This is a genomic window from uncultured Plantibacter sp. (assembly GCF_963518075.1).
Classification (GTDB): domain Bacteria; phylum Actinomycetota; class Actinomycetes; order Actinomycetales; family Microbacteriaceae; genus Plantibacter; species Plantibacter flavus_A.
The window spans coordinates 115,344-168,707 of record NZ_CAUQHZ010000009.1 but is presented as its reverse complement, the minus strand read 5'-3'; the positions used below and the strand labels follow the sequence as shown (position 1 = coordinate 168,707).

The following is a 53,364-nucleotide window of genomic DNA, read 5'->3' as shown; positions in this document are numbered from 1 at the left end:
GACATCGCCGGTGGTCCGGTCGGCTTCCAGATCGAGGGCAACGCCTCGACCGGGTACGACATCATGCGCGGCAAGGTGAACGAGGAGCTGAAGAAGCACTTCAAGCCCGAGTTCCTGAACCGTGTCGACGACATCATCGTGTTCCCGCAGCTGTCGAAGCCGGAGCTCCTGCAGATCGTGGACCTGTTCACGAAGCGTCTCTCGGAGCGTCTGCTCGACCGCGACATGACGATCGAGCTCACGCTGCCGGCGAAGGAGCGCCTCATCGAGGTCGGTTTCGACCCGACCCTCGGTGCTCGTCCGCTGCGTCGTGCGATGCAGCGCGAGGTGGAAGACCAGCTCAGCGAGCAGATCCTCCACGGCGAGCTCAATGCCGGCGACCACGTGCACGTCGACTTCGTGAACGGCGCGTTCGCCTTCACGACCTCGGCTCGCGGTGAGTCGGTCGGTGCCGGCGTCAACGCGCAGGCGTCGCTCGGTACGGGTTCGGCCACGCCGGATCTCGCGATCACGGGCGAATAGCTCCGAGTCACCGAAGGCCCCCACTCCGCGGAGTGGGGGCCTTCGTCGTGCCGGGACGTGTTCGTTCGCCCATCCTCGGGCGATTCGGCGCTCACTCGCCCGAACCTGGGCGAGCGAACGATGGCGGTCAGCCGAGGCGGTCGAGGTACCGGAGGATGATGCCCTCGCGGAGCGCCCAAGGGGAGACGTCGAGCTCGCGGACGCGGAAGGCGGCCATCGCCTCGGACAGGACGATCCCGCCGGCGACGATCTGGAAGGTGCGGTCGGCCGTGATCCCGGGGAGCGCGGGGCGGGCCTCGGCCGGGATGCGGGCGAGCCGGGGGATCCAGTCGTCGAGCTGGCTGCGCCGGAGCAGCGACCGTTCGGTGCCTCCGATGCCGTCGGCCACCGAGCCGGCGAGGCGTGCGAGGGAGCGGATGGTCTTGGACGACCCGACGACGTGATGGGCGTCGGGCTCCTCGGCGAACGCGGGGAGTGCTGCGGTGAGCACCTCGCGGGCGTGTAGGCGGAGTGCCTCCTGCTGTGCGGCGGTCGGCGGGTCGTCGTGGAGGAAGCCCACGGTGGAGCGGCCGGCGCCGAGCGGGAGGGAGATCGCGACATCGGGATACTCGTCACCGCCGGCTGCGATCTCGAGTGAGCCGCCGCCGATGTCGAGGAGGAGCATCTCGCCGGCCGACCAGCCGTACCAGCGGCGGACGGCGAGGAAGGTGAGCTTCGCCTCGTCGTCACCGGAGAGGACCTGCAGGGCGATGCCGGTCCGTTCCTCGACGAGGGCGAGGACCTCCGGCCCGTTCGTCGCCTCACGGATGGCCGAGGTCGCCATCGAGAGCAGTTCGTCGAGGCCGCTCTCGCGGGCGATCGCTGCCGCTGCACCGATCGACTCGAGGATGACGGCGACGCCCTCATCGCTGATCGATCCGTCCGGGGTGAGGTATCGCATGAGCCGCAGCACCGACTTGTGCGACGACTGGGGGATCGGCCGCGCTCCTGGGTGTGCATCGACGATGAGCAGGTGGACGGTGTTCGATCCCACGTCGAGGACTCCGAGTCGCATGCGCTCACAGTACTGCCTGCTCGCCTGCGTCCGCTGTGGTCGGTCGCCAGCGCGGTGCGCTGACGTGAGCGCGGGTCCAGTGCGTGAGCGCGGGCCTCCGGAGGGGCGCGCTCACGCGCTGGACCCGCGGTGAGGCCGATCCGGCGCCACTCGCGTCGGCGCACCGCGCTGACGCCCAGAACCCTGCGCTCGCGTCGGCGCACCGCGCTGGGTCGGGGTGGGGTGGACCTCGGGAGGACGCAAGGCCGCGCGACCTCGTCGGCGCACCGCGTAGGATCGCCGCATGACCGCCGCCACCTCGGAATCCTCCGCCCCTCGAACCCTCGTGATCCTCGGTGCCGGGGGCGATCTCACGGCCCGACTCCTGCTGCCTGGACTCGCGTCGCTCCTCGCCTCCCCGCGTGGCGAGGCGGTGCGCCTCATCGGAGTCGACCGGTCCGAGTCGAGCGACGAAGCCTGGAGGAAGCGCGTCGAGACCGCCTTCTCGGAGGCCCCGTCGAAGCTCGCCGAGACGATCGTCGCCGAGACCACCTACGTGCAGGCCGACGTCTCCGACCCGGCGTCACTGGAACGCGTCCTCGCGGCTGCCGGACCGAACGTCGCCCTCTACTTCGCCCTGCCGCCCGCCATCACCCTGCTCGCGTGCAAGGCGCTGCGGAAGCTGGAGCTCCCCAAGGGCATCATGCTCGCCCTCGAAAAGCCGTTCGGGACCGACTACGCCTCCGCCCGCTCGCTCAACCGCCTGCTCCAGCACCTGGTGCCGGAGGAGCAGGTGTTCCGCGTCGACCACTTCCTCGGCAAGTCGACGGTCCTCAACCTGCTGGGCCTCCGCTTCGCGAACCGCATCTTCGAACCGCTCCTCTCCGCCGACAACGTCGAACGTGTCGACATCGTCTTCGACGAGCAGCTGGCGCTTGAGGGTCGCGCCGGGTACTACGACCGCGCGGGCGCCCTGATCGACATGATCCAGAGTCACCTGCTCCTCGTCCTCGCGTTCGCGGCCATGGAGCCACCGGCGAGCGTCGATGCCGAGGATCTACGTGGCGGCATGGCCCAGGTGCTGCGGGCGACCCGACCGTGGAAGACGAACGGCACGGAGAGCCGACGTGCACGCTACGGCGCCGGGACGATCGGCGACCGCGAGCTGCCCGCCTACGTCGACGAGCAGGGCGTGGACCCGTCGCTCCACACGGAGACGCTCGCCGAGATGACCCTCGCGATCGACAACTGGCGTTGGGCCGGTGTCCCGTTCGTGCTGCGGTCCGGGAAGGCGCTGGCGGACACCCGTCAGGAGATCGTCTTCACCTTCAAGCCGGTGCCGCACCTCCCGTCCGGCCTGCACGGGATGAAGACCCCGGCGCGGCTCCGCATCGGCCTGAAGCCGGCGTCGCTCGACCTCGACCTGATGATCAACGGTGAGGACGACCCCTTCGAGCTGGACCCGGTAGCCCTCCACGCGGAACTCCAGGCCGGGCAGCTCAGCGCCTATGGCGAGGTCCTGTCGAGCATCCTCGAGGGTGATCCCACCCTGTCGGTGCGCGGTGACGTCGCCGAGCAGTGCTGGCGGATCGTCGCGCCGGTCCTCAAGGCGTGGCGCAAGGACGAGGTGTCGATCGACACCTACCCGGCCGGCACCGCGGGTCCGAGGTCCTGGCACTGATCCAGACCTCGTGATCCGATGTCGTCACTCCGGTGTCCGGCGTCCGGCGCCAGCGCGGTGCGCTGACGTGAGCGCGCCCCACTGGACCGAGCGCGCCCCTCTGGAGGCCTGCGCTCGCGCGGCTGGGTAGCGCTCACGCCGCTTCGGCAGCGCTCGCGCGAGCGCGCTGGCGCCCACCAACCCGCGCTGGGTCGGGAGCACCGCGCTGGCGTCAGTAGACTGCTCGGAGGTTCTGACAGGAGGAGGCGGGATGGTCGAGCAGGCTCAGCAGGGGTATGTCGTCCGTCGCGCCCGCACGAGCGACGTCCGCCGCATCCAGGCGCTCGTCGAACCACTCGTGCAGCAGCGCATCCTCCTCGGCAAGGACGACGTCGTGTTCTACGAAGCCGTCCAGGAGTTCCGCGTCGCCGAGACGCCCGACGGCGAACTCATCGGCTGCGGCGCGCTGCACGTCATCTGGGAGGACCTCGGCGAGGTCCGCACGCTCGCCGTCTCCGCCGACCACCTCGGTACCGGGGTCGGCCACGCGCTCGTCGAGCGCCTCGAACACGACGCGATCGAGCTCGGCCTGCGTCGCCTGTTCTGCCTGACCTTCGAAACCGGCTTCTTCACGAGACACGGCTATCAGGAGATCGGCGAGGAGATCGTCCCACCCGAGGTCTACGCACAGCTCGTGCGCTCGTCGGACGAAGGTGTTGCGGAGTTCCTCGACCTCGCGCGGGTCAAGCCGAATACGCTCGGTAACACCCGGATGCTCAAGCTGCTCTGAACCACAGCTTGAAGGTTGGCGCTCGTCGGAGCGACCGGTGAGACCGTTCACATCGCCGAGCTGATCAGCACTTTCTCCGATTCCCGGCGCGAACCCGCTGCTCACATGAGCAGGCCCGGATTTACGTACCGTTCACATTCGCGGTGGTCTTCCGTCACGCATGTCGGTTAGCTTGTGAGGCACTACCCATCGTCTGTGCCTCGAATGGGGGGTGCGTTGTCGCGCGCTCCGAACGAGGACGGCCCTCGATTCGGAGCCACATGTCGTTCAAACACCCGTGGAGGCTGTCCGCCTTCGCCGCCCTTGCCGGGCTCGTCGCCGCACCCCTCGTGGCGACACCAGCCGTCGCCTCGACCGACGGCCTCGGCGTCGTCATCAACGAGGCCTACCTCTCGGGCGGGAGCGCGAACGCGCCCTACCTGAACAAGTTCGTCGAGCTCTACAACCCGAGCGACGCGGCAGTCGACGTCAGCGGCTGGTCGATCCAGTACCGCAAGCTCGACGGCGTCGGCGCCTCCTCCACCGTGGTGCCCCTCACCGGCTCCATCGCGGCCGGCGGCTACTACCTCGTGTCGGGCTCCTCCAACGGTGCCAACGGCGTCGCGCTGCCGACCCCCGACGTCACGAGCACCCTGAGCCCCCAGGGCCAGAACGGAACGCTCGCGCTCGTCGCCTCGACCACAGCGGTCACGCTCCCGACGGGGTCGGTCACGGGTGACCCCGCCATCGTCGACCTCCTCGGCTACGGCACGTCGAACACCTTCGAGACGGCCGCTTCACCGTCGCCGTCGGGCAACAGCGTCCCGAAGTCGATCGCGCGCACCGCGTTCGCCGACACCGACAGCAACGCCGCCGACTTCACGCTCAGCGACACCGTCACCCCGCAGAACAGCGCCGGCGACACCCCGGTCGACCCCGAGCCCACCCCGGAGCCGACCCCGGAACCCACCGACCCGACCACCCCGGTCGAGCCCGGCACGGCGACGATCGCCCAGATCCAGGGCACCGGCGCCGCGAGCACGATGGTCGGCCAGACGGTCACCACCACCGGCTTCGTCACCGCGAGCTTCCCGACCGGTGGCTTCAACGGCTACTACCTGCAGACCGCGGGCACCGGTGGAGCGATCGACCCCGCGACGCACCTCGCGTCCGACGGTGTCTTCGTCTACTCGCCGGCCACCGTCGGTTCCGTCACCGTCGGCCAGTACCTGCAGGTCACCGGCGTCGTGGACGAGTACTACGGCCTGACGCAGCTGAAGGTCACGGACGCGGCCGCCGTCACGGCACTGGACGCCACCGGCGTCACCGCACCGACCGCCGCGAGTGTCGCCTTCCCGGCGACCGACGAGGAGCGCGAGCGCCTCGAGGGCATGCTGCTCGCCCCCGCCGGCGACTACACGGTCACCGACAACTACAGCACGAACCGCTACGGCGAGATCGCGCTCGCGGCGTCGACGACGCCGTTCGTCACGCCGACGGTCCTCGGTAAGCCCGGTTCCGCTGAGGCGCTCGCCGCCGCGGCACGGGTCCCGGCGGAGAAGGTCGTCCTCGACGACGGCGCGACCGTCGACTTCTCGAAGGCGGAGAACACCGGCACCCCGCTGCCGTACCTCTCGACCACCGCGCCCGTCCGGGTCGGTGCCGCCGTCGACTTCACCGCTCCGGTCGTCTTCGACTTCCGCAACAGCAACTGGAAGTTCCAGCCCACGCAGCAGCTGACCGGTGCCAACACGGCGACCGTGCAGCCGGCCACGTTCGAGAACACCCGCTCCACCTCACCTCGCGGTGTCGGTGGCGACGTGTCCCTCGCGACCTTCAACGTCCTCAACTACTTCGCCACCACCGGCGACTCCCGCACCGGGTGCACCTTCTACACCGACCGTCAGGGCGGCAAGACCACGGTGAACAACTCCGACGCCTCCGGTTGTGGCGTCCGGGGAGCGGCGACGGCCGAGAGCCTCGCCCGTCAGCAGGCGAAGATCGTCTCCGCGATCAACGCCCTGGACGCCGACGTCGTCTCGCTCGAGGAGATCCAGAACTCCGCCTCGATCGGGCTCGACCGCGACGACGCCCTCAAGACGCTGACCGCGGCGCTCAACGCCGATGCCGGCGAGGGCACCTGGACGTTCGTCCCCTCACCCGCGAAGGTCCCCGCGGACGAGGACGTCATCCGCACGGCCTTCATCTACAAGTCGGCCACCGTCGAGACCGTCGGTGAATCGCGCATCCTGCTCGACTCGCCCGCGTTCGACAACGCCCGTGAGCCCGACGCGCAGGCGTTCAAGCCCAAGGGGGCGGACGACGCCGCGACCTTCCTCGTGATCGCCAACCACTTCAAGTCGAAGAGCACCTCGGCAGCGGCCACCGGTGACAACGCCAACACCGGGCAGGGCGCCTTCACCGGCGACCGCACGCGTCAGGCCAAGGCCCTCGTGACCTTCGCGGACACGGTCTCGAAGGACGTCGGCACGAAGAAGGTCTTCCTCGTCGGAGACTTCAACTCCTACGACGCCGAGGACCCGCTGGACGTGCTCCGCGACGCCGGCTACATCAGCCAGGAGGCCAAGACCGGCGAGTACACCTACGCGTACGAAGGCGCGGTCGGATCCCTCGACCACATCTTCGCGTCGCCGGAAGCCGACCAGAGCGTCACCGGTGCCGACGTGTGGAACATCAACTCCGTCGAGTCGATCGCCCTCGAGTACTCCCGCTACAACGCGAACGTGACCGACTTCAACGTGCCGGACATGTTCCGCTCAAGCGACCACGACCCCGTGATCGTCGGCATCAGCGCCGACGCGAGCGAGTCCGCGACCGTCAACCTGCTCAACATCAACGACTTCCACGGTCGGATCGACGCCAACACGACGAAGTTCGCGGGCACGATCGAGCAGCTCAAGGCGATGTTCGCGCCCGACCAGACGGCGTTCATCTCCGCTGGTGACAACATCGGCGCCTCGCTCTTCGCCTCGTCGGCGCAGCAGGACCAGCCGACGATCGACGTGCTGAACGCGCTCGGTCTGAAGGCCTCCGCGGTGGGCAACCACGAGTTCGACCAGGGCTACGGCGACCTCGTCGACCGCGTCATGGCCGACGGGAAGAACGCGGCCTGGCCGTACCTCGGTGCCAACGTCTACGAGAAGGGCACGAAGCAGCCCGCGCTCCAGGAGTACACGATCCTCGACATCGACGGGGTGAAGGTCGCCGTCGTCGGCGCCATCACGCAGGAGACGCCGACGCTCGTGTCGCCCGCCGGCATCGCCGACCTCGACTTCGGTGACCCGGTCGAGGCCGTGAACCGCGTCGCGGCTCAGCTGACCGACGGCGACGAGTCCAACGGTGAGGCGGACGTCATCGTCGCGGAGTACCACGAGGGTGCTGGAGCCGGCACGCCGGACGGCGCGACCCTCGAGCAGGAGCTCGCCGAACAGAGCGCCTTCACCGAGATCGTCACCACGACGAGCGCGGACGTCGACGCCATCTTCACCGGCCACACGCACAAGCAGTACGCGTGGGACGCTCCGATCCCCGGCGTGACCGGCAAGACCCGCCCGGTGCTCCAGACCGGCAGCTACGGCGAGTTCATCGGTCAGATCACGCTGACCGTCGACCGCGCGTCGGGTGACGTGACCGCCTACGCGGCGAAGAACGTCGCACGCACCACGGTGGCGGAGGCCGACCTGGTCAAGCAGTTCCCCGCGGTCGCGACGGTCAAGACGATCACCGACAAGGCCCTCGCGGTCGCGGCGGAGATCGGCAACCAGAAGATCGGTGAGGCGACGGCCGACATCACCCGCGCGTTCAACAACGGGGTGAAGGACGACCGCGGCGCCGAGTCGACGCTCGGTGCGCTCGTCGCCGACTCCCTCCGCGCCTCGCTCTCGAGTGCCGACCGGGGCGGAGCCGACATCGGCATCGTCAACCCGGGCGGCATGCGTGAGGAGATCCTCGCGGGCGACATCACGTACGCCGAGGCGAACGCGGTGCTGCCGTTCCTCAACAACCTGTGGACGACCTCGCTCACGGGTGCGCAGTTCAAGACCGTGCTCGAGCAGCAGTGGCAGCTCGACGCGGCCGGGAACGTGCCGTCCCGTCCGTACCTGCAGCTCGGACTGTCGTCGAACGTGCAGTACACGTTCGACCCCACGAAGGCCCAGGGACAGCGCATCACGAGCATCACGGTGAACGGCGCTCCGATCGACCCGAGCAAGAGCTACCGGATCGGCTCCTTCAGCTTCCTGCTGCAGGGTGGCGACAACTTCCGAGAGTTCGCGAACGGCACGGACACACGTGACTCCGGTCTCGTCGACCGCGACGCGTGGATCGCCTACCTGACGGCGAACAGCCCGGTGTCCCCGGACTTCGCCCGCCAGAGCGTGCAGGTCACGAACGCGCCGACCGCAGCGGTCGCCGCAGGGAAGACGGTCTCGTTCGACGTCGCGAAGCTCGACCTCACCTCGACCGGCAGCCCGGTGAACACCTCGCTGACGATCGAGCTGAACGGCTCGCCGATCGGGACGGCCCCGGTCACCGCGGGGGCCGCGACGGTGTCCTTCACCGTCCCGGCGGGTACCGCTGACGGCGCGGCGACGGTGCGCCTCACGGCACTCGAGTCGGGGACGACGCTGACGGTGCCGCTCACGGTCGCGACGCCGCCGGTGGTCACGCCGCCGACGCCCGCTCCGGAATCCGCGCTCATCCAGGCGCTCAAGGACCTGATCAAGGCGATCACCGACTTCATCATCGGCAAGCTCGCCACGATCCACGTCGGCAAGGAGTACGCCGGCACCTGGGTCAGCGTCTGGCTGCACTCCGACCCGATCCTCGTCAGCGACGGCCTCGTGCAGGTCGACGCGGACGGCAACGTGCAGGTCACGGTTCCTGAGGACGCGCCGGTCGGTGCCCACCGCCTGGTCGTCCAGGATGCCGACGGCAACGTGATCGGTTGGCAGGACATCGTCGTGCAGGCCGCGGCGGTCGACCCCGGCACCGACCCGGGCACCCAGCCCGGTGCAGGCGGCGGGACCGGTTCGGGAACGGCCGGCGGAAGCCAGGACGGCAGCCTGAGCAAGACCGGTGCCGAGCCGTGGGGGAACACGGCGCTCGCCGCGCTGCTCCTCGTCGGTGGTCTCGCGCTCGTGATCGCCCGTCGTCGCTCGGCGCAGCAGCTCTAGGCGCTCGCACCACTCAGCACCATCCCGATGCCCCGTCATCGGTCGGACCACGGTCCGCACCGACGGCGGGGCATCGGGCGTTTCCGCGCCACTGCACTTAATCTGTGAGCATGTCGAGCCTCACGAATCCCCGCGGACCGGAGCGGCCCGCCGTCTACTGGCGACGCAGGCTGATCGTGTTCGGTGTCCTGCTCGCCGTCATCGTCCTGGTCATCGTGCTCATCGTCCGTCTCGCGTCGGGTCCGGGCACCGAGAACACGGCCGCGACGTCGCCCCCGACGCCCACCGCGACCCCCGCGCCGACGCCGGCTCCTGAGGCGTCGACGGCCGCGCCGATCGATGAGGCCGCGACCACCGACCCCGGTTCGGCGGTCGCGTGCACGGCCGATCAGATCCGCGTCGAGGCCGTCGTGAACGGGACGAGCTTCGCGGCGGACGAACTCCCGCAGCTCTCGCTCAGCGTGACGAACACCGGTTCTGCCGCGTGCACGATGAACGCCGGCACGAGCCAGCAGGTGTTCACCGTTTCGAGCGGCGAGGAACCGTACTGGACGTCGACCGACTGCCAGACGGCACCGAGCGATCAGCAGGTGCTCCTCGAGCCGGGGAAGACGGTCTCGTCGAACCCGCCGATCACCTGGGACCGCACGCGGTCGGCGCCCGACACCTGTGACCAGCCGCGGGACCCGGTGCCCGCCGGTGGCGCCTCGTACCACCTGAACACGTCGATCGGTGGCTTCGCCTCCGCCGACAGTGCGCAGTTCCTGCTCAACTGACCGAACCTGCTCGCCGAGCCGTCCCGGTCCCCGAGCCGCCCTCCCGGTCGCTGAGTCGCCCTCGGTCACTGAGCCTGTCGAAGTGCTCGACCCGCGGCCCCGCACCGGCCTGCGACAATGGACGTATGGCGAAGCAGAAGCGACCCGAGTTCCGTTCCGAGCCCCTGGCCGCGGCCCTCGCCGCCGGCGACATGGTGGCCGTGGCACTCGCGTTGCGGAACGGCCGGTTCGTCGTCCCGCTCATGAAGCCGGGCAACCCCGACAAGCCGACGGAGACCGGCGAGGTCTGGATGTTCCGTCAGCCTGAGACTGCGAGGCTCGCGCTGCTCCTCTTCTCCGATGCGAAGAACAAGCCGGCCGCCCTGCCTCCTTACGTCGGTCTGCACGACGGTGTCTGGCTCGCGAGCTTCCTCCGCACCTACGGTGACGACATCGAGACGGTGCTCTTCGACGTCGCCGGCCCGCACTCGCTGCAGGCGTCGCCGGAGGAACTGCTGCGGGTGCTCGAGCTCGAGGCGCCGGCCGCCGACTAGCCCGACCCCGACCGCAGGTCGTGCTCTCGGCGGCGTCTGCGGTTCACAACTCCCGCAGGTCATCGTCCGAACGCGGGCAGGTCCCGTTCTGGGGCCCTGCGGGACCAGTCCGCAGGAGTTGTGAACGAGAATGCCCCTACCGTGATTCTTGGAGCAGGCGGGTGGGCGCGCTCAGAAGGCGGCGTCGAGTTCGCGTTCGCGTCGGGCGGGCCGTGCGGCCTCGGCTGCGGTCTTCGCGATGCCCAGCACCGACTTGAGGTCGTTGCTGACGTCGGAGTTGAGCAGCAGCTTGTAGCCGAGGCGGTTGCCCTCCGAGCCGCGTTGCTTCGCGACGCTCACCGGGCGCACTTCGCCGCTGAGGCTGATCTCGCCGTAGGCCGCGAGGTCGCGGGGGAGGGCGAGGTCGCGGATGACGGAGACGAGGGCGAGGGCGATCGCGAGGTCGGCCGCCGGTTCGCTGATCTTCACGCCGCCGACGGTCGAGATGTAGACGTCGTGGTCGGTGAGGTCGTAGGAGTAGCGGCCGTGCAGCACGGCGAGGATCATCGCGACACGTGAGGGATCGACGCCGTTGGTGACGCGACGGGGGTTCGGTGCCTGCGTCTTGTTGATGAGCGCCTGGACTTCGACGGGGAGTGCACGGCGTCCCTCCATGACGATGGTGACGCAGGTGCCGGCCACGGGTTCGTTCTGGCTGAGGAACAGGGCGCTGGGGTCGGGGACCTCGGCGATGCCGTCGCCGGCCATCTCGAAGCAGCCGACCTCGTCGGTGGCGCCGAAGCGGTTCTTCTGTGCGCGGAGGAAGCGGAGCGCGGTGTGGCGGTCGCCTTCGAACTGGCAGACGACGTCGACGAGGTGTTCGAGGAGCCGGGGGCCGGCGATGGACCCGTCTTTCGTGACGTGGCCGACGAGCAGGATCGGGAGGTCGCGTTCCTTGGCGATGCGGGTGAGGACGGCAGAGACCTCGCGGACCTGGCCGGGTTGTCCGGCGAGGCCGTCGGACTGCGAGGAGGAGACGGTCTGGACGGAGTCGACGATGAGGAGTTTGGGCTGCACCTGGTCGATGTGGCCGAGGATGGTGGCGAGGTCGGTCTCGGAGGCGAGGTAGAGGTCGTCGTGAAGCGCGCCGGTGCGTTCGGCTCGGAGGCGGACCTGGCTGACCGACTCCTCGGCGCTGACGTAGAGGACGCGGGCGCCGGTCTTCGCGGCTCGGGATGCGACCTCGAGCAGCAGGGTCGACTTGCCGACGCCCGGCTCACCGGAGAGGAGGATCGCGGCGCCGGGGACGATGCCGCCGCCGAGCACGCGGTCGAACTCTGCGATGCCGCTCGACCAGCGTGGTGCTTCGTCGGCCCTGGCCTGGGTGATGGGGCGTGCGGCGCGCTCGTCGGTGGCGCGGATGGGCGTCAGCTTGCCGAGGACACCGGTGGGAGCCGAGGCTTCGACGACCGTGCCCCACTGCTGGCATTCGCCGCATCGACCGGCCCACTTGGCGGTGGTCCAGCCGCATTCTGTGCAGCGGAATGCGGGGGAGGGTGCCTTGGCCATGCGGCCAGCCTAAGCGCGGCCACCGACACCGCCGGCCCTCCGCGCCGCCTGTGGATGACCGGCTTCGCTCAATTCGCGTCGGCGCTCGTCTTCTATTACACTCGACCCCGGTACCGTGTCCGAGCGGCCGAAGGTGCAACTCTCGAAAAGTTGTGTGCTTGAAAGAGCACCGTGGGTTCAAATCCCACCGGTACCGCCACGAAGAAGCCCCCTCCATCCCTGAGCAACACCGGGACGGAGGGGGCTTTTCGTCGTCATGCTCGTCATGCCGGTCCGCCGGCGGGCACGGGCGGCATAGCATCGAAGCGTGCAGACGGGGGAAGATGCGGAGTTCGAGGTCGAGCCTCGCTGGAAGGAAGAGGTCGTCTACTGGGAGGGGGCCGAGGGCTTCGTCTTCGACGCCGGGTGGGGCGTGGATCCGCCCGTACTCTACATCCCGTTCCCAGAGGAGTGGGACGCCGCCACTGCGCCATGGATGCATGGCCGACGCGATGAGATCGTGGAACGGCTACGTCGTCACTCCCGGCATCGGATCGAAGCTGGGCCTTATCCCGGCTCTGGGCGCCGGGTTACACGCTGAACGGCCGCGATGGCGGATAGGGCGGCCCGGTCGGCAGGACGACCCCCAGGCACCGACCCCAGAACTGAAAGACACGGATTCCCAGCGAAGCCCAGAAACACCTCACCCGAGGTTCAGAACGCCGTCGCACAGTGATTCCATGACCAGATCGCGTGCCCTCGTCGTCCCCCTCGTCCGCACCGCCGCCGTCCTCGTCGGCGTCTCACTGCTCGCGGGCTGCCAGGCCACCTCGGCAGCCGTGCCCGATCCCTCGTCCTCGGTCTCGCCGGCACGGAAGGGAAGTGCCGACGGCGGCTCGACGGGCGACCGCAGCGACTCGAAGACCGAGCAGAAGAACCTCGCCGCCGTGCTCAAGCTCTACACCGACGCCTTCCCGGACCCCGCCTCCTCGAAGGCGGTGGCCACGACCGACAAGCTGGTCACGGCCGACGCCATCGCGCACGGTTCCGGGCAGAAGTCCGGTCCGAGCGGCGTCCTGGCCGAGTTCACCGCCGACCGGACGCGGGTCCCCGGAGCGCAGGCGGTCGTGAAGCACACCGCGGCCGACGGCGACCTCGTGGCCGTGCACTACCAGGTCGCCTCCGACCCGTCCGACGAGCGGACGGGCGAGGCCGCCGTCGACCTGTTCCGGGTGCGGGACGGCGCCGTGGTGGAGCGCTGGGCGTTCGATCAGCCCATCGCGACCGGGACGCCGGCGAGCGGGAACACCAACACGATGTTCAGCGACCTCTACAGCCCCGCGAAGCCCGCTGTCGCGTCGTCGGAGTCGCAAGAGGAGCAGAACCGGACGTTAGCCGTCAACGCCTATAACACGCTGTTCCGCGACCAGGACGTCTCGATCCTCGACAAAGCGTTCGACCCCGCCTACCTCCAGCACAACCCGGTCGCACCGAACGGCACGGCAGCGCTCAAGTCGTTCTTCTCGGGATCTGCGACGTTCCCGCCGCAGGAGTCGGTCATCTCGCTGAGCGACGGCGACCTCGTCTGGACGTTCTCGCAGAGCGTCGGCGCGAAGGCCGACGACCCCGTTCTGGCGGCGGACATCTTCCGCGTCGACGACAAGCTCATCCGCGAACACTGGGACGTGGTGCCGACCGCCGGGTGAGTCACTGCAGTGGCGTATCCGGGGTGCGGTCCTCGGGTCGCAACGCGACGTCCCGATGCGGTCGCCCGCTCGACGTCTGCGCCGATCACCGCACGCTCGGCCTTCCGCTCCACCCCTGGCGGTCTCCGGCGGCACACCGCTAGGGTCGGGAACGGTCCCGATCCGGGACCGTCGAACGACGAACGAGAGGTCTGCAGGATGGCGAAACGACCAGGGGGAGTGACCATCGTCGCGGTGATCGTCTGGATCCAGGGCTTCTTGAGTGCCCTCGGCGGCGCGCTCCTGATGATCGGAGCGAACACGCCGAACGGCAACCTCCAGGGGATGCAGGTCGCCGGCCTCGTCTCGCTGATCCTCGGGATCATCACCATCATCGTCGGCGTCGGCCTCCTGCGGGGGAGCGGTGTGGCGAGGGTGCTCACGACGATCGTCCTCGTGCTGTCGATCGCCAGCGCCGTCTACGCGATGATCACCACCGGCAACGTCGCGACGCAGATCATCAGCCTGCTGCTCGCGGTCATCGGCCTGATCCTCCTCTACACGAAGGCCGCTTCCGACTACTTCCGCTCGGCCTGAGCAGCGGGCACAGCCCTCTCCCGTCGCGATGCCTGCTTCGCCCACAGTCGCAATCCGCCCCTACGAGGCGTCTGACGAATCCTCGTGGGTGCGATGCCGGGTGCTCGCTTTTCTGACGACCCAGTACTACGACGACGTGTGGCCTCGCCGCCCGGACATGTCTGCACCGTCGTTCGGGCTGGTCGCGGTGGATGCGGAGGGGCGCGTGATCGGCTTGCTGGACGTCAGTGTCGACGCTGACGCCGCGACGATCGATTCGATCGCGACATATCCCAGTCACCAGGGCGCGGGGATCGGCACAGCACTCCTCGAAGCAGCTGTGGAGCGGCTAGCCGATGAGGGTGTCTCGAGTCTCGACGCGTGGACCCGAGAGGACCCGGCCGCGAACGGCTGGTACCGGCGCAATGGCTTCTCCGAGGCGTTCCAGTACCTGCATGTGCACCTGGAAGACGGGGACGATGCCGACGGGTTCACGACGCCGCCCGGGCTCAGCAGCCCGGTTCGCGCGTTCGTCCATGCGAGCATCGAGCGCGAGCAGGAGCTCAGGGAACGCTTCGCTCGGGTGTACGTGTGCCGCCAATATGTCCGGAAACTCGCTGGCTAGAATCGGGACATGAGTGTCGACAGCACGGCCATCACCGACGACGGCGAGTCCTTCGGCGTCGAGCCCGGCACCTACCGGCACTTCAAAGGTGCGCGGTACGAGGTCATCGGCGTCGGACGACACAGCGAGACCGAGGAGCCGTACGTCTTCTATCGGACGACCACGACGCCGCCGACGTCGTGGGTGCGACCGCTCGCGATGTTCGTCGAGCCCGTCTCACGCGACGGCTACGAGGGACCGCGCTTCGCCCGCGTCGAGGACGACGCAGACTGACCTGAGGGAGCACCGCATGACCGACACCGATCACACACGACCCGAACCGGCTGACGAACGCGACCTGCTGGTCGAGCGGATCATCCACGCGCCGCGATCGGCCGTCTGGGCAGCATGGACCGACCCCACGACGCTCGGGCAGTGGTGGGTGCCGGCGCCGGCGGTGTGTCGAGTCGTCGAGCTCGAGCTGCGACCAGGTGGGTCCTTCCGCTCCGAGTTCAGTGAGGACGGCGTCGACTTCGTGCCGCAGATCACCGGATGCGTGCTGGAGGTCGTTCCGGAGCAGCGACTCGTCTGGACGACGGCGCTGACCGCAGGCTGGCGGCCCGCCGAGCAGCCGTTCATCTCCGCCGTGATCGACCTCGCCGACCACCCCGACGGCACCCGCTACCGAGCGACCGCACTCCACAGCGGGGTCGCCCAGCGCGATGAACACCTCGAACTCGGCTTCCACGCCGGCTGGGGGATCGTCACGGACCAACTCGCCGCGCTCGTGGAGCAGCGCTGAGCCAGCCCTCCGGTCAGGCCGACTCCGGATCGGTCGATGCGTCGGGTTCGGACGTCAGGATCATGCCGCTCGGCGTATAGGAGGAGTCGAGCAAGGCGCGCACCCACGCCTGGTTGACCGGCGGCTCCGCCTGCGCGAACCGGAACTGCAGCGGGACGTCGCTCGTGATCCAGAGACTCACGCGCCCACCGCCGTCCACAGCGCCCTTCGTCCATTCGACGAAGAAGGACTCCCGACGACGCAGCTTGTTCCCGATCGCCGCCCTGAGATGGGCGAGCACGCGGTCGTCGAAGTCGTAGTGACTTCCGGCACCGTAGATGAGAACGCCCATGCAGTGATTGTGCCGCATCGGCCCCGCCGCACCGCTCGGCGACGCCCCGCCGCTCCACGTAAACTCGTGGGATGCCGAGTCCGACCCCCGCTCCCGCACCCTTCGCCCTTCGCCCGGCGCTCATCCCGGGCATCATGGGTGCGGTCGCGCTCATGTTGGGCCTCGCGCTGCTCGAGCTCGACGCCTTCACGATCGTGCTGTTCGTGGTGAGCATCCTCGCGCTCATCATGGCCGTGTTCGCTTGGCAGGCCAAGCAGCCGCTCTGGATGATCCCGACGCTGCTCGTCGCGATCGTGTGGAACCCGGTCCTCCCGCTCCCGTTCGGCGGCATCCCCTGGATCATCGCGCAGTTCCTCGGCGCGGTCGTGCTCGTCGCCGTCGGTGTCCTGCTCGAGAACAAGCACGCCGCTCCGCCCGCCTGACTGGAAATGTTTCGGGAACGCCTGCGGGTCGTCCCGGCTCTGGCAAGCTTGCGCTCATGACGCTTGAACGCAACTGGGCCGGCACGCACACCTTCGCAGCGCCGCGGATCGTGAACGCCACGTCGATCGATGAGGTCCGCGCACTCGTCGCCGAGGCCGCCAGGACGGGCACGCGTGTCCGCGCCCTCGGCACCCGACACTCGTTCACCGACCTCGCCGACTCCGACGGCACGCTTATCACGGTGCTCGACATCCCCGCCGACCCGGTGTTCGACGAGGCTGCCGGCTCGGTGACGATCGGAGCCGGGACGCGCTACGGGATCGCCGCCGCCTGGCTCGCCGAACATGGCCTCGCCTTCCACAACATGGGCTCGCTCCCGCACATCTCCATCGGCGGCGCGATCGCGACCGGCACCCACGGATCCGGCAACGACAACGGCATCCTGTCCTCAGCGGTGAGCGGCCTCGAGTACGTCGACGCCACGGGCGAACTCGTCCACGTGCGTCGCGGGGACCCCGGCTTCGACGGCCTCGTCGTCGGGCTCGGCGCGTACGGCATCGTGGTGCGCGTGACGGTCGACGTGCAGCCCGCCTACCGCGTGCGTCAGGACGTCTACCGCGACGTCCCGTGGGATGCCGTGCTCGCCGACTTCGAGGGCGTCACCGGCGGTGCCTACAGCGTCAGCATCTTCACCAACTGGCTCGGCGACACCGTCGAGCAGATCTGGTGGAAGACCCGCCTTGTCGCCGGTGACGACGAACTGCCCGTGGTCCCTGAGTCGTGGCTCGGTGTGCAGCGGGACTCCCTGACCGCCGGCAACCTCGTCGAGACGGACCCCGACAACCTCACCCTGCAGGGCGGTGTCCCCGGCGACTGGTGGGAGCGGCTGCCGCACTTCCGGCTCGAGTCGACGCCGAGCAACGGTGACGAGATCCAGACCGAGTACTTCATCGACCGCGCTGACGGACCCGCTGCGATCACGGCCCTGCGTGCGCTCGGCGACCGCATCGCCCCGCTGCTGCTCGTGACCGAACTGCGCACGGCCGCGCCGGACAAGCTCTGGCTGAGCGGCGCGTACCACCGGGAGATGCTCGCCGTGCACTTCACCTGGCGCAACCTGCCCGAGGAGGTCCGAGCGGTGCTGCCCGCGATCGAGGAGGCGCTCGCACCCTTCGACGCCCGCCCGCACTGGGGCAAGCTCAACCTCCTGACCGCCGAGCGCATCGCCGAGGTCGTGCCGCGGCTCGCCGATGCACGGGACCTCTTCGAGGAGCTGGACCCGGCCGGCACCTTCTCGAACGCGCACTTGGAGCGCATCGGGGTCCGTCTGCCCCGGTAGCGGGTGTCGGTGGAGCGGGTGCCAGCGCGGTGCGCCGGCGCGAGCGCGGTGCGTCGGCGCGAGCGCGGTGCGCTGGCGCGAGTGCGGGGGAAGCGGCGTGGGCGCGGGGTACACGCGTGAGCGCGGGTCTCCGGAGACCCGCGCCCACGCGCCAGACCCGCGGTGACGTCAGCGCACCGCGCTGGCGCAACCCGGGAGGTCAGTCCTCGACTCGGATGCCGAACTGCTCGGCGAACATCGCTGCGAGCTCTCCGACCTGGAACGGCGTCATCGTCGCGCCCCGCAGGTGCTCGATGCCGGCGATTCGACGGAGCTCGAGCGTCCGGAGGTCGACGTCGGTGAGCCTCGCCCGCGTGACGTCGAGACTGTTGAGCGTGCAGTCGACGAACCGGACCCTGGTGGCCGTCGCATCGGCGAGGTCGAGTTCGTCGATCGTGCAGTCCTCGAACAGGACGTCCTGCAGCACGGCCCCGCGCAGGTTCACGAACCCGAGCTTGCATCCGGTGACCCGCACCGACTGCCAGTTCGCGTCGTAGCAGTCGGCGGAACCGACCCGGGACCCCTCCAGCTCGACGTCGCGCAGGCGACTTCGAGGGGCGAGGAAGATGGGCGCGTCCCACCGCTCGAGCCGGGAGTCGAGGAACGACGCCGCCCGGAAGTCGGTCTGGTCGGCTCGAATGCCGGCAAGCAGGGACTCGGAGATCGTGATGCCCGAGAGGTCACGGTGCGACAGGTCGAGATCGGCGAACCGCAGGCCTTCGACACTGTCGTGCGCGTCGAGGGCGCCCTCGTCGCCGTCGGTCAATCCGATGAGACGGACGGGGTCGAGCCGTGGTGCCGTCGTTCCGGTGCGTTTCGCCATACCGTGTTCTCCCGATGCCCGTGCGTGAAGGGGTGATCCGGCCAGCCTAGGGGCGGCGGCCGACGGGCTTCCGAGCCACCGCTCAGCTCGCTGTGAACCGACCTGGGAGGAACGGCAGGAGCGGCGCGCGGTAGACGAGCGACGTGTCGACGCCGGCGGTCAGGGTGGTCCGGGCCGCGCCGTACCGCCAGACCCGGTTGAAGAGGAAGACCTCGAAGGAGACCTCCGTCCCGACGAGCCGCCAGCTGCCCGTACCCCACTGCGCCGGCTGGCCTCGCCCGTCGAACACCACCGTCGGACGCTGGAACGCGCCGTACCAGGGACGTCGGAGCGTCACTTCGACGCGATGCTGCGTCGGCGACGGGTCCTGGGTGACTTCGCTGCTCATCGGCCCAGCCTAGGGCGAGCGGCGGCGTTCCCGTGGTGCCGGCGCAGGCGGGACGGGCTTCGCCGCGATGACGTCGGCGTCGGCGATCACGACCGGTCCGCGCTTGGTCTCGACCGTGCAGCCCGTGTCCGACCGCTCGACGAGCTCGCCGAGGGCGTCGGTCGCACCCGCCTCGGCGCCCTCGGGCAGTGCGAAGCGCACGACGACCCGCGAACCGAGCGGTGCCTCCCGGAGGAAGCGGACGGCCGCCGGACCGATCATCGCCGGGTCCTCGACCACGACCGCGAGTCGAAGCTCACCAGGAGCTCGGGCGGTAGTCCTTGAGGAAGACGCCGAACAGGTTCTCGCCGGCCTCGCCGCGGACGATCGGGTCGTACACCCGCGCCGCGCCGTCGACGAGGTCGAGCGGGGCGTGGAAGCCCTCCTCCGCCAGCCGCACCTTGGTCGGGTGCGGGCGCTCGTCGGTGATCCAGCCGGTGTCGACGCTCGTCATGAGGATGCCGTCGGTCTCGAACATCTCCCGCGCGCTCGTCCGGGTGAGCATGTTCAGCGCGGCCTTGGCCATGTTCGTGTGCGGGTGGCCTGGGCCCTTGTAGCCGCGACCGAAGACGCCCTCCATCGCGGAGACGTTGACCACGTAGGTGCGCGGGAAGTCGGACGCCGCCATCGACGCACGTAGGCGGCTGATGAGGATGAACGGGGCGGTCGCGTTCGCCAGCTGGACCTCGAGCATCTCGATGGGCTCGACCTGGTCGACGTTCTGCACCCAGCTGTTGCTGTGGTCGACGTCGGGGACGAGTCCGCCGGCGTCGATCGCGGTACCGGCGGCGAGGCGTTCGAGCGAGGACGACCCGGCCGTCATGGCGGCCTCGGTGAGGGCATCGGCCTTGGCCGCCGCTGCGGCGAGGATCGGGTGGGCGGACACCGATGCCACGAGCGACAGCGGGTGTGCGTCGTTCGTGTGGCCGAAGGTGACGAGCTCGGGCAGTGGGCCGTCCGGCAGCGGGGCGAGCTCCGCGTCGACGAGCGGCTGGTAGGCGCCCTTCGTGCGGCGGACCGTCTGCGCGGCGTTGTTGATGAGGATGTCGAGCGGACCCTGCTCGGCCACGGAATCCGCGAGGGCGATGACCTGGGCCGGGTCGCGGAGGTCGATGCCGACGACGCGAAGCCGGTGCAGCCAATCGGCGCTGTCGGGGAGCGCGCTGAAGCGGCGGACCGCGTCGCGCGGGAACCGCGTCGTGATGGTGGTGTGTGCTCCGTCGCGCAGGAGTCGCAACGCGATGTACATGCCGATCTTCGCGCGGCCACCGGTGAGGAGGGCGCGCTTGCCGGTGAGGTCGGTGCGGGCGTCTCGCTTCGCGTGGCTCATCGCCGCGCACTGCGGGCAGAGCTGATGGTAGAAGGCGTCGACCGTCGTGTAGGGCTGCTTGCAGATGTAGCAGTTGCGCGGCACCAGCAGCTCGCCGGCGGTCGGAGCCGTCGTGGTGGTGGCGAGCGGGATGCCCCGGGTCTCGTCGTCGATGCGGTCGGGGGCGCCCGTAGCGGTGGCGGCGATCACGGCGCGGTCGGCGTCGGCGATCCGGGCCCGACGGTCGAGCCGGCGCTCCTTCTTGACCGCCTTGAACATCTTGGCGGTGGCGCGGCGCACCTGGAGGTAGTCGGGATGCTCCTCGTCCATCGTCGCCATGGTCTGGAGGACACGCAGCGTGACCTCGAGATCGGTGGGATCGATGCCCGCGTCGTCGCCGGGAGCGTGGTTCGCAGGCTCGTCGTGGGGGAGAGAGGTCATTACTTCATTCTACGAGCCGCCGGACGTGCCTCGGTCGGTGCTGAGGTCAGCGCGGGGCGCTGGACCGACCGCGACCCATAGGCGTGAGCGCGCCCCTCCGGAGGGGCGCGCCCACGTCGCAGACCCGCGCTCGCGTCAGCGCACCGCGCCGGCCCGAGGGAAGGGTGTCCGTCGTGCGTGAGACCATGGGGCGATGACTCCCGAGCCCGCACCACTGGTCGACGTGGCCGACCTCGTCCGGCTCGTCGGGCGGGTGGCGTTCGACCGCGGCCGGGTCTACGCGAGAGACGGTCGGGTCACCGCCGCCGACTGGGACCCCGACAAGCGTCGGCTCCACGGGATCGTCGAAGGCTCCACCGACGTCCCGTACGCCTGCATCATCGACCTCGGCGACGACACCGGTGGGTTCGCTCGGATCGAAGGCAGCGCGTGCTCCTGCCCGCTCCGCGGTGACTGCAAGCACATCGTCGCCACCCTGCTGCACAGCAACGCGGCCCATCTCCGGGCCGAGGGTCGCTCCGACCGGTGGGTGGCACCACAACGGCCGCCTTCGGGGAAGGAGGCGTCCTGGCGCTCCGACCGACGTTGGACCGCGCCCATCAACGACCCCGTGCTCGACGAGCCGGCCGAGCACCGGCCGATGTACGCCCTGGACGAGCTCGACGACCTCCCTGCCTCCTGGCGTCCGGAGGCGGAACGGCGAGCAGCGCGGTGGACCCCGAGTCCGCAGACGCCGCCGGCACCGCCCAGTTGGCGGAACCGACTCGACTCCCTCGCCGGCGATGCCGGTCGTGCCACGGCGCCGACGGCCATGGGGCTGCAGTTCGAGGTCCGCGAGAGCATCCCGCGCACCGCCGAACGCTGGCGCGGACCGACCTCCCGCACGGCCGACGGCCCGCCTGAGCCCCGGCACCCCCGCCGCATCGCCGTCCGACCCGTCGTCAAGAAGGCCGGCGGCGGCTTCGTGAAGTCGACGATCTCGTGGACCTCGTTCACGCACCAGGGCCACCGGCTGTCGCTCGATCCGGCGCACCAGCAGTGGTTCACGCAGTTCCAGGCGCTCCTGCGTGCCACCCGTCCGCCGGCCGGTGCCTACGCCGGCGCCGGCGACTCGGACTGGCTCGTCCTCGACGACTTCGGCAGCCCCGTCCTCTGGCATCTGTTCGAGGAGGCGGCCCAACTCGGGATCGAACTCGTCGGCACGCGCAAGGGCACGGTCGCCCTCGGCACCACCGCCGCCATCCGGCTGGACGCCGCGCACGACGACGAGGGCGTGGTCCTCCGATCCGTCGTGACGATCGACGGCACCGACGTCGACGCGGCCACCAGCGGAGCCCTCGGCGACCACGGGCTCTACCACTACACGCTCGAACCCCAGCAGGCGATCGTGCTCGCCCCGCTCGCCGAACCGCTGACGGACGAAGCCCGCGGACTGCTCGGGCCTGGCGAGCCGGTCGTCGTCCCCGAGGCCGAGGTGCCGGAGTTCCTCGAGCACTACGTCCCACGACTCCGCCGCAGCATCTCGCTGAGTTCGACGGACGGCACCGTGGCCCTGCCCGAGATCGTGCCGCCGGTCCTCGTCCTCACGGCTTCCTTCGAACCGAAGCAGACCCTGCGCCTCGCCTGGTTCTGGCAGTACGCCCCGGCGCAGCGCGTCCCGATCGGCGGCGGCACCCCGGCGCTCGCCGCAGGACGACCACTCGTGTCGACGGTGCCGCACGGCGGTCCCACCGACGCCGCCGAAGCGGAGGTCCTCCGCGACGAACGCGCGGAGCGGGCCATCCTCGACCGGGTCGGCGCCGCCATCGCCGCCGCGGCGGAACCGGAACGCCGAGCGCTCGCCGCCGGTGCGTTCGACGAACTCACGACCCCGGGCGTCTGGCCGCCCCGGCCGCAGGTCCTGACGGAGTTCGACGCGGCACTCGTCACCGAGCGCACCCTCCCCGTCCTCGAGTCGCTCGACGACGTCCTCGTCGAGGTGTCCGGCGACCGCCCCGAGTACCGGGAGCTCACGGGCACGCCCCACATCTCGGTCACCACGGTGCAGACGGAGCAACGCGACTGGTTCGACCTCGGGATCGTCATCCACATCGGCGAGTACAGCGTCCCCTTCGAGCCCCTCTTCAAGGCCCTCTCGAAGGGGCGCACCAAGCTGCTCATGGTCGACCACACCTACCTCTCGCTCGAGCACCCCGCCTTCGACCGCCTGCGCGAGCTGCTCACCGAGGCGGCCGCGCTCAAGGAGTGGGAGACGAAGCCGAGCATCAGTCGCTATCAGGCGAGCCTCTGGGCCGACTTCGAAGACCTCGCCGACGAGACCGAGCAGGCCGTCTCCTGGCGCGAGGCTGCAGCCGGACTCAACGCGATCGAAGCGGTCCCCGACACCGCCTTGCCGTCGGGACTCCACGCAGACCTCCGGCCTTACCAGGTCGAGGGCTTCCGCTGGCTCGCGTTCCTCTGGCAGCACGGACTCGGCGGCATCCTGGCCGACGACATGGGCCTCGGCAAGACGCTGCAGACCCTCGCCCTCGTCGCCCACGCGCGCGAGACCACCGGGACCACGGCACCACCGTTCCTCGTAGTCGCCCCGACGTCGGTCGTCTCCAACTGGGTCGCCGAGGCCACGCGCTTCGTGCCCGACCTCGTCGTCCGCAGCATCACAGCCACGCAGGCGAAGGGGAGCGCGTCGATCGCGGACCTCGCGGCGGGCGCCGACATCGTGGTCACGAGCTATGCGCTGTTCCGGCTCGATGCGCCGGCGTACCAGGCGGTCGACTGGTCGGGGCTCATCCTCGACGAGGCGCAGTTCGTGAAGAACCACCGCGCCAAGCTGCACGAGTGCGCGGTCGACCTCAGAGCACCGTTCAAGCTCGCGATCACCGGCACGCCCATCGAGAACACGCTCATGGAGCTGTGGTCGCTGCTGGCGATCGTCGCGCCGGGCCTGTTCGCGTCGGCGCCGCGCTTCACCGAGCACTACGTCAAGCCGATCGGCAAGGGTCTCGACTCGAGTCGGCTGCAGACCCTGCGCCGACGCATCCGTCCGCTGCTCATGCGACGGACGAAGGAGATGGTCGCGCCCGAACTGCCGCCGAAGCAGGAGCAGGTGCTGCGGATCGAACTCGCGCCGGCACACCGCAAGCTCTACGATCTCGTCCTCCAACGCGAACGGCAGAAGCTCCTCGGACTCGTCGACGACCTCGACCGCAACCGGTTCATCGTGTTCCGCTCGCTCACCCTCCTCCGCATGCTCAGCCTCGACGCGAGTCTCATCGACGCCGAGGAGCACGCGGGCATCCCCTCGAGCAAGCTCGACGCACTCCTCGAGCAGCTCGACGACGTCGTCGCCGAGGGCCACCGGGCGCTCATCTTCAGCCAGTTCACGAGCTTCCTCGGCACCGCTGCGCGTCGGCTCGAGGAGCAGGGCATCGCGTACGAGTACCTCGACGGGTCGACCCGTCGTCGGGGTGAGGTCATCGACCGCTTCCGCACCGGCGACGCCCCCGTGTTCCTCATCAGCTTGAAGGCCGGCGGGTTCGGCCTCAACCTGACCGAAGCGGACTACGTCTTCCTGCTCGACCCGTGGTGGAACCCGGCCGCAGAGGCGCAGGCCATCGACCGCACGCACCGCATCGGCCAGACCGAGAACGTCATGGTCTACCGGCTGGTCGCCGCCGACACGATCGAGGAGAAGGTGATGGCGCTGCAGGCGAAGAAGTCCGAGCTCTTCGCCGCGGTCCTCGACGACGACGCGGTGTTCAGTCAGGCCCTCACCGCGGAGGACATCCGGGGCCTGCTCGAATAGTCTCCCGGCACCCACGACAGCCGTCGGGGTGTGGCCGGCCGAGCGACCGATAGCCTGATCGCTATGGAACTCGGGGTGTATGCGGTCGTCGGCATCGCGGTGATCGTGGCCGTCGCGGCCTTCTCCCGCAAGCTCGGTGTCGCCGCGCCGATCATCCTCGTGATCGTCGGTGTGGGGCTCTCGTACCTCCCGGGCGTGCCGGAGATCGAAGTCGAACCGGAACTCGTGCTCGACGTCGTCCTGCCGCCGATCCTCTACGCCGCGGCGATCAGCGTCCCGATCATGGACTTCCGCCGCAACCTCGCCACCATCACGAGCCTGTCGGTCGTGCTCGTCATCGTCACCGCGTTCGGTGCCGGCTTCCTCCTGTTCAGCCTCCTGCCGGACCTCAACCTGGCCGCCGCCATCGCCCTCGGCGCGATCATCAGCCCGCCCGACGCGGTCGCGGCGACGTCCATCGGACGCCGTCTCGGCCTCCCGCCCCGCCTCCTGACGGTGCTCGAGGGTGAGGGGCTCGTGAACGACGCGACCGCGCTCGTGCTCCTCCGATCGGCGAGCGCTGCGGCGGCCGGCGGCATGCTCACGCCGTGGGCGACAGTCGGCGACTTCGTCTACGCGGTCGTCCTGGCGATCGTCGTCGGCTTCATCGCCGGGTACGTCACCGTCTGGCTGCGGTCGAAGCTCAACGACTCCGTCCTCGACACCGCGATCTCCATCGCCGTCCCGTTCGTGGCGTTCATGCCGACCGAGGCGCTCGGCGGGTCCGGCGTGCTGGCCGTCGTCATCGCCGGCCTGTACACGGGACACGCGAGTTCGGCCGCGTTCTCGGCCCAGGCGCGGATCAGCGACCGCATCAACTGGCGGACCATCCAGTTCCTGCTCGAGAACGCCGTGTTCCTCCTCATCGGCCTCGAGATCCGCACCCTCATCGGCGCCGTCGACGCCGAGATCCTGTCCGTCGAGGAGTCCATCGGGATCGGTCTCGTCGCGACGGCCGCGCTCATCGCTCTGCGGTTCCTGTGGGTGGGGCCGCTGGTGCTCGGGCTCCGTGCACGAGAACGTTGGGCGGAACGCCAGACCCTGCAACGGTGGCTGTCGATGGGGTACTCGGAACGGTTCCCGAGACAGAACCGGCGATGGCACCGGCGGCGGCGGCGGGAGCGCGCCTACGAGCGGCAGCGCGCCGACCTCGAGCAGTTGCGGTTGGAGCAGATCGACTGGCGAGGTGGCGTCATCCTCAGCTGGTCGGGCATGCGCGGCGTCGTGACGCTCGCCGCCGCACAGTCACTGCCGGCGAGCACCCCGTACCGTGAGCAGCTCGTCCTCATCGCCTTCACGGTCGCCGTCGTGACCCTCGTCGTCCAGGGCGGCACGTTGCCGTGGCTCATCCGGCTGCTCAAGGTGCAGGGGATCGACGAGTCCGAGGACCGCCGCCAGCTCGCGACCCTCCTCGACGAGATCAGCTACGCGGGCATCAGCGTGCTGGAGGATCCGGCATCGGCGGTCGGCATCGAGGAGGAGATCGACCCCGATCTGCTCGAACGCGTCAGACAGTCCACGTTCCTGCGGGCGGAAGCCGCCTGGGAACGCTCGCGTGAATCGGTGTCACCCAGCGAGACGCATGCCGAGACGCCGCACCGGCTCTACCGCCAGCTGCGCCTCGCCGTCGTGCAGGCCGAGCGCGAACGGCTCCTCGACGCACGGGCGCGCGGTGCGTACCCGTCGCGCATCCTCGCCGAGGCGCAGACGATGCTCGACATCGAGGAGACGCGCCTGCGTCCGCCTCGCGCCGACCACTGACCGAGTGGGACCCGTCGGTTCACAACTCAGGAGCGCCCCCCGCGTGTCGTCCGTTCGGACCGGACGGGAGGGCGGACACACCCGGGGCGTCCTGAGTTGTGAACGGTGGACTCGGTTGTGGGCGCGCGGTTGGCTGATGTCCACAACTCAGGAGTGGTCCGGCGCGTCGGCCATCCGCATGGGTGGGACGACGCGACGCGCCGGGGGCGTCCTGAGTTGTGGACCGGGTGCGGTCAGCTGTGCGGGCCGGGGTTGGTGATGTTCGCGACGCGCTCCGCCTCGCGCTCGGCCGCGGCGTCGCGTTCGGTCTCCGAACCGGGGTTTGTGATGTCGGCCTCGCCGCTCGCCGCCGGGTCGTCCTCGGTGACGTGCGGGCCGGGGTTCGTCGTGGACGCCACGCGCTCGGCTGCCGCGTCGTCGACGACCTCGTCGTGCGGGCCCGGGTTGTTGATGTCGGCGTTCTGGTCACTCATGGGGTGCTCCTTCCGAGATCCGCCTGGGCGGTCTCCGTCTCGCGCATCGTCGCGCTGATCCGCTCTCACGGTAGGTCCGTGGGCGGGTGGGTGCAAGGGGTGGCGTCGGCCGATCAGTCGCGAGCAGCGAAGGCGTCGACCCCGGTGAGTTCGGCGGAGAGCGCCCAGAGTCGGGCCGCCTCCTCCGGATCGGTCGCGTGGTCGGCGACGCCGGAGGCCGGGGAGACCGCGGTCTCCGCCGGGCCGGCGATGTCGCAGTCCTCACAGAACACCCCGCCGAGGCCGTCGAGCGACGGCGAGGTCGCGGCCCACACCTCGGTTGCGGCACCCTGCTCGGGCGACTTGAACCCCGAGACGAGGAGGTTGCCGTCGGCGTCGACCCAGCCGAGCGCCATCATCTCCTCGCGCGGCAGGTGCCGCTGCAGCGGCGTGAGGATGCCGCCGGGGTGGACGGAGAACGCGCGGACACCTTCCTCGGCGCCGAGCGTGTCGAGCTGGAGGGCGAAGAGCGCGTTGGCGGTCTTCGCCTGCCCGTACGCCTCCCACTTGTCGTAGCCGTGCTCGAACTGGACGTCGTCCCAGCGGATCCCCGAGCGCTTGTGACCGCTGGAGGACAACGCGACGACCCGCGATGACCCGCCCTTGACGATGGCGGGCCAGAGGCGGTTGACGAGGGCGAAGTGGCCGAGGTGGTTGGTCGCGAACTGGAGTTCCCAACCGGGACCGACGCGCGTCTCGGGAGCCGCCATGACGCCGGCGTTCGTGATGACGAGGTCGAGGCCCCGGCCCGTGGCGAGGAAGCGGTCGGCGAACGCCTCGACGCTCGCGAGGTCGGCCAGGTCGAGTTCGTCGACCTCCACACCGCGGATGCCGGCGAGCTCCGCGCGAGCGGTCTCCGGGCGCCGCGCGGGGACGATGACGCGGGCGCCCGCGCCGACCAGGGCACGGACGGCCTCGCGGCCGATACCGGAGTAGCCGCCGGTGACGATGGCGAGCTTGCCGGTGAGGTCGATGCCCTCGAGCACCTCCGCCGCGGTGCTCGAGTGGCCGAAGCCGGAACCGATGGGGTGCTGCGGGGTGCGCGTGCGATTGGTCATGCCCTCACGCTACGACTCCGGGGAGGGCGGCGGAACCGGAAGGACCTGGGAAGATGTGCAGCCGTCGTCGGTCCGTGGTCGTGGCCGCCCGCACCACCTGGTCTCAGCGGGTGGACAGCACGCGCACGGATGGGAGCGGGTGGCCGTGCAGCAGCGCGCGGACCTCCTGGAGGCGACGACGCACGCCCCACATCGTGACCTTCTTGAGCGACTCGGAGACGATGCCGCCGCTCATCTTCGACTCGCCAGACACCCGCTCGGTGAAGACGATGGGCGTCTCCACGACCCGGAGCCCGCGCTGCAGCGCCCGCCAGAGGAGGTCGACCTGGAAGCAGTACCCCTGTGACGCGACGTCGGCGAGGTCGATGCGGCGCAGTGCCTCGCTGCGGAACGCGCGGAACCCGCCGGTCGCGTCGGCGACACCGATCCCGAGGGCCAGTCGCGTGTAGAGGTTGCCGCCGCGACTCAGCGCGAGCCGGTGGGCGGGCCAGTTCTCGACGACGCCACCCGGGACCCAGCGTGAGCCGAGCGCGAGATCGTGATCGTCGAGGAGCGCGATCAGGCGGGGCAGGTCCTCGGGGTGGTGGGATCCGTCCGCGTCCATCTCGACGACGACCTCGTACCCCCGGGCGAGCGCCCAGGCGAAGCCCGCGAGGTACGCGCCGCCGAGCCCGTCCTTCACGGCCCGGTGGAACACGTGCACCTCCGGGTGCTGCGCGGCGAGCTGCTCGGCGAGGAACCCGGTGCCGTCGGGCGAGGAGTCGTCCACGACGAGGATGTCGACCCCCGGGACGGCGAGCGTGCGGTTCACGATCGGCTGCAGATTGTCGAGTTCGTTGTAGGTGGGGATGACGACGAGTGAGCGGTTCACGTCGGTTCCTTTCGGGTCGGTGGGAATGGTTCGGAGCGGGGCCGCGCCGCGACGGGCGCGCGGAGCAGGGAGCGGCGCTACGGGGTCGTGCCGACGAGCGACGCGAAGACGACGTAGTTGTTCGCGTAGGTGTTCGCGGCGTCGTCGAAGGGGCCGTTGCAGGTGATGAGCCGGAGCTGCGCATCGGGCGTCGGCCCGTAGACCTCCTCGGTGGGGAAGGTCTTCTTCTCGACGTCGATGGCGCGGTCCACGGCGTACGTGGCGGTCGAGCCGTCGGACATCGTGACCGTCACCTGGTCGCCCGCCACGAGCTGCTTGAGGTGGACGAACACCGCCTCGCGGAGGGTGGTGTCGAGGTGGCCGGCGATGACCGCCGGCCCCACCTGGCCGGGCAGGACGCCGGCGCGGTACCACCCGGCGTCCTCCCACTCGACGGGCGGCAGGAGGACACCGGACGCATCGCGTTCGAGCGGTTCGACCGCCGCGTCGACCCCGATGGACGGGATCTGCACCCGGCTCACGCTCAACGCGCTGACATCGGCGGCCGGCGCTTGCGCGACCGGGTCCTGCTTCGCACCGGCGGCGCCACGGTCGGACGCCTCCGAGGAGGTGATGGGCCCGTCGGCGGCGTTCGGCGAGGTCGGCGTCTGCCCGGCGTGCGTCGTGGCGCAGCCCGAGAGGGCGAGCGCCGTGAGGAGCGCTCCGGCGGCGGCGAGCATGCCGATCCGACGGCGCTGTGCACGGATCATGAGGTGGCTCCTTCGGTGAGTGGTGGACACCCGTCCAGCTCACCGGTCGTGAGCATCATCGGTGCGAGGGCTGCCCAGGCGGCGCCGAAGTAGCTCGGCACCTCCTGCGCGAGTTCATCGGCGGCCCGGAGGTCGTCCGCCGACTCCGGCAGGTTGCCCACGGCGGCGCGCGCGGCCGCTCGGGCCTGGAGGGCGAGCGGGTGCACATCCGAGGTCAGGGGTGATCCGCCGAGATCGGTCTCCGCCCGCAGCTCCTTCGACCGCGCGAGGGTCGAGGCGAGGCGGGCGGCCGTCGCCCGGTCGGCGGTGTCGCACGACTCGGCGTAGCGGATCGGGAGTCGGGCCGCGTCGTAGCCGTAGCGGACGCTCTGCCCGGTCCCTGCAGCACCCGGCATGGCGTCGACGGTGCCGTCGGCGTGCACCTGGGCCCAGTCGGGCGGGAGCGGACTCTCGTCGAGCAGGGTGGTCGTGACCGCTGCGGAACCCGCCTGCAGTTCGGCCCACCGCGGGTCACCCGTCGCCGCACCCAGCACCGAGAAGGCGACGGGGGAGGCGTAGGACGGGTTGTACGCGTAGGGCTCGGTCGCTGCGGCCCAGACGCCGGGGAGGAGGATCCGGCCCGCGGCGGTCTCGGCGGTCATGCGGTCCGCGATCACACCGGCGAGCGTGACGCCGGCCTCGGTGAACCGCGGCTCGTCGAACCGGGTGCCGGCGACGACGAGCGCGCGGGCGGCGTCGAGGTCCGCATCGCTGGCGGGTTCGTCGTCGACGACCTCGCCATCGCGCCACTGCCAGGCGAGCAGCCCGTCGGGCCGCTGCAGGTGCTGCTCGGTCCAATCCCAGATCTCGGTGAAGGACTGCTCGTCCCCGACCCCGGCCGCGACGAGCAGTCCGTAGGCCTGCCCTTCGCTGACCGTGTCGTCACCCTGGTCCCGGCGCACGACCCGGCCGTCGTCGACCCAGTCGGCGAGGAACGCGTCGGCGGCCTCGGTGGTGGTCCGGTCCGTGACCGTCGAGGTCGGGCCAGGCTGACCGTCGGCGTCGGTCGCGCCGGGTGACGCCGCGGTCGGGCCCTGGAGGAGGTTCGCCGGGAACCCGGTGGCCAGGGAGGCGATCACGGCGGTCGCGGTGACCGCGGCGACCGCGGTCGCGGCGATACCGATCGTCTTCTTGGCACTCATGGTCAGCTCACCGCCGTCCCGAGGTCGCGCACGAGCCGGGCGAGCTTCGCGTCGAGGTCGTCGAGGACGCCCCGCAGCGTCGACGACTGCTCGGCGAGTCCACCGCCACCGGTCTCCACCGGGCCCTCGGGGGCGTCGCCGGCGGCTGAGCTGTCGAGGACGGGCATGAGGGTGACGCCACCCGCGGCGTTGTCGAGCACGAAGAGCGTGCTCACGGTGCCGGGGGCGAGGTTCACGGAGGCTTCCGCCGCCTGCTTGCCGCCGGTCAGCTCGAGATCCCACGGGCCTGCTGGGACGCTCGCGTAGTCGGTCGCCGTCCCGGTGGTGGCGCCCTTCGCGATCGGCATGCCGGTCGAGGTGCTGACGTCGACGCTCTTGACGTCGGTCGACGCCTGGATCAGCCGGATGCGCGCCGCACCCTCGGTCGGACCGGTGAGGTCGTCCTCGAACACCTTCGTCTGCAGGTCCTTGTTGGGACCGTAGGCGGCGACGGTGGCCGCCTCCCCGGCGGTGACGGTCACGTTGGTGCTGATGACCGGCTTCGTGCTGTCAGGCGACCCGGCGGGCACCATCGACACCACGTAGGTGCCGGCGGCCAGATCGGTGTAGGGGGAGACCTGGCCGTAGGCGACGTCGTCGAGTTCGAACACGGTCGCGCCGCCGGAGAGTGCCGACAGCTTGACGTCGACGGTCTTGGTGTCGGCCGAGAGGTGGCCGACGCGGATCCAGCCGGAGCCTGAGGCCTCGGTGGTGGCGGCGCTCGCGGCGGTGGTGCCGAAGCCGATGAGTGCTGCCGTCGCGACGGCGGCGAGGCCGCTGAGGGCGAGTCGCCTGGTGGTGGTGGTTCGCATGGTGGAACTCCTGTTCTTCGGGTGGGTCGGGGTTTCGGGTGGCCCGGGCGTCCGGCTCGAGCCGGTGCTCGGGAAGGTGGTCAGCGGACGACGTCGGGTTCGACGACCGAGTAGGTGACCCGCACGCCGGCCGCCGTCTGCTCGACGCGGTCGGCCGCGTAGTCGCCCTGGATCGAGCGGATGGAGTCGGCCAGACGGCCGTCGCCCACCTCGGTGCCGGTGCGGAGCACCATCGTCCGACGCACGTCGCCCGTCTCGCCGTCGAGCACCGGAGTGCTCTCGAGCCGGACCGGCGTCGTGGCGAGTACCTGGCCGAGCGCCAGGAGGGCGCGGGAGTCGAGCTGGCCGTCGCTGAGGGTCTGCGCGGCCTCCGCCGAGACGCTGAGCGAGGGGTTCAGCAGGAGCTGCGCACCGAGCGCCGCCCGAGCCGCCGTGCGCCCGGCAGCCTGTTCGGCCGCCGCGTCGAGACCGTCGGCGTCGATGCGGCGGACCTCGACGGCCTGCGTCCCGGAGCCGAAGGTCGCGACGAGCTCGGAGTTGTCGATCGCACCCTTCACCTCGGGGAAGGTGGTCGGGAAGGTCCGCATCGAATCGGTCGTGACGATGTAGTCGGCGTCGCGCCAGCCGTTGGGTGACTGGGCCTGGACGGCGGAGTCGGTGTCCATCTTGTAGTACCAGATGACGTTGTCACGATCGAAACCGCTCTCGACGAGGTCGACCCACATCGCGTCGTCGACGATCACGCGGGACTCCTTCGGCACATTGGTCTGGACCCACTGCTGGGCCTGCCGGACCGGCTTGTCGAGGTCGGCGAGGAGGAAGCCGCGGAGCTGGGTCGCCGTGTTGGGGACGGCGACGACGGCTGCAGCGAGCACCGCGGTGACCCAGACGGCTCCGGCAGCACGTCCGCCGAGGAGACGACGGCGCTGCGCTCCGGCCTCGACGGTCGAGCGGCGACGGAACCGGCGGATGGCGGCGCCGGTCACGCCCATGATGAGGATCGCCATGAACGGCAGCAGCATGATGACGTACGGCACCGGCAGGTAGCCGCCCGGGCGCAGCATGAACAGGCCGAGGAAGACGGTCATCGCGGCGATGACACGCAGTCGCGAGATGAAGAGCCCGGCGACGGCGGCCACCGCTCCGGCGACGAGGAATGCCGCGTCCAACTGCCACCACATGCCGAGGGTCTTCGCCGACAGGCTCTCCGGGTCGAACAGCGACCCGCTCGTGACGCGGGATCCGAGCTGGAAGAAGACGCCGCCGAGGAGGCTCACCCGGTCAGGGCCGGGGATGAGTTCGCCCTTGATGGCGGCGAAGAGCACGTAGGTGAAGCCGATGACGACGACGATGGTCGCGGCGACCGGCAGCGTGTACCGGCGGGTCTCCTTCCGAGCCGCGCGCCACATGGTCCAGGCGAGGAAGGGCAGGGCGAGCAGGAAGGTCTCCTTGCTCAGCACGGCGATGCCGAACGCGGCGGCGGCACCCGCGAAGCCGACGAGCTGGTGCTTGCGGCTCGTCGCGAGGATGAAGGCACCGAGGAGCCAGGGCACCGCGACGTTGTCGAGGTAGACGGTGCGGTGGAACTGCACCGCGAGCGGCGAGATCGCGAACACGAGCGCGGCGAGGGCGGCCATGGCCCGGCTGAGGTGCAGGCGGCGGGCGAGGACCCACACGAGCACGACGGCGATGAGCGTCGCGACGAGCATGGCCTCACGTGCCGCGATCACGGCGATGTCGTAGCGGTCGAACGCACCCGTCAGCCCCGTGTAGGCCGCGATCTGCAGCCAGCCGAGCGGCGGGTGGTCGTACCAGTAGGTGTAGTGGGCGAGTTCGCCGAGCTTCAGCACGCTCCACGCCTGGGCGGTGTAGGTGCCCTCGTCGTCGATGCGCTGCGGGGATCCGCCCATATTCATGGCCTGTACGACGGCGGCGATGGCGAGCACGGGCAGGAGGAAGGCCAGGGTGCGACCGTGGCGCGAGAGCCAGCGGCGCACGACGCCGGGGCCTCGCTTCGTCGGTGGCCCGGAGGCGAGCCAGCTGAGGCGGTCGCTCTCCAGGTGGAGCTCTGGTCGGCCTGGGGCGGCCGGGCGTTCGAGGATGCCGGTCATCGGGTTGCTCCGTTCTGGAGGACGAGCTCGGGCGCGCGGTCGGGCAGGTCGACGGAGACGGGAGCGGCCTCGGTGGCCTCGGCGACCTCCTCGCTGCGGTGGGCACCGGTGTGTTCCGTCTTCTCCCAGGAGTGGTCGCCCTTCCACTCGCGGAAGACGGAACGGACGGCGGCCAGGCCGAGGAAGATCTGGTACGGGAAGGTGCCGAGGATCAGCCGGGCGTAGTCGCGGAGGCGGACCTTCTGGCCGTAGAGGCGGCCGAACTCACCGAGCCCGGAGGCTTCCACCGCGAGGGTGACGATCGTCGGCGCGAGCGGGATGAAGGTGAGAAGGGCGATCGGTGCGGGCACCTTCGCGAACAGCACCAGCAAGACGGAGACGGGGATGAGGAGGCCGGTCGCCGCCTGGAGGAACGGCATCGACAGCAGGTATCGCGCGAACATGCGCTGACGGAACGTCGGCAGCTTGCGCCACTCGCCCTTCTTCAGGACCTGCAGGAACCCCTGGTTCCAGCGCGTGCGCTGCTTGTAGAGCGACTGCAGGGTGCCTGGGGTCTCCTCGCGGGTGACGACCTCCGGGCTGTAGGCCACGACGACCGTCGCGCCGGCGCTCGAGAGTCGGACGCCGAGCTCGCAGTCCTCGGCGAGGCAGCCGTCGTCCCAGCCCTCCGACCAGTCGAGCCAGGTCTTCTTCACGAACACCGTGTTGCCGCCGAGCGGGATGAAGCGGGAGTTCGCGTGGAAGTGCAGGCGCGACCGGAACCAGAAGTAGTACTCGAGCACGTTCCGGAGCGACCACCAGCTCGACTGGAAGTTCATGAGCTGCACGCCACCCTGGACGACGTCGGCGCCGCTCTCGGTGAAGCGGGAGTCCACGAGCGTGAGCAGGCGCGGATGCACCTCGTCCTCGGCGTCGAACACGCCCACGACGTCGCCCCGGGCGATCTGCAGCGCCCGGTTGAGCGCCTTGGGCTTGTTCTTCGGCACGCTGTCGTCGACGACGACTTTGATGAGGTCGGGGTGCCGCGCGGCGGCCTCGCGGACGACGCGCTCGGTCCCCGGGTCGTCGTGGCCCACGATCGCGATGATCTCGAAGTCGGGGTGGTCCTGTTCGGCGAGGCGGTCGAGGGTCTGACCCATGACCTCCTCCTCATGCCGACCGGGGACGAGCAGGGTGAAGGAGTGCTTGGCGGGCAGCGGGACCGCGGCGAACCCCGTGTTCTTCAGGTGGCCGGTCGACCGCCAGGCGTGGAGCATCCAGTAGAGCGTGGTCACGGCGATGATCGTCAGCGCGGCGGCGAACAGCAGCATGGTGCCGTAGCCGAGCCACTCGCCGATGCTCCAGGAGCCGGGGTCGGCCGCCGACGCCGGGTCCACCAGGGTGCCGCGGTTCGGCAGCGGTTCCGTGGGTGCCGCGGGCTGCGGGGTCAGCAGGGGAGCGGGCTCGTCCGCGGCGGCGAACGGGCGGGCGGGGATGAGCGCGAGCGCTCCGAGCAGCGGTGCGAGTGCGGGTGCCATCAGGACAGGCCTCCAGAGGTCGGCAGTGCGTGGGTCGGTGCGGATCGACGAGTGGTCGTGGTGCGCGGTGCGGCGGCGGGTGCCGGCGCGGCCGGGCTCGAAACGGAGGTTTCCTGCGACGTCGTGCTCCGACGGCGACCGGTCGCCGACTCGGCGGGTCGGAAGACGACGTAGCGGTAGGCGAGGAACCGGAACACCATGCCGAGGACGAGTCCGACGCCGTTGCCCGCGATGTTGTCGGCGAGCGGGGTGGTGTAGCCGAGGACGTAGTGCGAGACGAACAGACAGCCCGCGGCGATCCCGAGGCCCAGGACGTTCATGAGCGCGAAGAGGGCGCCCTCCTTCCACACCGCGCGGCGGTGCTCGGTCCGGAAGGTCAGCGCCCGGTTGCCGAGCCAAGCGACGACCGTGGCGACGGCGACGGAGATCACCTTCGCTCCGATCGGCTTGTCGTCGAGCACGGTGAACCGCAGGAGGTTGTACACACCGACGTCCACGACGAACGCGGTGCCGCCGACGAGGCCGAAGGTGACCAGCTGGGAGACGAGCTTGGGCAGTCGCAACGGCTGGCGTACACGGCGTGGACGTGTTCCCGGAGCGACGGATCGTTCGGAAAGGGACGGCTGGCTCGGGTGCACGACGGAAGATTCGGGCTTCACGGTCATGCACGCCGTTCGGGGGCAGCGGGAAGCCCGGTTTGGTCGAGGCGACCGCAGCTCAGGGCTTTGCCAGGTTCATGAAACAGGGCCGAAATCCCTTGATTTTCCGCGGAAGTTGACATACTCGCGAGGCCATGGGGGACAACACCGCGGACCCCTGAACTGGGCTGCCGCCCGCCCGTCAACCGGCACGACGGCGATCCCTCGGTCGCCTACGATGGGGGCAACGCCCGGTGTGCTCGGGCGTCGCGTCGCCCTGATTCCCGGGTGCGCGAGGACGACCGGCACAGAGGGAGACATCTGGTGGGAAAGCTGATCTACGGGAGTTCATCGCGTGAGCTCGAACTCGACGACCGGATGCTCGCGCATGTGAAGTCGATCGCGGTCATGAAACTGCGGCGCAACGAGTCCTTCACGATCTCCTGGCCGCGCTCACTCGAGACCGGTGGCGGACGCGTGACGATCTGGGTGCACCCGTCGATCTCGCTGCAGTTCGAGTTCGACCAGGAGCAGCGTCCCGAGCTCAACCGCAGCTGGCTCGAGTCGATGATGCAGGACGCCAACAAGACCGGCGACCTCGCGATCGGCCGTGAGGTCCCCGACATCGACGAGCGGGCGCGCCCGACCAACGTCAGCGAGCCCCGCCCCCGGAAGTCGTCCGCGTGAGCGATCGGGTGATCGTCCTCACCGGTGCGAGCGACGGCATCGGCGCTGCGGCTGCGAAGGCGTTGACGGACGCGGGCGAGCAGGTCGTGGTGGTCGGGCGGTCACCGGAGAAGACGGCAGCCGTCGCGCGACGGATCGGGGCTGCATCGTTCATCTGCGACTTCGCCGAGCTGGCACAGGTTCGCCTCCTCGCCGAGCATCTCCTCGAGCAGTACCCGCGGATCGACGTCCTCGCCAACAACGCCGGCGGCATCTTCGGTGCCGACCGCCGGGTCACGACGGACGGCCATGAGCAGACGTTCCAGATCAACTATCTGGCACCCGCGCTCCTCACCCATCTCCTGCTCGACCGCCTCGTCGAGTCCGAGGCGACGGTCATCAACACCTCGAGCGTCGCCAACCGCCTGTTCGGGAAGCTCGACCTCGACGACCTCGACGCCGAACGCTCCTATTCGCCCACGCGCGCCTACGGCAACGCGAAGCTCGCGCAGATCCTCTTCACGAAGGAGCTCGACCGCCGGTACGGCCCGCGCGGCCTGTCCGCGGCGGCGTTCCACCCAGGGGTCATCTCGACGAACTTCTCCAGCTCGCCCGACGGCGCGATGCGGTTCCTCTATGCGAACCCGCTCGGGCGTCGCCTGCTGAACACCCCCGAGGAGGGCGCCGACACGCTCTTCTGGCTGGCCGAGAGTCAGCCAGGACTCGACTGGACCTCGGGCGGCTACTTCGCGAAGCGGAAGCCCGCACGCACGAACAAGCTCGCCGCCGACGTCGCCCTCGCCCGCGGGCTCTGGGAACGGACCGAGGAGATGCTCGCCGAGCACCGCTGAGCGGTCCCGCCGGTTCACCGCAGCGGCTCCCGCGTCCCCGGGTGGTGGTGACGGGAGCCTAGGCTGGTGGGATGCGATGGAACGAATGGACGACGGCGCTCGTCGTCGCCGGGGTCCTCGCCCTCGCCGCGGTGCTGATGCTCCTGATCCTCGGACCCGAGGCGCCGGTCGTGTGGGGACTCGTCTCCGGGGTGCTGCTCGCCCTCGTCGTCGGTGCCATGGCGTTCGTCAAGCGCGAGCGCTGACTGGGGCGATCCCGAGAAGGCCTGGGCGAGTCGGGCGACGGTGCGCGAGGATGGACCAATGACGACGAAGCGCATCCTGTTCATCGGCGGCAGTGGCATCATCTCCTCGGCGTCGGTCGCCAGAGCGGTGTCGCTCGGCCATGACGTCACCGTCCTGAACCGCGGCCTGTCCCACGTCCGCCCCCTCCCCGAGGAGGTCGAGCTCCTCCGCGCGGACGTGCGCGACACCGACGCGGTGACCGAGACGCTCGGCTCGCGCGAGTTCGACGTCGTGGCGCAGTTCACCGCGTTCACGCCACCGCAGGTGCAGGCGGACATCGACCGCTTCGCCGGTCGGATCGGCCAGTACGTGTTCATCAGCTCCGCATCCGCATACCAGAAGCCGCCACAGCGCCTGCCCGTGGTCGAGTCGACGCCGCTCCGGAACCCGTTCTCCCAGTACGCGCGCGACAAGATCTCCTGCGAGGATGTCCTCGTCCACGCCTACCGCGAGCAGGGGTTCCCGGCGACGATCGTGCGCCCGTCGCACACCTACGACCGTACGCTCATCCCGACGATGGGCCGACGCACCGACCTCGACCGCATGCGCGCGGGCAAGCCGGTGGTCGTGCACGGCGACGGGACGACCCTCTGGACCATCACCCACACCGCGGACTTCGCGGTCGGGTTCGTCGGCCTGCTGGGTCGCCGCGACGTGCTCGGGGAGGCCTTCCACATCACGGGCGACCACGCACCGAGCTGGAACGACATCACCCGGTGGATCGCGGAGGCGGCGGGCGTGGAGGCCGACATCGTGCACGTGCCGTCCGACGTCATCGCGGAGGTCCACCCGCCACTCGGGCCGACGCTCCTCGGCGACAAGGCGTTCCCGATGGTCTTCGACAACACGCGCATCCGCAGTCTCGTCCCGGAGTTCCGGCCCACCATCCCGTTCTGGGACGGCGCGGCGGAGATGGTCGCGTTCCACGACGCGAACCCGCACTGGCAGCCGGCCGAACCGGAGCTCGACGCGGCTTTCGACCGGATGGTCGCCGCCGTCGGGCGCTGAGCCCGTCGACAAGCTCAGGGACCGGCGGGTGCGGCTCAGGGACCGGCGGGGGTGGCCTCCGCGGCCCGGAGGTCCTTCCGGAGGATCTTCCCCGACGCCGACTTCGGGATGGCGTCGACGAAGGCCACGCGCCGGATCTTCTTGTGCGGGGCGACGCGCTCCGTGACCCACGCCATGAGCGCCTCGGCCGTGACGTCCTGGCCCGGTTGCAGGACCACGAAGGCCTTCGGCACCTCCTGGCCCTCGTCGTCGGGCACCCCGATGACGGCCGCGTCGGCGATCGCCGGGTGGCCGAGCAGCAGCGCCTCGAGCTCCGCCGGGGCCACCTGGTAGCCGTGGTACTTGATGAGCTCCTTCAACCGCTCGATGATGCGCACGGTGCCGTCACCGCGGACCGTCGCGATGTCGCCGGTGTGGAGGAATCCGTCGGCCTCGAGGGTCTCGCGAGTGGCCTCCTCGTTGCCGAGGTACCCGAGCATGACGTTCGGCCCCGCGCAGAGCAGCTCGCCCGCCGCGCTCTCCTCGTCCGAGCCCTCGGCCGGGTAGTCCACCTCGGCGCCGGTCTCGGGATCGACGATCCGGCACTGCATGTTCGGCAGCGTCGTGCCGACGCTGTCGAGCGACGCCCCCTCGGCCTGGAACGCGATCGCGTGGCTGACCGGGCTGAGCTCCGTCATGCCGTAGCCCTGCCGCATCCGACAGCCGAGGCGGTCCTCGACCGCCCGCCCGAGCGTCGCGTCCAGCGGTGCCGCACCCGAGAAGATCGTGTGGACGCTCGAGAGGTCGAACTCGTCGACGAGCGGGTGCTTCGCGAGTGCCACCGCGATCGGCGGGGCGATGAACACGTAGCTGCACCGGAAGTCCTGGATGATCCGGAGGAACTCAGCCAGGTCGAACCGCGGCATGGTCACGAGGGAGGCCCGCCGCGACAGCGCGAGGTTGAGCAGCACCGTCATGCCGTAGATGTGGAAGAACGGCAGGACCGCGAGGATCCGGTCGTCGGCGACCATGCCGAGCTGCGGGATCGACTGCTGCACGTTCGCGACGAGGTTCCGATGCGAGAGCATCACGCCCTTCGGCCGACCCGTCGTGCCGGAGGAGTAGGGCAGCACCGCCACGTGCGTGACCGGGTCGAACGAGACGTCCGGCGCGGGGAGGCGGCGCATGAGGAGGTCGCTCAGCGACGCGTGCCCCTCCGCGCCGTCGAGGACGACGACGCGGTCGGAGGGGATGCCGCAGGCGCTCGCCGCAGCCCAGGCCTGGGGGAGCAGCGGCGAGACGGTGAACAGCATCGTCGCGCCGGCGTCGCGCAGCTGCGCCTCGATCTCCTCGGCGTTGTAGAGGCCGTTCACCGTCGTCGCCGTCGCGCCCGCGCGCAGGATGCCGTGGAACACGGTCGCGAAGGCGGGGACGTTCGGCGCGTGGAGGGCGACGACGTCGCCGACCCCGATGCCGGCCGCCGCGAGGGCGCCGGCCAGGGCGTTGATCTGGCCGATGAGCTGTCGATAGCTCGTCTCGGCGCCGGTCGTGCCGTCGCGGAGGGCGATGCGGTCGAGGTCGCTCGGGGCGATGCCGCCGAACAGGGCGTCGTAGACACTCACGTCGGGGATCTCGACGTCGGGATGCGGGCTGGTGAACACGAGTGATCTCCTTCGAACACCGGTGATGGTGGAGTGAGTCTATCCACGCCGGGTGCTCGTTAGGCTGAACCCGTGAACGCGTCCCGCCCCATCCTCGGTCTCCTGCTCGACGTCGACGGCCCCATCGCCAGTCCGATCACTCGGACGATCAACCTCCCGAGCATCGCGCAGGACCTCGCGACGCTCGCGAACGCCGGGGTCCCGATCGCCTTCAACACCGGGCGGAGCGACGCGTTCCTCCGCGAGGTGGTCGTCCCACCGCTCCTGGCCGCCGGGCTCGCGGACGACGTCCGGCTCTACGGCATCTGCGAGAAGGGTGCCGTGTGGTTCGGCTTCTCGGCGGCCGGGGTCGACGAGCTGAGCCTCGATCAGGACGTCGCGATGCCGGAGGGCTACGGCGATGCCATCGAACGCCTCGTCGACGAACGGTACGCCGAGACGGTGTTCTTCGACCACACCAAGCGCGCAATGGTCTCGGTCGAGCAGCACGTCGAGGTGCCGGCAGCGGACTACGCCCTCGTGCGGAAGCACTTCGACGACGACGCCCGAGCCGAGCTCGCCCGACGCGGGTTCGGCGTCGATCACGCCCCCGGCCGCTACCCGGACGACGCCGGCCTCGTGCAGTACCGCATCGATCCCACGATCATCTCCACCGACATCGAGTCGGTCCGGCTCGGCAAGGACCTCGGCGCCGAGCGCGCGCTCGAACTCCTCGAAGCCGACGGTGGTGCGCTCCCACTCGCCTGGCGCACGGTCGGCGACTCCCGGAGCGACTACGCGATGGCCGACTGGTTGTTCGAGCACGGGTACGACGTCGCGCACGTGGACGTCCGTCCCGCCGACGGCGTCCCCGAGAAGCCCTACCCGGTGCTGACCCACCCGACGCTCATCCACGACGAGGCCGGCGCGGCCTTCCTGGCCCGCTGGGTCGCCATGGTGCAGGGGACCGCGACCGACGACGCCGACGTCAGCTGACCATGGTCGGCGACGAGGGACGTCCGACGGGCCGCCGTCGACCCGGTCCGACGACGGAGCGCGGGCTCGACCGCGTCGTCAACTTCAGCGACGCCGTCGTCGCGATCGCGATCACGCTGATCATCCTCCCGCTCGTCGACCTCGCCCAGGAACACGACGACGGCTCCGTGCTCGCGTTCTTCGGCCACAATTGGACCGGCCTCGCCGCGGCCGCGCTGAGCTTCGTCGTCATCGCCAACTTCTGGCGCGACCACCACCGCCTGTTCGAGCGCACCGCCGGATACTCGACGCGGCTCGTGACCCTGAACTTCGTCTGGCTCGCCGGGATCGTGTTCCTGCCGCTGCCGACGGTGCTCCTCTTCGACGGGACGGGCGACGACCGCGGAGCCCCCACGCTCTACATCGCGACGATGCTCGTCTCGATGGTCGCGGTACGACTCCAGCAGATGGTCGTCGAGCGGGACGGGCTGCTCAGCGAGGAAGCGGCAGCTGCGCCGCGCCAACCATGGGTGCTCGTGTGGTTCCCGACCGGCCTGATGCTGCTCGCCGGCGTCCTGGCCGCGACGGTGCCGGGGCTCGGCGCCCAGGCGCTGTACCTCCTGCTGCTGTCGATCCCGATCGGGTGGATCGGCAGTCGGCGGCACCACCGGGGCGACCCCGGTTCCTGAGCCCGTTCCGGTCCCTGAGCCTGTCGAAGGGCGGGGTGGGGCCGTCGGGGCTGCACTTCGACAGGCTCAGTGACCGGGGATTGTCGCTCGGTGACCGGCGGGGCGGCTCGGTGGCCGGCGCTGCGCCGTCGGGTCAGGTCTGGCAGTGGGGACACCAGTAGGTGTCGCGGAGGGCGGTCGGGTCGGCGCCGAGCTTGCCCCGCTGGATCCGGGTGCCGCACCGCAGGCAGCGCTGGCCGTCGCGCCCGTACACCCAGGTCTTCCGGCCGGGCCTCGTGTCGCCCGTCGTGACCCGGTTGCGGCGGTCGCGATTGGCGTTGATGAGCCGGTAGCCGAGTCGGACGGCACCCGGCAGGTCGACCTCGGCGGTGGGCCTCGTCGGGAGGACGCCTCGGATGAAGCACAGCTCGTTGACGTACTCGTTGCCGAGCCCCGCGAGGTTGCGCTGGTCGAGCAGCGCGACGTGGATCTCGCGGCCGTCGGCCTCCAGGTTGTGGATGGCACGCTCCTCGTCCCAATCCGGACCGAGGAGGTCGGGACCGAGCCAGCCGAAGCGCTCCTCGTCCTCGCGGGAGGGGAACACCTCGACGAGGCCGAGTTCGAACCCGACCGTCACCCAGTGCTGCGTCGACACGATCGCGCGCGCCTTCCAGGCCGGCCGCCGCCAGTGCTCGCCCGGCTGGTAGACGTGCCACAGCCCCTCCATCTTGAGGTGCGTGTGGAGGGTGTGGTCGCCGATGTGGTGCAGGAGGTGCTTGCCGCGGGGGATGACGTCGTGGACGACGTCGCCCCGGAGGTCGACGGTCGCGAAGGCGGGCACCCGCAGGTCGAAGCCGGTGACGACCTCGCCGGCGAGCGCCTGCCGCAACCGGTGCGCGGCTTGGAAGACCGTGTCACCCTCTGGCATGAACCGCTCCGTCCGTTCCGGCTACGGTGCCACCGGCAGGGTGTCCGGCGCAACCCGTGGCGGAACGGTAGCGCGCAAGTTCACCCACGCCGGAGCCGCAATCCACGTGGTGTCTCGACGAACCCGGCGTCGCGGAGGGCGTGGCCCGTCGGGGTGCCGAGCACGAAGGCGCCGTTGACCTGCTCGATGCCGAGCTTCTCGATGCGACCCGCTCGCACCGTCGCCGCCAGGGAACGCGCCCCGGCACGGAGCTGGTCGTCGTCCTCCGAGAACACGAGCGCCGTCTTGCCGCCGCGTTCCAGGTAGTAGACCGGTGCTCCGTCGACGAGGACGACGAGCGCACCCGCCTTCCGACCCGGGCGGTGTTTCACCCCGGTGACCTCCTGCCCCGGCCACCCGAGGGCGGCGCCGTACGGGTTCGCCGGGTCGGTCGCGGCGAGGGTGACGGCGTCGAGCGGTGGTTCGTCATCGGTCCGGATGAATCCGCGCAGGCGGTCGACGGTGCCCGAGGAGGCGAACTGGGCCCCGCCGAGGCGCTCCACGAAGTACCCGCGACGGCAGCGGCCGTTCTCCTCGAACTGCTTGAGCACGCGGTAGGCGAGGGCGAAACCGCCCGTCACCCCCTCCGCGACGACGGAGCCGCGGGTGACGACGCCGTAGCGCTCGAGCAGGGTCTCGCCCGTGGCGACGGCTCGGATGGTGGCGTCCTGCTCGGCCAGCGGCAGGATCGACCACCGTCCGCCGAGCGTCTGACTCGCCCGCGTCGACATCGAAGGACGTTGCAGGTTGCGCCCGCGGTACAGCTTCGATCGCGGGGTCTGCCGTTGCACCCGGTGCGCCGAGTTCCCCGAACCGGAGCCGACGAGCGTGCGGAGTGGGGAGAGGGTGTCGTTGGTGACGAGCCCGGCCCACACGAGCTCCCAGAGGGCGTCGACGAGAAGTTTGTCGTCCGTCGAGCCGACCGACTCCGCGAGCTGCCGGAAGAAGTACGCACCGCCCCCACCGAGCGTCGCGAGCAACTCGGTCTGCAGGGCGTCGGGTGTGTGCGGCGTCGGAGCGAGCGGCAGCGTGAGTGGTGCCGTGTCGGCGAGGTGGAGCGCGACCCAACCGTCGTTGCCGGGGATCGAACCGCTGCCCGACCACACGACCTCGCCCGTCGCGGTGAGCTCGTCGAGCATCGCGGGACTGTAGTCGGCGACGCGCGAAGGCAGGATCAGCGACTCCCAGGCCGACGCCGGGATGGGCGCACCGGCGAGCTGGTCGATGACCGTCGCGACGCCGTCGACACCGCGCAGCGTCCCGCCGAGGTGCTGCCACACCGGCAGGAATCGGGCGAACGCCTGCTGCTCGACCGGCTCGACCTCGTGCCGCAGAGCGGCCAGCGATCGGATGCGGAGCTTACGCAGCACGCCGGCGTCGCACCACTCCGTCGCGTCGGTGGGGCCGCGGTCGGTGTCGTCGCCCTCGCCCACCTGCTGCCTGCCGGCGGGGAGGAATTCGCCCTTGACCACGCGTCCGGCGTCGGCCAATCGGGCGAGCGTGTGCTGGACCACCGCCGTCCCGAGACCGAAGCGCCTGGCCGTCTGTCCGGTCGTGAACGGCCCGTGCGTGCGCGCGTGGCGCGCGAGGAGGTCGCCCAGCGGGTCGGCGACCGGCTCGGTGAACGCGACCGGTACGCCGATGGGCAGCGGGGTGCCCAGGGCGTCGCGGAGTCGTCCGGCGTCCTCGATCGCGGCGAAGCGCTCTTCGCCGGCGATCGGGACGCGGATGACGCGCTTCGAGCGTTCGAGTTCGGCGACGGCGGCCGCCGAGCGAGCCGGATCCGGGGACCAGGCTTGCGGGTCGTCGCCGCGACTCGCCTCGCCGTCGGTGGAGACGGTGACGCCGTCGAAGGTCGTCCGGGCTGCGATCTCGTCGATGGTGAGCGGGCCGAGCATCCGCAGCGCGTCGGCGACGCCCTCGACCCCCTTGAGTCGTCGCTCGGGGTCGAGACGCTGCAGCTCGAGCGCGGTCTGTTCGATGACACCCGGGTCGAGCAGCTCGCGGAGTTCCACGCGGCCGAGGAGTTCGCCCAGCATGGTGCTGTCGACCGCGAGTGCGGCGGCCCGGCGCTCGGCCAACGGGCTGTCGCCCTCGTACATGAACGCGCCGACGTAGCCGAACAGGAGTGAACGGGCGTAGGGCGAGGGCTGATCCGTCGTGGTCTCGACGATGCGGATCGCGCGCGACTGCAGCTCGCGCGCGAGGTGGTCGAGGGCCGGGAGGTCGTAGACGTCCTGCAGACACTCGCGGAGCGTCTCGAGGATGATCGGGAACGTCGGGTACTGCTTCGCGACCTCGAGGAGCTGTGCCGAGCGCTGGCGCTGCTGCCAGAGCGGCGAGCGTTTCTGCGGCGAGTAGTTCGGGAGCAGCAGCGCACGGGCGGCGCACTCGCGGAACCGTGAGGCGAACAGCGCCGAGCCACCGACCTCCTGCGTGACGAGGGCGTCGAGCTCCTCCGGTTCGAAGACGAAGAGCTCGGCTCCCGGCGGCTCGCTCTCGGTGTCGGGCAGGCGGACGATGATGCCGTCGTCGCTCGCCACCGCCGAGCCGTCGACCCCCAGACGCTCCTGCACCCGGGCTCCGACCGCGAGCGCCCAGGGCGCGTGCACACGGAGTCCGTAGGGGGAGTGGAGGATGACCCGCCAGTCGCCGAGTTCGTCGCGCGAGCGTTCGACGACGAGGGTCGTGTCGTTGGGGACGACGCCCGTCGCCTCGCGTTGCTCGCGGACGTAGGCGACGAGGTTGCTGATGGCCCGCTCGTCGAGGCCGGCTGCCTCGAGACGTGGGGTGGACCCCGTGCCGGTGGTGTCGAGCTCGCGCACGAAGGCGCCGATGGCGCGACCGAGCTCGGCCGGGCGTCCGATGCCGTCGCCCTTCCAGAACGGCAGTCGCCCCGGCTGACCGAACGCCGGGGTCACGAGCACGCGGTCGTGGGTGATCTCCTGGATGCGCCAGCTCGTGGCGCCGAGGGCGAAGACGTCGCCGACGCGGGACTCGTAGACCATCTCCTCGTCGAGCTCGCCGACGCGCGCGCCGGCGCCGGACTCGCCGACCATGAACACGCCGAAGAGCCCGCGGTCGGGGATGGTGCCGCCGCTCGTGACGGCCAGGCGCTGGGCTCCCGGCCGACCGGTCAGCACCCCGGCGTCGCGATCCCAGACGATCCGCGGCCGTAGTTCGGCGAAGGCGTCGGAGGGGTAGCGTCCGGCCAGGAGGTCGAGCGTCGCCTCGAAGGCCGAGCGGGGCAGGGAGGCGAACGGGGCACTGCGCTTGACCGTCTCGAACCAGTCCTCCACGCCGAGTTCGTCGAGCGCGACCGCCGCGACCGTCTGTTGCGCGAGGATGTCGAGCGGGTTCGAGGGGACCTCGATCGCCTCGATGAGCCCGGCCTCCATCCGCTCGGTCGCGACCGTGGTGCTGATGAGGTCGGCGCGGTGCTTCGGGAACAGGACGCCTCGGGAGACCTCGCCCACCTGGTGGCCGGCGCGGCCGACCCGCTGCAGGCCGCTCGCGACGCTCGGCGGGGACTCCACCTGGATGACGAGGTCGACCTCGCCCATGTCGATGCCGAGCTCGAGGCTCGAGGTCGCGACCACGCAGCGCAGGCGGCCGGACTTGAGGTCCTCCTCGATGCCCGCGCGCTGCTCCTTGGAGACGGAACCGTGGTGGGCGCGTGCGAGGAGCGGGATGTCGTCGTCGCTCTCCTCGGTGGTCGGCCGGGCGGCTGCGGCCGCGACGCTCGTCGAGCCTCGGGTCTGGCCGCTCTGGGCCATGAGCTGCGCCGGTGGACGCCCGGCACCGGGGGTCGTGAGGGTGGCGTCGCTGAGTCTGGCCTCGTTGATCTCGTTGAGCCGGGCCGTGAGCCGCTCCGCCAGACGACGGGAGTTGGCGAACACGATGGTGGATCGGTGCGCGAGCACGCGATCGACGATCGCCTCCTCGACGTGCGGCCAGATGCTGCCGACGCGGTCTTCGCCGCCGCCGTCACTGTTCGGGGTGTAGCCGGTGAACCCGCCACCGCTGCCGTCGTCGTCGGCCTCGCCGGGCGTCCGCATGCCGGCGTCGGGGTCGGTCATGTCGTCGACCGGGACGACCACGTGCAGGTCGAAGGTCTTCGCGGCCGGCGGGGCCACGATCTCGACCGGTGCGCGGCCCCCGAGGAACCGTGCGACCTCCTCGGCGGGGCGCACCGTGGCGGAGAGCCCGATGCGCTGCACCGGCTTCTCGAGCATGGCGTCGAGCCGCTCGAGCGACACCGCGAGGTGCGCGCCTCGCTTGGTCGAGGCGACGGCGTGGATCTCGTCGATGATGACGGTGTCGACCGTGCGGAGGGTTTCCCGCGCCGCACTCGTGAGCATGAGGAAGAGCGACTCGGGGGTGGTGATCAGGATGTCCGGTGGCTCCTTGGCCATCGCCCGGCGGTCGGCGGACGGGGTGTCGCCGGAGCGGACGCCGACACTGATGGTGGGTGGTTCGGTGCCGAGGCGGCGCGCCGCCTGGGCGATGCCGACGAGCGGCGTGCGGAGGTTGCGTTCGACGTCGACGCCGAGGGCCTTCAGTGGCGAGATGTAGAGGACGCGGGTGCCCCGGGAGCGCTCGCGCTGGGCGGCGGCGGCCTCCGCCTCGTCGGCCTCGAGCCCGGTGAGCGGGACGCCGGACCGTGGCCGCACGGCGTGTTCGGCGATGGCCTCGGAGAGCAGACGGTCGATCGACCAGAGGAACGCGGACAGGGTCTTACCCGACCCGGTCGGCGCGACGACGAGCGCGTTGGCGCCGCGGGAGATCGCGTCCCAGGCGCCCGCCTGCGCCGGCGTGGGCGCCACGAACGCCCCCTCGAACCAATCGCGCGTCGCGGGGGAGAAGCGCTCGAGCACCTCGGTCATGCGTTCCATCATCCTGCACCCCACCGACACCGCGACCGGCGTCGCGCGCGGTCGCGTGGCCCCGTATGATCCCGCCACGCGTCGGGCGCGGTGTCCGGTCGAACCGCCGCCCACCTGGATCGCCGCTCGGCTCCATACGGTATGAAGGAGCTATGAGCGTTCGCACCCCTGACCCCAACCCGGAACCCGATCTCCCCGGCAATTCCAATCCGGGCTGGCTGTCGGACGTCGAACTCGAGGAGATCCGCCGCCGGCTCCCGCTGCTGTACGTGGAGGCCGTGCCGGTCCGCGTCGACGGCTTCGGCGTCGTCACCGAGGTGGGCGTCCTGCTCCGGGCCACCGCGCTCGGCGAGATGACGCGCACGCTCGTCTCCGGTCGCGTCATGTACGGCGAGACGATCCGCGACGCGCTCTTCCGGCACCTGGAGAAGGACCTCGGTCCGATGGCGTTCCCGTTGCTCCCCGCCTCGCCCGTGCCGTTCCAGGTGGCCGAGTACTTCCCGTTGCCCGGATTGTCGCCGTACTCCGACGACCGGCAGCACGCCGTCGCGTTGGCGTACGTCGTCCCGGTGACCGGTACCTGCGAACCCCGCCAGGACGCGCTCGAACTCACGTGGATGACGCCCGAGGCGGCGTCCTCCGACGCGATCGCCGCCGAGATGGAGGGCGGCCGCGGCACGCTCCTCCGCGCGGCCCTCGCCTCCGTCGGCCGGCTCCGCTAGCCCTTCGACAGGCTCAGGGGTCGGGGACCGGGGTGCGTCAGCGGGTGTAGCGGACCTCGTCGATCATCTCGCCGAGGAACGGCTCGGTCTTGGCTCCACCGTCGAGGACGAACCCGTTGCGCTGGTAGAAGCGGTGCGCACGCGGGTTGTCCGCGGCGACCCACAGGAACGACGGCTGACCGTCGGGGATCGCGGCGTCGAACAGCTGCTGACCGATCCCAGTGCCGTGCCACGCGTCCAGCAGGTAGATGAAGTACAGCTCGCGCTCGCGGGGTGCGTCCTCGTCGCGGGCCGGACCCGAACCGGAGAACCCGACGATCTCGCCGTCGACGAGGGCGGCGAAGTGCGTGTACTCGGGGCCCTGTGCGGCCCAGTGGGTCCAGAGCTCGGCCATGCGACGCGGCGACAGCTTCGCGAGCGTCGCAGCGCTGATGAGGTGGTCGTAGGTCTCGTGCCAGGTGGTGGCGTGGACGCGTCCCAGCGACTCGGCATCGACGTCGCGGACGGGGCGGACGACTGCGTTGACGTTCATGGTGGAACCGTATCCCGAGCGCCCCCGTCTCGCGAAATCGAGCGGGTCCGCGAACCGCGAAGCGCCGCCCACCCTGCGGTGGACGGCGCTTCGTTCGAGCGGTTCGCTGCTAGTTGCCGCTGGACGCGCGACGGTTGGTCCGGGGACGCGAGGACTCGGCGGGAGCGCCTGAGTTCGCGGCGTAGCCGGTGCTGTAGTGCGTGCGGCTGCCACCGGTGGCGGCACCCGCACGGGCACCGCCCGAGCGACCGGCGCCGGAGCGCTGTCCGCCCTGACCACCGTTGCCGCCGGCGGGACGACCGCCACGACGACCGCCGCCGCCCTGGCCTCCCTCGCGGGGAGCGCTGTCGCGGCTCGCGCCGGCACGGGCGCCGTCGCGGTCGCGGTGACCGTTGCCGAGGCCGTTGCCGTCGCGGGCTGCGCGCTTGCGCTGCGCGTTGGCGCCCTGTGAGCGACCGCCGCCACCCTGCTGCTGCACGGCCGCGCGCGGCGCCGGCTTCACGTAGGGGGCGACGTCGCCGATGAGCTCGAGGACCGCCGGGGAGGTCGCGGTGACCGCCTGCGGGGTGACGGTGATCTCGGCCTTGCGGAGGAGCTTCTTGAGGTCGTCCATCTGGCCGGGGATCGCGAGGGTCACGACGTCACCGGCGCTGCCCGCGCGAGCCGTTCGGCCCGAGCGGTGCAGGTACGCCTTGTGCTCGGTCGGCGGGTCGACGTGGATGACGAGCTCGACATCGTCGACGTGCACACCGCGTGCGGCGACGTCGGTGGCGACGAGGACCTTGGCGGTGCCGGCGCTGAAGGCCGCGAGGTTGCGGTCGCGGGCCACCTGCGAGAGGTTGCCGTGCAGGTCGACTGCGGGGATGCCGGAGTCGGTGAGCTGCTTCGCGAGCTTCTTGGCGTGGTGCTTCGTGCGCATGAAGAGGATGCGACGGCCGCTACCCGAGGCGAGGGCCTGGATGAGGTCCTTCTTCGACTCGACCGAGGGGGTCGTGAAGACGTGGTGGGTCATCGCGGCGACGGGCGAGTTCGCCTCGTCGACGGAGTGGAGCACCTCGTTCTGCAGGAACTTGCGGACGAGCTTGTCCACGCCGTTGTCGAGCGTCGCGGAGAACAGCAGACGCTGCCCGCCGCGAGGCGTCTTGTCGAGGATGCGCGTGACGACCGGCAGGAAGCCGAGGTCGGCCATGTGGTCGGCCTCGTCGAGGACCGTGATCTCGACGGCGTCGAGGTTCACGAAGCCCTGCTTCATGAGGTCCTCGAGACGGCCGGGGCAGGCGATGACGATGTCGACGCCGGCGCGGAGCGCCTCTTCCTGACGCTTCTGCGAGACGCCGCCGAAGATCGTGGTGGTCTTCAGCGAGTAGGCGTCGGCCAGCGGCTGCATGACCGCGGCGATCTGGGTGGCGAGCTCGCGGGTCGGGGCGAGGACGAGTCCGAGCGGGCGACCCGGACGGCGCTTGCCGCCGGCGAGGGCGCCGCCGAGACGGGCGACCATCGGGATGCTGAAGGCGAGGGTCTTGCCGGAGCCGGTCTTGCCGCGGCCGAGGACGTCGCGTCCGCCGAGGGTGTCGGGGAGCGTGTCGATCTGGATGGGGAACGCACTCGTCTTGCCGTCCTTCGCGAGGGAGGCGACGAGTGGTGCCGGGACGCCGAGGGCGTCGAAGGTGATGGTTGCTTCGGTCATGGGTGTGTGTCTCTTTCAGGCACGGCCACGAGCTTCGATGACGGCTGCCGGCGCACTCGTGTGCGGTAGCGGGCACTGCCGGGATGACCACGCACGTGATGACTCACGTGGATGGTACGGCGTGCTTCCGTCGGCGTCGTCGCTGGTGGGAGGTGGCGAAGGCGCAGGTCGCGCATCCGTTCGCCGTATGAAGTGTCATCGACCCTGGCATGCACCGCTGGGTGCCGTGCAGGGGAGAGAGGGAGCGTTCTACGACGCAAGCGAGTACCGCACCGGATGGCGCGATCGCACGCAAGTTCCTCAAGCGTAGCGCATCAGGCGAGGAGTCTGCTGGGAGTGGCGCGTTACGGCTGTGTTTCCATCTCCTGGAATCGGTCGTCGGCGCTTGACAGTCCGCTGGAGCGGGTGAGTAATGTGTCACCCACCACAAACCCGGATCCGTGTACTGTGTCACACGGTACAGAAAGGCCTGTCGCCCATGAGCTTCGACGAAGACGCCCGAGCAGCGAGCTCCGCGGTGCGCGCGGGAGGCCACTACGCCGCCGTCGCACCGATCGCCGGAGTCCGCATCCCGCTGGGCGCCGGACAGGTCACGCTGGGCGACGGCGAACTCGGTGCGTGGCAGCGTCGGAACCGGGGCGCCACCGTCCCGCACTCGATCGAGCAGCTCCGCCTCGCGGGCAACCTCGACAACCTCGCCCGGATCGCCGACCCCGGCGACGGCACGTCACGCTTCCGCGGGCGCTACCCGTTCCTCGACACGGACGTCTTCAAGACCCTGGAAGGCCTCGCCTACCTGCTCGCCGAGGACGAGGCCGTCGGCGCGGCACCCGGCGATGTCCGCGACTTCTACGAGGAGGCCGTCGGCGTCATCGAAGCCGCGCAGCGGGAGGACGGGTACCTCAACTCCTACTTCCAGGCTCCGGAGATCGAGAAGGAACCCTGGGAGGACCTCGCCTGGGGCCACGAGTTGTACAACCTCGGGCACCTCATCCAGGCGGCGATCGCCGCGAAGCGTCGTCTCGGCGACGACCGTCTGCTGAACGTCGCCCGGGCCTTCGCCGACCTCGCCGTCGAACGGTTCGGACCGGACGGCGACCCGCAGGTGTGCGGGCACCCCGAGGTCGAGATGGCCCTGGTCGAGCTGTTCCGTGAGACCGGCGTGCGGTCCTACCTCGAGCTCGCGACCGCGTTCGTCGACCGCCGCGGCCACGGCACGGTCGAGCTCCGGGTCTTCCCCGCCGAGTACTTCCAGGACTCGGCCCCACTGCGCGACCTCGACTCCGTGACCGGACACGCCGTCCGCATGGCGTACCTGGCCGCCGGAGCGACCGACGTCGCCCTCGAACACGGCGACCAGGAACTGCTCGCGTCGCTGCAGCGGCTCTGGGACGACATGGTGGAGACGAAGCTCTACCTCACGGGCGGCCTCGGGAGCCGACACTCCGACGAGGCGATCGGCGACCGCTACGAGCTGCCGTCCGAACGCTCCTACAGCGAGACGTGCGCCGCGATCGCCGTGATGCAGTGGGGCTGGCGCCTGTACCTCGCGACCGGGTCGGCGGCCGTCCTCGACACCGTCGAGACCGTCCTCTACAACGCCTACGCCGCCGGCCTCTCCGCGGACGGCACGGCCTTCTTCTACGACAACCCGCTGCAGCGTCGCCCCGACCACCTGCAGCGGTCGGGGGCGGAAGCGGACGGCGAACTCCTCAGGCGGAGCTGGTTCGGGTGCCCGTGCTGCCCGCCGAACATCGTGCGCTGGACCGCGGAGCTGCAGGACCACCTCGCGACGTCGACTCCCGCCGGTGTCGAAGTCGCGCACCTCACCGCGGCGTCGATCACGACCGAGCGGCTCTCCGTCACCGTCGACACCGCGTACCCGTGGGACGGAGCGGTCACCGTGACGGTGGACACCGCCGCCGACGACGAGGTCGAGCTCGCGATCCGCATCCCCGCGTGGGTCGTCGGAGGTTCCATCCGCGTGGGTGGATCGGCCGCGCCGCTCGAACCCGTCGACGGATGGATCCGGGTCCGGCGCTGGTGGCGTGCGGGCGACACCCTGGAACTCGACCTCCCGATGCCCGTCCGGGCGCACGGCGCGCACCCCTCCGTCGACGCCCTCCGCGGCTCGATCGCCTTCGCCCGCGGACCGATCGTCTCCTGCGCCGAGCAGCAGGACACGACGGCGGACCTCGACCTCCTGCGGTTCTCCGGAGCCGACGCGGATCTCGCGGTCGTCGAGCACCGTCGGATCCTGGCCCGGGAGGGGATCGACGCCGTCGCACTCCTCGTCCCGGCGGCCGTCGACGCTCCCGCTCCGGCCGTGCTCTACCCGGTCCTCTCCGGTGCGCCCGAGGCCGAGCCCGCCGCGGCACCGCTCGTCGATGTCGCGACGACAGCCGCGGCGACGCAGACCACCGCGACCCTCATCCCCTACGCCCTCTGGGGCAACCGCGAACCGGGCGCCATGCGCGTCTGGTTCCGCGCCCGCTGACCTCCTCCCGTCCCCGACCCCGCTCCACCCTCTCCACCCGCGGGCGACCCGCCCGATCGACACGAAAGCAGAGCGTCATGAAGCAACGATTCTC

General features: G+C 70.5%; 45 protein-coding genes, 1 tRNA gene and 1 pseudogene (1 of these 47 cut by a window edge). 26 read left to right on the top strand and 21 right to left on the bottom strand.

Going from position 1 to position 53,364, the window contains the following annotated elements:
* Positions 1–522 (top strand): annotated as a pseudogene (locus tag RWN05_RS12320) (NDP-hexose 4-ketoreductase); the annotation flags it as partial.
* Between the two features lie 127 nt (positions 523–649).
* Here RWN05_RS12320 and RWN05_RS12315 read toward each other — a convergent pair.
* Complete coding sequence (locus tag RWN05_RS12315; RefSeq protein WP_064294323.1) at positions 650–1,576, bottom strand: Ppx/GppA phosphatase family protein; 927 nt, start codon at positions 1,574–1,576, stop codon at positions 650–652.
* Positions 1,577–1,859: 283 nt separating this feature from the next.
* On the opposite strand from RWN05_RS12315, the gene RWN05_RS12310 reads away from it, so the two are divergent.
* From RWN05_RS12310 to RWN05_RS12290, 5 genes are all read left to right on the top strand, one after another.
* Positions 1,860–3,236, top strand: coding sequence for a glucose-6-phosphate dehydrogenase (locus RWN05_RS12310; protein ID WP_314139724.1), 1,377 nt, complete (start codon positions 1,860–1,862; stop codon positions 3,234–3,236).
* Positions 3,237–3,486: 250 nt separating this feature from the next.
* Positions 3,487–4,005, top strand: coding sequence for an amino-acid N-acetyltransferase (locus RWN05_RS12305; RefSeq protein WP_064294321.1), 519 nt, complete (start codon positions 3,487–3,489; stop codon positions 4,003–4,005).
* 260 nt (positions 4,006–4,265) lie between these two features.
* Positions 4,266–9,179 (top strand): ExeM/NucH family extracellular endonuclease, encoded by a 4,914-nt coding sequence (locus RWN05_RS12300; protein ID WP_314139722.1) that lies wholly within the window; start codon positions 4,266–4,268, stop codon positions 9,177–9,179.
* 110 nt (positions 9,180–9,289) lie between these two features.
* Positions 9,290–9,955, top strand: coding sequence for a hypothetical protein (locus RWN05_RS12295; RefSeq protein ID WP_314139721.1), 666 nt, complete (start codon positions 9,290–9,292; stop codon positions 9,953–9,955).
* 125 nt (positions 9,956–10,080) lie between these two features.
* Positions 10,081–10,488: an SseB family protein gene (locus tag RWN05_RS12290; RefSeq protein ID WP_064294318.1), complete on the top strand. Its 408-nt coding sequence runs from the start codon at positions 10,081–10,083 to the stop codon at positions 10,486–10,488.
* 171 nt (positions 10,489–10,659) lie between these two features.
* Here RWN05_RS12290 and radA read toward each other — a convergent pair whose 3' ends face one another.
* Positions 10,660–12,036, bottom strand: coding sequence for a DNA repair protein RadA (gene radA, locus RWN05_RS12285; protein ID WP_314139720.1), 1,377 nt, complete (start codon positions 12,034–12,036; stop codon positions 10,660–10,662).
* A 109-nt stretch (positions 12,037–12,145) separates the two neighbouring features.
* Between radA and RWN05_RS12280 the strand changes: the two genes are divergently transcribed.
* The 7 genes from RWN05_RS12280 to RWN05_RS12250 all read left to right on the top strand — a co-directional run bounded on the left by RWN05_RS12280 (position 12,146) and on the right by RWN05_RS12250 (position 15,682).
* Positions 12,146–12,235 (top strand) — tRNA-Ser (locus tag RWN05_RS12280).
* A 108-nt stretch (positions 12,236–12,343) separates the two neighbouring features.
* Positions 12,344–12,616: a hypothetical protein gene (locus RWN05_RS12275; protein ID WP_071259651.1), complete on the top strand. Its 273-nt coding sequence runs from the start codon at positions 12,344–12,346 to the stop codon at positions 12,614–12,616.
* 139 nt (positions 12,617–12,755) lie between these two features.
* Positions 12,756–13,721, top strand: coding sequence for a nuclear transport factor 2 family protein (locus RWN05_RS12270; RefSeq protein WP_314139718.1), 966 nt, complete (start codon positions 12,756–12,758; stop codon positions 13,719–13,721).
* Positions 13,722–13,919: 198 nt separating this feature from the next.
* Positions 13,920–14,297 carry a hypothetical protein gene (locus tag RWN05_RS12265; RefSeq protein WP_153303388.1) on the top strand — a complete coding sequence of 126 codons (378 nt, stop codon included), beginning with the start codon at positions 13,920–13,922 and terminating at the stop codon, positions 14,295–14,297.
* A 100-nt stretch (positions 14,298–14,397) separates the two neighbouring features.
* Positions 14,398–14,901 carry a GNAT family N-acetyltransferase gene (locus tag RWN05_RS12260; RefSeq protein WP_240555685.1) on the top strand — a complete coding sequence of 168 codons (504 nt, stop codon included), beginning with the start codon at positions 14,398–14,400 and terminating at the stop codon, positions 14,899–14,901.
* Positions 14,902–14,910: 9 nt separating this feature from the next.
* Positions 14,911–15,174 (top strand): DUF1653 domain-containing protein, encoded by a 264-nt coding sequence (locus RWN05_RS12255; RefSeq protein ID WP_314139715.1) that lies wholly within the window; start codon positions 14,911–14,913, stop codon positions 15,172–15,174.
* 16 nt (positions 15,175–15,190) lie between these two features.
* Entirely contained in the window at positions 15,191–15,682 is a 492-nt protein-coding gene (locus RWN05_RS12250) for an SRPBCC family protein (RefSeq protein WP_079001612.1), read from the top strand.
* 13 nt (positions 15,683–15,695) lie between these two features.
* Here the strand turns inward: RWN05_RS12250 and RWN05_RS12245 are convergent, their stop codons facing one another.
* Positions 15,696–16,013: a hypothetical protein gene (locus tag RWN05_RS12245; protein WP_079001614.1), complete on the bottom strand. Its 318-nt coding sequence runs from the start codon at positions 16,011–16,013 to the stop codon at positions 15,696–15,698.
* Positions 16,014–16,084: 71 nt separating this feature from the next.
* On the opposite strand from RWN05_RS12245, the gene RWN05_RS12240 reads away from it, so the two are divergent.
* Both RWN05_RS12240 and RWN05_RS12235 read left to right on the top strand, forming a co-directional pair.
* Positions 16,085–16,435: a DUF6804 family protein gene (locus RWN05_RS12240; protein ID WP_064294309.1), complete on the top strand. Its 351-nt coding sequence runs from the start codon at positions 16,085–16,087 to the stop codon at positions 16,433–16,435.
* Between the two features lie 56 nt (positions 16,436–16,491).
* On the top strand, positions 16,492–17,775 hold the full coding sequence (locus RWN05_RS12235) for an FAD-binding protein (protein WP_121289542.1): 1,284 nt from the start codon (positions 16,492–16,494) through the stop codon (positions 17,773–17,775).
* Between the two features lie 199 nt (positions 17,776–17,974).
* Here the strand turns inward: RWN05_RS12235 and RWN05_RS12230 are convergent, their stop codons facing one another.
* The 4 genes from RWN05_RS12230 to RWN05_RS12215 form a co-directional block, all read right to left on the bottom strand.
* Positions 17,975–18,637, bottom strand: coding sequence for a pentapeptide repeat-containing protein (locus RWN05_RS12230; protein ID WP_314139713.1), 663 nt, complete (start codon positions 18,635–18,637; stop codon positions 17,975–17,977).
* Between the two features lie 82 nt (positions 18,638–18,719).
* Positions 18,720–19,025 (bottom strand): hypothetical protein, encoded by a 306-nt coding sequence (locus RWN05_RS12225; RefSeq protein ID WP_314139712.1) that lies wholly within the window; start codon positions 19,023–19,025, stop codon positions 18,720–18,722.
* Positions 19,026–19,034: 9 nt separating this feature from the next.
* Positions 19,035–19,286: a ferrous iron transport protein A gene (locus tag RWN05_RS12220; RefSeq protein ID WP_121290308.1), complete on the bottom strand. Its 252-nt coding sequence runs from the start codon at positions 19,284–19,286 to the stop codon at positions 19,035–19,037.
* A gap of 34 nt (positions 19,287–19,320) precedes the next feature.
* Positions 19,321–20,814 (bottom strand): SDR family NAD(P)-dependent oxidoreductase, encoded by a 1,494-nt coding sequence (locus RWN05_RS12215; RefSeq protein WP_314139711.1) that lies wholly within the window; start codon positions 20,812–20,814, stop codon positions 19,321–19,323.
* Positions 20,815–21,007: 193 nt separating this feature from the next.
* On the opposite strand from RWN05_RS12215, the gene RWN05_RS12210 reads away from it, so the two are divergent.
* The gene (locus RWN05_RS12210) at positions 21,008–24,619 is read left to right on the top strand and encodes a DEAD/DEAH box helicase (RefSeq protein ID WP_314139710.1); all 3,612 of its coding nucleotides are present in this window, start codon (positions 21,008–21,010) and stop codon (positions 24,617–24,619) included.
* 63 nt (positions 24,620–24,682) lie between these two features.
* On the top strand, positions 24,683–26,419 hold the full coding sequence (locus tag RWN05_RS12205; RefSeq protein WP_314139709.1) for a sodium:proton antiporter: 1,737 nt from the start codon (positions 24,683–24,685) through the stop codon (positions 26,417–26,419).
* Between the two features lie 233 nt (positions 26,420–26,652).
* Here the strand turns inward: RWN05_RS12205 and RWN05_RS12200 are convergent, their stop codons facing one another.
* The 9 genes from RWN05_RS12200 to RWN05_RS12160 all read right to left on the bottom strand — a co-directional run bounded on the left by RWN05_RS12200 (position 26,653) and on the right by RWN05_RS12160 (position 35,832).
* Positions 26,653–26,892, bottom strand: coding sequence for a hypothetical protein (locus tag RWN05_RS12200; RefSeq protein ID WP_285038271.1), 240 nt, complete (start codon positions 26,890–26,892; stop codon positions 26,653–26,655).
* A 113-nt stretch (positions 26,893–27,005) separates the two neighbouring features.
* A complete protein-coding gene (locus RWN05_RS12195; protein WP_314139708.1) occupies positions 27,006–27,989 on the bottom strand; it encodes an SDR family NAD(P)-dependent oxidoreductase in 984 nt (327 codons plus the stop codon).
* Positions 27,990–28,092: 103 nt separating this feature from the next.
* Entirely contained in the window at positions 28,093–28,860 is a 768-nt protein-coding gene (locus RWN05_RS12190; protein WP_217634971.1) for a polyprenol monophosphomannose synthase, read from the bottom strand.
* A 77-nt stretch (positions 28,861–28,937) separates the two neighbouring features.
* Entirely contained in the window at positions 28,938–29,609 is a 672-nt protein-coding gene (locus RWN05_RS12185) for a class F sortase (RefSeq protein WP_121289553.1), read from the bottom strand.
* Entirely contained in the window at positions 29,606–30,790 is a 1,185-nt protein-coding gene (locus RWN05_RS12180) for a glycosyl hydrolase family 8 (RefSeq protein ID WP_175116306.1), read from the bottom strand. The genes RWN05_RS12185 and RWN05_RS12180 overlap by 4 nt, the downstream gene beginning before the upstream one ends.
* 2 nt (positions 30,791–30,792) lie before the next feature.
* On the bottom strand, positions 30,793–31,641 hold the full coding sequence (locus tag RWN05_RS12175) for a DUF4397 domain-containing protein (protein WP_314139706.1): 849 nt from the start codon (positions 31,639–31,641) through the stop codon (positions 30,793–30,795).
* Between the two features lie 80 nt (positions 31,642–31,721).
* Positions 31,722–33,752: a glycosyltransferase family 39 protein gene (locus tag RWN05_RS12170; RefSeq protein WP_314139705.1), complete on the bottom strand. Its 2,031-nt coding sequence runs from the start codon at positions 33,750–33,752 to the stop codon at positions 31,722–31,724.
* Positions 33,749–35,269, bottom strand: coding sequence for a glycosyltransferase family 2 protein (locus RWN05_RS12165; RefSeq protein ID WP_064294296.1), 1,521 nt, complete (start codon positions 35,267–35,269; stop codon positions 33,749–33,751). Before RWN05_RS12165 ends, RWN05_RS12170 begins: the two co-directional genes overlap by 4 nt.
* Positions 35,269–35,832: a GtrA family protein gene (locus RWN05_RS12160; RefSeq protein WP_071259623.1), complete on the bottom strand. Its 564-nt coding sequence runs from the start codon at positions 35,830–35,832 to the stop codon at positions 35,269–35,271. Before RWN05_RS12160 ends, RWN05_RS12165 begins: the two co-directional genes overlap by 1 nt.
* Positions 35,833–36,231: 399 nt before the next feature.
* Between RWN05_RS12160 and RWN05_RS12155 the strand changes: the two genes are divergently transcribed.
* The 4 genes from RWN05_RS12155 (at position 36,232) to RWN05_RS12140 (ending at position 38,717) form a co-directional block, all read left to right on the top strand.
* Complete coding sequence (locus tag RWN05_RS12155) at positions 36,232–36,594, top strand: hypothetical protein (RefSeq protein ID WP_064294294.1); 363 nt, start codon at positions 36,232–36,234, stop codon at positions 36,592–36,594.
* On the top strand, positions 36,591–37,424 hold the full coding sequence (locus RWN05_RS12150; protein ID WP_071259620.1) for an SDR family NAD(P)-dependent oxidoreductase: 834 nt from the start codon (positions 36,591–36,593) through the stop codon (positions 37,422–37,424). Before RWN05_RS12155 ends, RWN05_RS12150 begins: the two co-directional genes overlap by 4 nt.
* 71 nt (positions 37,425–37,495) lie before the next feature.
* Positions 37,496–37,669, top strand: a complete 174-nt coding sequence (locus RWN05_RS12145; RefSeq protein WP_153303389.1) for a hypothetical protein — start codon at positions 37,496–37,498, stop codon at positions 37,667–37,669.
* A 58-nt stretch (positions 37,670–37,727) separates the two neighbouring features.
* Positions 37,728–38,717 carry an SDR family oxidoreductase gene (locus RWN05_RS12140; RefSeq protein ID WP_314139704.1) on the top strand — a complete coding sequence of 330 codons (990 nt, stop codon included), beginning with the start codon at positions 37,728–37,730 and terminating at the stop codon, positions 38,715–38,717.
* 35 nt (positions 38,718–38,752) lie between these two features.
* Here the strand turns inward: RWN05_RS12140 and RWN05_RS12135 are convergent, their stop codons facing one another.
* Positions 38,753–40,357: an AMP-binding protein gene (locus RWN05_RS12135; protein WP_314139702.1), complete on the bottom strand. Its 1,605-nt coding sequence runs from the start codon at positions 40,355–40,357 to the stop codon at positions 38,753–38,755.
* 72 nt (positions 40,358–40,429) lie between these two features.
* Between RWN05_RS12135 and RWN05_RS12130 the strand changes: the two genes are divergently transcribed.
* On the top strand, positions 40,430–41,332 hold the full coding sequence (locus RWN05_RS12130; RefSeq protein WP_314139701.1) for a hypothetical protein: 903 nt from the start codon (positions 40,430–40,432) through the stop codon (positions 41,330–41,332).
* 2 nt (positions 41,333–41,334) lie between these two features.
* A complete protein-coding gene (locus RWN05_RS12125) occupies positions 41,335–42,000 on the top strand; it encodes a TMEM175 family protein (protein ID WP_314139699.1) in 666 nt (221 codons plus the stop codon).
* A gap of 133 nt (positions 42,001–42,133) precedes the next feature.
* Here RWN05_RS12125 and RWN05_RS12120 read toward each other — a convergent pair whose 3' ends face one another.
* Together RWN05_RS12120 and RWN05_RS12115 are read right to left on the bottom strand one after the other, a co-directional pair.
* Entirely contained in the window at positions 42,134–42,907 is a 774-nt protein-coding gene (locus RWN05_RS12120) for a DNA-formamidopyrimidine glycosylase family protein (protein WP_064294288.1), read from the bottom strand.
* 80 nt (positions 42,908–42,987) lie between these two features.
* Positions 42,988–47,832 carry an ATP-dependent helicase gene (locus RWN05_RS12115; protein WP_314139698.1) on the bottom strand — a complete coding sequence of 1,615 codons (4,845 nt, stop codon included), beginning with the start codon at positions 47,830–47,832 and terminating at the stop codon, positions 42,988–42,990.
* Between the two features lie 152 nt (positions 47,833–47,984).
* Here RWN05_RS12115 and RWN05_RS12110 point away from each other — a divergent pair, with 152 nt between their 5' ends.
* Positions 47,985–48,554: an NUDIX hydrolase family protein gene (locus tag RWN05_RS12110; protein ID WP_064294286.1), complete on the top strand. Its 570-nt coding sequence runs from the start codon at positions 47,985–47,987 to the stop codon at positions 48,552–48,554.
* Positions 48,555–48,591: 37 nt separating this feature from the next.
* Here RWN05_RS12110 and RWN05_RS12105 read toward each other — a convergent pair whose 3' ends face one another.
* Together RWN05_RS12105 and RWN05_RS12100 are read right to left on the bottom strand one after the other, a co-directional pair.
* Entirely contained in the window at positions 48,592–49,086 is a 495-nt protein-coding gene (locus tag RWN05_RS12105; protein WP_064294393.1) for a GNAT family N-acetyltransferase, read from the bottom strand.
* A 109-nt stretch (positions 49,087–49,195) separates the two neighbouring features.
* Positions 49,196–50,773 (bottom strand): DEAD/DEAH box helicase, encoded by a 1,578-nt coding sequence (locus RWN05_RS12100; protein ID WP_071259610.1) that lies wholly within the window; start codon positions 50,771–50,773, stop codon positions 49,196–49,198.
* Between the two features lie 478 nt (positions 50,774–51,251).
* On the opposite strand from RWN05_RS12100, the gene RWN05_RS12095 reads away from it, so the two are divergent.
* The gene (locus tag RWN05_RS12095) at positions 51,252–53,270 is read left to right on the top strand and encodes a beta-L-arabinofuranosidase domain-containing protein (protein WP_314139696.1); all 2,019 of its coding nucleotides are present in this window, start codon (positions 51,252–51,254) and stop codon (positions 53,268–53,270) included.
* A gap of 77 nt (positions 53,271–53,347) precedes the next feature.
* Positions 53,348–53,364 carry the 5' portion of an ABC transporter substrate-binding protein gene (locus RWN05_RS12090; RefSeq protein WP_314139694.1) on the top strand. It continues 1,678 nt past the right edge of the window, so 17 of the gene's 1,695 nt are visible here — the first part of the coding sequence; it begins with the start codon at positions 53,348–53,350; its stop codon lies beyond the right edge, outside the window.

What these genes read in the sequence shown, in the direction of transcription:
- RWN05_RS12105 (WP_064294393.1), bottom strand. Translation starts at nt 49,086, where the DNA reads ATGAACGTCAACGCAGTCGTCCGCCCCGTCCGCGACGTCGATGCCGAG.
- RWN05_RS12205 (WP_314139709.1), top strand. Translation starts at nt 24,683, where the DNA reads ATGGAACTCGGGGTGTATGCGGTCGTCGGCATCGCGGTGATCGTGGCC.
- RWN05_RS12235 (WP_121289542.1), top strand. Translation starts at nt 16,492, where the DNA reads ATGACGCTTGAACGCAACTGGGCCGGCACGCACACCTTCGCAGCGCCG.
- RWN05_RS12115 (WP_314139698.1), bottom strand. Translation starts at nt 47,832, where the DNA reads ATGACCGAGGTGCTCGAGCGCTTCTCCCCCGCGACGCGCGATTGGTTC.
- RWN05_RS12220 (WP_121290308.1), bottom strand. Translation starts at nt 19,286, where the DNA reads ATGATCGGTCCGGCGGCCGTCCGCTTCCTCCGGGAGGCACCGCTCGGT.
- RWN05_RS12265 (WP_153303388.1), top strand. Translation starts at nt 13,920, where the DNA reads ATGGCGAAACGACCAGGGGGAGTGACCATCGTCGCGGTGATCGTCTGG.
- RWN05_RS12295 (WP_314139721.1), top strand. Translation starts at nt 9,290, where the DNA reads ATGTCGAGCCTCACGAATCCCCGCGGACCGGAGCGGCCCGCCGTCTAC.
- radA (WP_314139720.1), bottom strand. Translation starts at nt 12,036, where the DNA reads ATGGCCAAGGCACCCTCCCCCGCATTCCGCTGCACAGAATGCGGCTGG.
- RWN05_RS12185 (WP_121289553.1), bottom strand. Translation starts at nt 29,609, where the DNA reads ATGATCCGTGCACAGCGCCGTCGGATCGGCATGCTCGCCGCCGCCGGA.
- RWN05_RS12310 (WP_314139724.1), top strand. Translation starts at nt 1,860, where the DNA reads ATGACCGCCGCCACCTCGGAATCCTCCGCCCCTCGAACCCTCGTGATC.
- RWN05_RS12225 (WP_314139712.1), bottom strand. Translation starts at nt 19,025, where the DNA reads ATGAGCAGCGAAGTCACCCAGGACCCGTCGCCGACGCAGCATCGCGTC.
- RWN05_RS12255 (WP_314139715.1), top strand. Translation starts at nt 14,911, where the DNA reads ATGAGTGTCGACAGCACGGCCATCACCGACGACGGCGAGTCCTTCGGC.
- RWN05_RS12230 (WP_314139713.1), bottom strand. Translation starts at nt 18,637, where the DNA reads ATGGCGAAACGCACCGGAACGACGGCACCACGGCTCGACCCCGTCCGT.
- RWN05_RS12305 (WP_064294321.1), top strand. Translation starts at nt 3,487, where the DNA reads ATGGTCGAGCAGGCTCAGCAGGGGTATGTCGTCCGTCGCGCCCGCACG.
- RWN05_RS12110 (WP_064294286.1), top strand. Translation starts at nt 47,985, where the DNA reads ATGAGCGTTCGCACCCCTGACCCCAACCCGGAACCCGATCTCCCCGGC.
- RWN05_RS12175 (WP_314139706.1), bottom strand. Translation starts at nt 31,641, where the DNA reads ATGCGAACCACCACCACCAGGCGACTCGCCCTCAGCGGCCTCGCCGCC.
- RWN05_RS12095 (WP_314139696.1), top strand. Translation starts at nt 51,252, where the DNA reads ATGAGCTTCGACGAAGACGCCCGAGCAGCGAGCTCCGCGGTGCGCGCG.
- RWN05_RS12120 (WP_064294288.1), bottom strand. Translation starts at nt 42,907, where the DNA reads ATGCCAGAGGGTGACACGGTCTTCCAAGCCGCGCACCGGTTGCGGCAG.
- RWN05_RS12170 (WP_314139705.1), bottom strand. Translation starts at nt 33,752, where the DNA reads ATGACCGGCATCCTCGAACGCCCGGCCGCCCCAGGCCGACCAGAGCTC.
- RWN05_RS12215 (WP_314139711.1), bottom strand. Translation starts at nt 20,814, where the DNA reads ATGACCTCTCTCCCCCACGACGAGCCTGCGAACCACGCTCCCGGCGAC.
- RWN05_RS12195 (WP_314139708.1), bottom strand. Translation starts at nt 27,989, where the DNA reads ATGACCAATCGCACGCGCACCCCGCAGCACCCCATCGGTTCCGGCTTC.
- RWN05_RS12125 (WP_314139699.1), top strand. Translation starts at nt 41,335, where the DNA reads ATGGTCGGCGACGAGGGACGTCCGACGGGCCGCCGTCGACCCGGTCCG.
- RWN05_RS12290 (WP_064294318.1), top strand. Translation starts at nt 10,081, where the DNA reads ATGGCGAAGCAGAAGCGACCCGAGTTCCGTTCCGAGCCCCTGGCCGCG.
- RWN05_RS12210 (WP_314139710.1), top strand. Translation starts at nt 21,008, where the DNA reads ATGACTCCCGAGCCCGCACCACTGGTCGACGTGGCCGACCTCGTCCGG.
- RWN05_RS12200 (WP_285038271.1), bottom strand. Translation starts at nt 26,892, where the DNA reads ATGAGTGACCAGAACGCCGACATCAACAACCCGGGCCCGCACGACGAG.
- RWN05_RS12245 (WP_079001614.1), bottom strand. Translation starts at nt 16,013, where the DNA reads ATGGGCGTTCTCATCTACGGTGCCGGAAGTCACTACGACTTCGACGAC.
- RWN05_RS12300 (WP_314139722.1), top strand. Translation starts at nt 4,266, where the DNA reads ATGTCGTTCAAACACCCGTGGAGGCTGTCCGCCTTCGCCGCCCTTGCC.
- RWN05_RS12140 (WP_314139704.1), top strand. Translation starts at nt 37,728, where the DNA reads ATGACGACGAAGCGCATCCTGTTCATCGGCGGCAGTGGCATCATCTCC.
- RWN05_RS12315 (WP_064294323.1), bottom strand. Translation starts at nt 1,576, where the DNA reads ATGCGACTCGGAGTCCTCGACGTGGGATCGAACACCGTCCACCTGCTC.
- RWN05_RS12180 (WP_175116306.1), bottom strand. Translation starts at nt 30,790, where the DNA reads ATGAGTGCCAAGAAGACGATCGGTATCGCCGCGACCGCGGTCGCCGCG.
- RWN05_RS12145 (WP_153303389.1), top strand. Translation starts at nt 37,496, where the DNA reads ATGCGATGGAACGAATGGACGACGGCGCTCGTCGTCGCCGGGGTCCTC.
- RWN05_RS12270 (WP_314139718.1), top strand. Translation starts at nt 12,756, where the DNA reads ATGACCAGATCGCGTGCCCTCGTCGTCCCCCTCGTCCGCACCGCCGCC.
- RWN05_RS12250 (WP_079001612.1), top strand. Translation starts at nt 15,191, where the DNA reads ATGACCGACACCGATCACACACGACCCGAACCGGCTGACGAACGCGAC.
- RWN05_RS12100 (WP_071259610.1), bottom strand. Translation starts at nt 50,773, where the DNA reads ATGACCGAAGCAACCATCACCTTCGACGCCCTCGGCGTCCCGGCACCA.
- RWN05_RS12240 (WP_064294309.1), top strand. Translation starts at nt 16,085, where the DNA reads ATGCCGAGTCCGACCCCCGCTCCCGCACCCTTCGCCCTTCGCCCGGCG.
- RWN05_RS12165 (WP_064294296.1), bottom strand. Translation starts at nt 35,269, where the DNA reads ATGGCACCCGCACTCGCACCGCTGCTCGGAGCGCTCGCGCTCATCCCC.